Source organism: Streptomyces sp. NPDC015125, from assembly GCF_043080045.1.
GTDB lineage: Bacteria > Actinomycetota > Actinomycetes > Streptomycetales > Streptomycetaceae > Streptomyces.
Map to the genome: position 1 here is coordinate 631147 of NZ_JBIBVF010000001.1, position 57099 is coordinate 688245.

A 57099-nucleotide genomic window follows, 5' to 3' on the forward strand; every position below is an offset into this window, starting at 1 on the left:
GCGCACCGGTCGGGGCAGCGGGCGGCGCACCGACCGGGGCGGCGGGCGGCGGCGGGCTCGGGTAGCCCGTTCCCGGCATCGCGGTCTGCGGGGCGGCCGGGGCACCGTACGGGGGCAGCGGCCCGGCGGCCGGCGGGAGGACCGTGCCGTGCGCGGGGGTGGCCACCGGCCGCTGTACGGGCGGTGCCGGCGCCCACGGCCCGGGACCGCCGTACGGAGGGGTGCCGTACGGGTCCTCGGCGTGCAACGGCTGCTGCCGCGGCGGTGTGGCGCTCGGGGCCCCGGACACGGGAGCCCCGGATGCAGGGGCCCCGGACGCGGGAGTCCCGGATGCAGGAGTCCCGGACGCGGGAGTCCCGGATGCAGGAGTCCCGGATGCAGGAGTCCCGGACGCGGGAGCGGGGGCCGCCGCCGTGGTCGTGGCCGCTTCGTCCGGGGCCTCGCCTGCACCGGTCAGCGCCTCGTCCCGCGCGGTACCGGTCACCCGGCCGAGCGTCATGGTCGACGGAGCCGGTCGCGCACCGCTCGTCCCGGCGCCCGCGGCCCCGGCCTCCTCCTGGTGCGTCCGGTCGGCGGCTGTCGTTCCGTGTGCCACCGCCCGCCCATCGGCCGAGGAGTCCACTTCGGACGTCCCGGCGCTCCCGGACAGCTCCGGCGATATGCCCGCCCCCGAGCCCTTGCGCGGCTCCGGCGGACGCACGATCCAGTCCTGCGCCCCCTGCACCTCGGAGGTGCCTGATGCCTCGGATGCGTCGGCCACTGTGCCGGCCACCGAACCGGCCGCCGTGCCGTCGGCGGGCGGCACGGCCTGCGGACCGGCCTCGGCGGACGGTTCGGTGCGCGGGGTGCCTCCCGGGCGGCTCCACCACTTCAGCTTCGGCTCGGCGGCCGTACCGTCGTCCATGCTCTCCCCAGAATTCGCCCGCGGCCCTGCGCGGGCCACCACCACCTCGCGGTACGCGCCCGGTCAGGGGTGCGCCGCCCACAGGGATTCAACCAGTTCCACGCGGGGATGCGCAGGAGACGGTCAGCGCTGGGCGGGGGTTGAGCCAGAGAGGGAGGGAGCCGCTGCGACCGCGGAACCGGTCGGCGGGCGCATGGGCTCCAGGGGCGGGAGCGCGGGCGGGTTCTTCCGTACGGGCGCGGTGCCGGTGGCGGCCACCAGGGGCGCGAGGTAGGACGCCGATGCCGGACCCGTCGCGGCTATCAGGGGCGACAGCCCGAAGTGTCCGGCCTGGGCGGGCGCCGGGGAGTGCGGGGAGGGGGGTGCCGTGGTGGGGCCGTACAGGGTCATGGCGCTGGGGGCCGGGGCCAGGGTCGGACCGCCGGACGGCTGCCAGGCGCCGGACCGGGAATTCTTGGCGGGAAACCCCTCACCGCGAAGGAGCGAACCGGCGTCGGCCGCCGGGCTGACGCTGAGCGGGGTGACGGCTGTGCCGCCGCCGTCGACGCGTCCGCCGGGCAGATCGACGGCCGCCTCCAGCGGGAGGGCGCCGCCCAGCGCGAAGGCCGCGAGGGAGACCGCACCGGCCGCCGCAAAGGCGAACCGACGCCGCTGCGCGGGCCGGTAGCTCTCCTGTACCCGGAAGCCGCGCCCACGGGGCTGCAGGGGAATCGCTGCCATGGGATGGCCGGAGTGACTGTCGGAGGGGACGTAGCGGAACGCGCCGCCGCCGCGGGCGAACTCGCCACGTCGTCCGAATTCGCCGCGCCCGAAGTCGCCGCGTCCGAAGCTGCCGTTGCCGAGCCGACTGCCGGGACCGCCCTGGTCGCCACCGGGCAGTTGCTGCAGTCGTGCCAGCAGCCCCTCGGAAGGACCGGGGGGTGCCGTCTCGGCGAATACGCTTTTCAGCCGACGCTGGGCGTCGGCTTCTGCCTTGCACCGTCCGCATGTCGCAAGATGCGCGAGCACCCGCTCGCGTGCGTCATGCCCCAACTCGCCGTCGACCAGGGCCGCGAGGCGGTCGCCGAGATGCTGCTCGGCGGGGGACGGACCGCCACTGCCGCTCACGCGATTCCGACCTCCCCCGTGGGCACCACGGCCAACGACCGCCGCTGCTCACGCTCTTCGGCACGGGTGGCCGGGGCGCGGTGCTTGAGGGCCTTGCGCAGGTGGGAGCGGCCACGGTGGATCCGGCTACGGACCGTACCGAGCTTGACGCCGAGCGTGGCGGCGATCTCCTCGTACGACAGGCCCTCGATGTCGCACAGGACGACGGCGGCACGGAATTCGGGCGCAAGGGTGTCCAGCGCCTGCTGCACATCGGCGTCGAAGTGGGTGTCGTTGAAGACCTGCTGCGGTGAGGGCTCGCGGCTGGGCAGCCGCTCGGCGGCATCGTCACCGAGTGCGTCGAAGCGGATGCGCTGACGGCGGCGGACCATGTCCAGGAAGAGGTTGGTGGTGATCCGGTGCAGCCAGCCCTCGAAGGTGCCGGGGGTGTACGTCGACAGCGAGCGGAAGACGCGGACGAACACCTCTTGGGTGAGGTCCTCGGCGTCGTGTTGATTGCCGGTGAGGCGGTAGGCGAGGCGGTAGACCCGCGCACTGTGGGTGCTGACGATCTCCTCCCAGCTGGGCGGAGTCCACGCCTGCGCATCCGCGTCTGCGGCAAAGGTCGCGGTGGTTGCGGAGTCGGCGACGGGGGCCCCTCCCTTGGCCTTCGGGCCGTGGGGGCGGGAACGGTCAGCAGTGTCTGTCACGGATTTCGGCTCGACGAACGACCTTTTCAAGCGCCTCAGCACCCCTCGGTCACCCGCCGCAGCCGCACCTCCCCTGGTGGCTCTGGTGGTGTCCAGTAGAGCCCCTACCATATCCACCTCGCCCGTTAGCTCCGGATAAGCAGTTTTGACCTGCATTTGGTCCTGCTTCTGTTCATGCATCGTGTCCCGCGCGGTCTTCACCGGTGCATCCCCCCGTCATCCCCTGCCCCTCTTTAACGTCCGGTCCCATCTGCGGGTTCCCGGACGCAGCGGATACAGTCACGGTTGCGTCAACTACGGGGACAGGAGAGGGCCATTACCGGCAACCGGCAGACGAGCTTGGCTTTCGCCGAGGCGTACGGCGCCGGGACCATCGACGACAGCGCCGAGACCGCCCTGCGGTGGTCCCGCGACTGCGCGCGCGAAGCCGGCATCCGTACGGTGACGAGCGGCACCGGCGCGGCCCTCCGCCTGCTCGCGGCCGCCGCCGACGCCAAGGCGGTCGCCGAGATCGGCACCGGCACGGGCGTGTCGGGCATCTACCTCCTGCACGGCATGCGGCCCGACGGGGTGCTGACCACCGTGGATCTCGAACCGGAGCGGCAGACCTTCGCCAAGCAGGCGTTCCGTGCGGCCGGCTTCGCCGGGAACCGCGCCCGCTTCATTCCGGGCCGCGCCCTGGACGTACTGCCCCGTCTCGCGGACGGCGGCTACGACCTCGTGTTCTGCGACGGCGACCTCATGGAGTGCCTGGAATACCTCGCTGAATCGTTGCGTCTGCTGCGCCCCGGGGGCCTGGTCTGCTTCGAGGGCGTCTTCGCGGACGGCCGTACGGTCGATTCGTCGCTGCAGCCCGCCGAGGTGCTGCGGCTGCGGGAGCTGCTGCGGGCCGTCCGGGAGAGCACCACACTGGTGCCGGCCCTGCTGCCGGTCGGCGACGGCCTGCTCTGCGCGGTCAAGCGCAGTTGACCTGCCCCGGCCCCCGGCCGCCGCAGGCCGCAGCCCCCGCCCCGGCCGCAGCCCCGGCCCCGACCCCGACCCCGGGACATGCAAACGGCCCCGGCACACGGCGCGCCTTACAGCGCGTCTCGTGCCGGGGCCGGGGTAATTCGGCTGGGGATACCGGGGTCAGCCCCGGGAAACCGCCGGTTGCGCCGCCCTTGTCAGACGGTGACCTTGTCCAGGGCCTCACCCAGGGCCTTGGCTTCGTCGGGGGTCAGCTCGACGACGAGCCGCCCGCCGCCTTCGAGCGGAACGCGCATGACGATGCCCCGCCCCTCCTTGGTCACCTCGAGCGGGCCGTCGCCCGTCCGCGGCTTCATGGCCGCCATGCTCGTTCCCCTTCCTGAAACCAGCTCAATCAAGCACATCTCAGCCGACGGCCCGAATGGGCACGTGTCACCGGCATCGAACAGATTGCTTCCAGGCCATTATCCCGCATCGAACGACCCGATGACCAACATCGGGCCGCATCCCTTCGGCAACCCGCTCTCGCAAACCCCCTCAATTCGGGGAGGTGGCTGCAATACTTCTCCACCCGCCGACCTCCGACGCGCCCGTAATCTTTGATGTACGTCACATGCCGAGGCCCGATGATCTCCGGCATCCTGAGCGCTGACTGCCGCTGAAGAGCAGTCCGAGCCGCGACGGAGGGGACTCCCACTATGGCCGACACCGTGCTCTATGACGTGACCGACGGACTTGCGACGATCACTCTCAACCGCCCCGACGCGATGAACGCGCTGAACATCGAGGCGAAGGTCCTGCTGCGGGACACCCTGCAGGAGGCCGCCGCCGATCCGGCCGTACGCGCCGTTCTGCTGACCGCGACCGGGCGCGCCTTCTGCGTCGGGCAGGACCTCAAGGAGCACATCGGGCTGCTGGCCGAGGACCGGGCCACCGGCTCCGGCGCCACCATGAACACCGTGCGTGAGCACTACAACCCCATCGTGACGGCGCTGACGGAGATGCCCAAGCCCGTGGTCGCGGGCGTCAACGGGGTCGCCGCGGGCGCCGGTGCGGGCTTCGCCATGGCCGCCGACTACCGCGTGGTCGCCGACTCCGCGTCCTTCAACACCTCCTTCGCGGGCGTCGCGCTGACCGCCGACTCCGGGGTGTCCTGGACACTGCCGCGGCTGATCGGCCATGGCCGGGCCGCCGATCTGCTGCTCTTCCCGCGCAACATCAGCGCCCAGGAGGCGTACGACCTGGGCATCGCCAACAAGGTGGTACCGGCCGACGACCTGGCCGTGGAGGCCGCGGCCGTCGCCCGACGGCTGGCCCAGGGCCCGACCGCCGCCTATGCCGCGATCAAGGAGTCGCTGGCCTACGGGGCGGGGCACTCGCTCGCCGAGACCCTCGGCAAGGAGGACGAGCTGCAGGGCCGGGCCGGGGCGTCACAGGACCACACGATCGCGGTCGAGGCGTTCGTGAAGAAGGAGAAGCCGGTCTTCCTGGGGCGCTGACCCGGCCTCGCCGACCCGGCCTGGCCACCCCGGACCCGCCGGTACCCGGCCTGCCGACCGGCGGCCTGTGCCGTCCCCGGTCCGGGTCAGCCGGCCGCCGCTTCCACGGCCTGGCGGACATGGCAGTCCGCCAGATGGTCGTTGACCAGGCCGCACGCCTGCATCATCGCGTAGGCGGTGGTCGGGCCGACGAAGCGGAAGCCACGCTTCTTGAGGTCCTTGGCGAGCGCCGTCGACTCCGGGGTCACCGGCTGCAGATCGCTCACGCTCCGCGGCACCGGCCGGCCGGCCCGGTCGGGGGCGTAGGACCAGATCAGCTCGTCGAGTTCGCCCGCAGCCAGCTCGGCGGCGATCTTGGCGTTGTTGATCGTCGCGCCGATCTTGGCGCGGTTGCGGATGATGCCCGGGTCGGCGAGCAGCCGCTCGGCGTCCGCGTCCGCGAACCGCGCCACCTCGGCGATCCGGAAGCCGGCGAACGCGGCGCGGAAGCCGGGGCGGCGGCGCAGGATCGTGATCCAGGAGAGCCCGGACTGGAACGCCTCCAGGCTCATCCGCTCGAAGAGGGCGTCGTCGCCGTGCACCGGCCGGCCCCATTCGGTGTCGTGATAGGCGCGGTAGTCGGCCATCTGCGCCGACTCCATCCCCCACGGGCAGCGCGGGATGCCGTCCGGTTCGGTCACCACGCCGCTCATGCCTGCTCCCCACCTTCGGGTGTTGTCGCCCCGGGGCCGTCGGGCTGCCGGTCCCTCTCCGGGGCGAGCCGCTTCTCCGCCACCGGCCCGAGCACGGGCGGGCCGTCCTGTATCAGCCCCGGGCCGCCCATGGCGGAAGCGTGCACACCGGCCAGCGCCGCCTCCAGCTCGGCGATCCGGGCGTCGCGCTCGGCCAGCTCGGCGCCCAGGCGGTCCAGGACGTCGTCGACCTCGTTCATCCGGTATCCACGGACGGTCACCGGAATGCGGACCGCTTCCACATCGGCGCGGGCCACCGGGCGGTCCTCCGGCAGCGGGTCGTACAGCCGGTCCGGCTCGGAATCCCGCAGCCCACCGCCGTCACCGCCGCCGACGACCACGAGGGTGACGGCTGCCACCACCACGACCATCGCGATCAGCAAGAACCAGAACACGACCAACTCCCCGGACTATGTGCCTGCACTGATCGTGCCATGCGGGTGTGACAGTTAGGGTCGCTCCCGGACCACGGAGAGGGAGTGCGGAATGCTGCGGCTGGGGAATCGCGAGTTCGGGGCGCACGAGCCGGTGATCATGGCGATCGTCAACAGGACGCCGGACTCGTTCTACGACCAGGGCGCCACGTTCCGTGACGAACCCGCGCTGGCCCGCGTGGAACAGGCGGTGGCCGACGGTGCCGCGATCATCGACATCGGCGGCGTCAAGGCCGGCCCCGGCGAAGAGGTCAGCGCCGAGGAGGAGGCCCGCCGCACGGTCGGGTTCGTGGCCGAGGTCCGCAAGCGCTTCCCCGATGTGGTGATCAGCGTCGACACCTGGCGCCACGAGGTCGGCGAGGCGGTCTGCGAGGCGGGCGCGGATCTGCTCAACGACGCCTGGGGCGGGGTCGATCCGCGGCTCGCGGAGGTCGCGGCGCGCTACGGCGTGGGCCTGGTGTGCACGCACGCGGGCGGCGCCGAGCCGCGTACCCGCCCGCACCGGGTGACCTACGACGACGTGATGGAAGACATCCTGCGGGTGACGCTCGGTCTGGCGGAGCGGGCCCTTCAGCTGGGCGTCCGGCGCGACGCGATCATGATCGATCCGGGGCACGACTTCGGGAAGAACACCCGGCACAGCCTGGAGGCGACCCGCCGCCTGGACGAGATGGCAAAGGCCGTTCCCCGGGATCTCGGCTTCGCCGGGGCAGGGGACACCCCCTTGCCGGTGCTGGTCTCGCTGTCCAACAAGGACTTCGTCGGCGAGACGCTCGACAAGCCGGTCAAGGAACGGGTGCTCGGCACCCTCGCGACCACCGCCGTCTCGGCCTGGCTGGGCGCCCGGGTCTACCGGGTCCACGAGGTCGCCGAGACCCGGCAGGTGCTGGACATGGTGGCCTCGATCGCCGGCCACCGGCCCCCGGCGGTCGCCCGCCGGGGACTGGCCTGAGGAATCCGGGCCGGGCGGGACCTTCCGGCCACGTCCTGGACCGTCTGGACCGTCTGGACCGACCTGGATCGACCTGGATCCGTCCTAGATCCCGACCTCCTTGGTCACCAGCGCGATCGCCTCGTCCACGTCGTCGCTGAGGTGGAAGAGCTCCAGATCGTGCATCGACGCCTTGCCCTCGGCGATGAGGGTGTCGCGCAGCCAGTCGACCAGTCCGCTCCAGTAGGACGTGCCGAACAGCACGATCGGGAAGCGGGTGACCTTACGGGTCTGGACGAGGGTGAGCGCCTCGAAGAGTTCGTCGAGGGTGCCGAGCCCGCCGGGGAGCACCACGAACCCGCGGGCGTACTTCACAAAACACGTCTTGCGGACGAAGAAGTAGCGGAAGTCGACGCCGAGGTTCACATACTCGTTCATGCCCTGCTCGAAGGGCAGCTCGATGCCCAGCCCGACGGAGGTGCCACCGGCCTCGTTGGCGCCCTTGTTGGCGGCCTCCATGGCACCGGGGCCACCGCCGGTGATCACTGCGAAACCGGCGTCGACCAGGGCCCGGCCGATCCGCACTCCGGCGTCGTACTCCTTGGAGTCACGCGGCGTACGGGCCGAGCCGAAGACGCTGACGGCCGGGCCCAGCTCGGCCAGCGCACCGAAGCCCTCGACGAACTCCGACTGGATGCGCATCACGCGCCAGGGATCGGTGTGCACCCACTCGGAGGGGCCTTCGGAATCCAGCAGACGCTGGTCCGTGGTGCCGGTCCGCACCTGGTCCTGGCGGCGCAGTACGGGACCCAGCCGCTGCTCCTCGGGGACCGGTGCTCCCTCGGGACTGGCCATGTCGTGCTCCCTCCGCTGGCAGATCGTTTGCCGTTTCAGCGTAGATCCGCGGACGTGAAGCGCAGGGGAATTCGGTGCGGAGGCGTGCAGTCGGGCCGACGCCGGGCCGGCGCAGGGCCGACACCGGGCCGGCGCAGGGCGGTCGGGCGGTCGGGCGATCAGGCGGTCAGCCAGGCGCGCAGCCGCTCCTCGCAGTGGAGGATGCGGTCGACCTCCACCCGTTCGTCCTTCTTGTGCGCCAGCAGCGAGTAGCCGGGGCCGTAGTTGACGGCCGGGACGCCCAGAGCGCTGAAGCGCGAGACATCGGTCCAGCCGAACTTGGGCATCGCACTGCCGCCGACGGACTCCATGAAGGCCTTGGCCGCCGGGTGGGACAGTCCGGGCAGCGCGCCCGGGGAGTGGTCGTCGACGACGAACTCGTCCACCGGGCAGTCGGCGAAGACCTCGCGTACATGGGCCAGCGCCTCGTCGGGGGTGCGGTCCGGTGCGTAGCGGAAGTTCACGGTGACCGTGCAGGCGTCCGGGATGACGTTGTTGGCGACGCCGCCCTCGATGCGTACGGCGTTGAGGCCTTCGCGGTATTCGAGGCCGTCGATGACCGGGCGGCGCGGTGCGTAGGCGGCGAGCTTCGCCAGGATCGGGGCGGCGGCGTGGATCGCGTTGGCGCCCATCCAGCTGCGGGCGGAGTGCGCGCGCTCGCCGGTGGTGCGCAGCAGCACCCGCAAGGTGCCCTGGCAGCCGCCCTCCACCTGACCGTCGGAGGGCTCCAGGAGGACGGCGAAGTCACCGGCGAGCCAGTCGGGATGCGCGTCGGCGACATGTCCGAGCCCGTTGAGGTGCGCCGCGACCTCTTCCTGGTCGTAGAAGACGAAGGTCAGGTCGCGGTTGGGCGCCGGGACCGTGGCGGCCATCCGCAGCTGGACGGCGACGCCGGACTTCATATCGCAGGTACCACAGCCCCACAGGACGCCGTCCTCGTCCAGCCGGGAGGGGACGTTGCCGGCGATCGGCACGGTGTCGAGGTGCCCGGCGAGCACCACCCGCTCGTCGCGGCCCAGGTGGGTGCGGGCCACGACGTTGTTGCCGTGGCGGTCGACGGTGAGGTGCCCGAGCCCGCGCAGGGCGTGCTCGACGGCGTCGGCGAGGTCCTTCTCGTTGCCGCTCTCGGAAGGGAAGTCGACGAGCTGCGCGGTGAGCGCGGCGGCGTCGAGCGAGAGGTCGAGGGCGGGGTGGTCTGTGCGGCGCTCCATGGATCCGACCCTATCGGCAGCACTCCAGTACGGTGGGCCCGTGTCAGCCCAGCCCACGGTCCCCGTCCGCCGCACCCGCCTGTGGCGTATCGGCGCTGCCGTCTCCGTACTGATCGGACTGGCCGTCTACCTCCTGGTGCAGTACGTCACCGGTGGCCCGGGAGCGCCGCGCTGCACGGTGCGCGGCTCGGGCGACGCCGAGGCCTACGAGCTGTCCCCCGAGCAGGCCGCGAACGCCGCGACGATCGCGGCCGTGGCGTCCTCGCGCGGGCTGCCGGAGCGGGCGGTGACCATCGCGCTGGCGACCGCGATGCAGGAGTCGGGGCTGCGCAACATCGACTTCGGTGACCGGGATTCGGTCGGGCTCTTCCAGCAGCGGCCGTCGCAGGACTGGGGCACCGTGCAGAAGATCATGGATCCGGTCTACTCGGCCGGGGAGTTCTACCGGCATCTGGCGAACGTGCCCGGCTACTCCCGGCTGCCGCTGACCGTCGCCGCACAGAAGGTGCAGCACAGCGGCTATCCGCAGGCCTACGCCAAACACGAGGCGAACGCCGCGCAGTTGACCGGGGCGCTCACCGGCCGCGACCAGGGTGCGATGACCTGCACCGAGAGCCGCCCGGTGGACAGCCGGGCGGGCGGCGCCGCGAAGGTGCGGGAGAAGCTGCTGCGGGAGTTCGGGCCCCAGGTGCTGCCGCGGACGGGCGCCGGCGGCCGCACCGCGGGCGACGGGCGCGGGGTGACGATACCGGTGCGGGCGGCCGGTGCGATGGCCGTGGGCGATACCCCGCGGCGCGGCTGGGAGCTGGCGACGTGGGCGATGGCGCACTCCGCCGAGCTGCACATCGAACAGATCTCTTACGCCGGCCGGACGTGGGCCGCGGCCGATTCCGGGAAGGGCTGGCAGCGGAAGCCGGCCGCTTCCGAGGCGGCCGCGCGCGACGTTCGTATCATCACCGAGCAATAGTTTGCCGGGTCCCCCGAAAGGGGCACAGGCGCCAATTCACTTGAGGGGCAAGGGAGTTGGCCGACCGGGTGCGCGCACTCCGTCAATTCCCGTGCACGCAAAGGGCTGTGACGTTTCCGCAGCCCATCGGGTCATGCGCATATTGCCCTTCTTTATCCAGGCCCGATTATGTGACGCGTTACCAACTCTTTACCGGAGTTCACCGCAACCTTCGGGGTTCTGACGCGGTAGTCAGTGCGTCCGCCAGGCGGATATGGCACATCTGTCAGAAGTACGAGTCCTTCTCCGTAAAAGGAGCACCATGTCCCTCCCCGTTACGCGTCGGATCGCCCGAGCCGCCCTGCTCGTTGCAGCGGGTGCCGCTCCCGTGGTCGTTGCGGCCGGCTCCGCGAGCGCCGCGGATCTGCCCGCCAAGACACTCGGCGGGCTGACGGCGCCCCTGGACTCCCAGAACACCAGCCGGACCCTGGACCACACCGCGCGCCACGGCGTCGGCCTGGTGAACGAGGCCGGCAGCAAGACGGCGACGAAGCTCGCCCCGGCGCTCGTGGAGACCGCCGGCCCGGTCGTGAAGAAGGCCATGCCGCTCACCGAGGGCGCCGCCGACAAGGCGGAGGGCATGGTCCGCCCGATCGCCAAGCACGGCGTTTCGACCAACACGCTGCCGCTTGAGGTGGCCAAGGGCCTGGTCGGGTCGTCCAAGGGCCTGCTCGCGCCGGCTCAGGGCCTGCTCGGCGGCCTTCCGCTCGGCGGCCGCTGACCGGCCGTCCGCCCACAGACGCGCAGGGGCCCGGGGAGTTCGCTCTCCCCGGGCCCCTGCGCGTGGTCAGCTGCGGCTCACTGCGCCAGCCGGCGCACCGCGGCGGCCACCCGCTCGTCGGTGGCGGTGAAGGCGATCCGTACGAACCGCTCCCCCGCCGTGCCGTAGAAGTCGCCGGGGGCGACGAGGATGCCGCGCTTGGCGAGGTCGCCGACGGTGTCCCAGCAGGGCTCGTCGCGGGTCGCCCAGAGGTAGAGCGAGGCCTCGCTGTGCTCGATGCGGAAGCCCGCGGCCTCGAAGGCGCCGCGCAGTGCGGCGCGGCGGCGGGCGTAGCGCTCGCGCTGCTCGGCGACGTGGGCGGTGTCGCCCAGCGCCGCGACGGTGGCGGCCTGCACGGGCGCCGCGATCATCATGCCGCCGTGCTTACGGATCTGCAGCAGGTCGCCGAGGACCGCGGCGTCGCCGATGAGGAAGGCGGAGCGGTAGCCGGCGAGGTTGGAGCGCTTGGAGAGGGAGTGGACGGCGACGAGGCCGTCGTGGGAGCCGCCGCAGATGTCCGGGTGCAGCACGGAGACCGGGTCGGCCTCCCAGCCCAGCTCCAGGTAGCACTCGTCGCTGACGACCAGCACCTCGTGCTCGCGCGCCCAGGCGACGGCGCGGCGCAGTTCGTCGGCGCCGAGCACCCGGCCGGTCGGGTTGGACGGCGAGTTCAGCCAGAGCAGCTTCACACCGCTGGGGTCCAGCTCCCAGGGCTCGTCGTAGACGACCGGCTCGGCGCCGGCCAGACGGGCGCCGACCTCGTACGTCGGGTAGGCCAGGCGCGGGTAGGCGACCTTGTCCCCGGCGCCCAGGCCCAGCTGGGTCGGCAGCCAGGCGACCAGCTCCTTGGAGCCGACGACGGGCAGCACGTTGGTGTGCTCCAGGCCGCGGGCTCCGAGGCGGTCGGCCGCCCAGCCGGTGAGCGCGTCACGCAGCGCGGCCGTCCCCCACACCGTCGGATAGCCGGGGCTGTCGGCCGCCGCGGTCAGTGCCTGCTGGACCAGCGCGGGGACCGGGTCGACCGGGGTGCCGACGGACAGGTCGACGATGCCGTCGGTGTGTGCGGCGGCGGTGGCCTTGTACGGTTCCAGCCGGTCCCAGGGGAAGTCCGGAAGACGGTCGCGGAGCGACGCGCGGGGGGAGACGGGCTGGGAGGACGATGCTGCGCCCACGGTGCTCTCTTTCTCAGTGGTGCCGGAACCCGGCGCACAACGCGCCGGTCCCGTACGGCGGGCTGGCCGTACGGGACCGGGCGGCGCCGTGCGACCTCTCCCGGCTCACACCGGGAGGCGCCCCCGACGACATCGGAGGCGAGAGGGAGCGGGCGGGCTGCTCCCCCTTGGGCCTCGCGTCGTTACTGGTTCTGCGGCGGAAGCGCCGCAATGAAGGAGTGGTCGCGCTCGATCAGGCCGAGCTTGCTGGCGCCACCGGGCGAGCCGAGCTCGTCGAAGAACTCCACATTCGCCTTGTAGTAGTCCTTCCACTCCTCCGGGGTGTCGTCCTCGTAGAAGATCGCCTCGACCGGGCAGACCGGCTCACAGGCGCCGCAGTCGACGCATTCGTCCGGGTGGATGTACAAGGACCGGGAGCCCTCGTAGATGCAGTCGACCGGGCACTCCTCGATGCACGCCTTGTCCTTGACGTCGACACAAGGCTGCGCGATGACGTAGGTCACGCTGTCGTTCCTCCTCGGTAGGGCCGGCGGACCGATTGGCAGTACCGCCGCTGGGCGCGCGGGAGCGCGGCGTCGTCGATGCCCGCCATCTAGTATCTCCGTTCCCGGGCGCGAGACGAACAAGAGGGGCGGTTTGAGCGATGGAATTCCTGGCCGGCGGCCACGCGGAAGTCCGTATCACCCGTGCTGACGTGGGCAAAAGGGTATCCGTCCGGCGCTTGACCGGGGGCGGAGCAGGGGAGCCGACGTTCACGGACGCGGTCGGGGTTCTCACATCCTGGGATGAAGGTGTGCTGAGCATCACACGACGCAATGGTGAGTGCGTCAGGGTCGAGGAGTCCTCGCTGGTGGCGGCCAAGGTGGTGCCCGACCGTCGCCCGGCCGCCACGCCGCAAGGGGCGCCGCACCCCTCCTCGGGGGCGCCGGCCCGCCGCAGGGGGCCGTCGGCCACCGCCCTGGAGCTCCAGCGGATCGCTGCCCGCGGCTGGCCCGCGCTGGAGGTGGAGCAGCTCGGGGAATGGACGCTGCGGGCCTCCGGGGGCTTCACCCGCCGCGCCAATTCCGTATTGCCGCTCGGCGACCCGGGCGTTCCCTTGGACACGGCGCTGGAGCGGATCGGCCAGTGGTATGACGCGCGCGGGCTGCCGGCGGTGATCGTGGTCGCCACCGGGCGGGCCGGGACCGACGCGGAGCTGGCCGCGGCGCTGGCGGAGCGCGGTTGGGCCGACGAGCGGCACACCCGGGTCCGGATCGCGGCGCTGGCACCGCTCGCCGACATCGACACGGACACCACGGACACTGCCCCTGGCTCCGCCGGGGGTGCCGCCACCCGCGTCGCCCTGTCCCGGGAACCGGACGCGGACTGGCTGGCGCTGTACAACCGGACCGGTGAGGGCGGCCCCGGCGGCCAGGCGTCCGAAAACGCCCTGCAGGTGCTGACCGGCGGGCCCTCGGTGTGGTTCGCGACGGTGCACGACGCGGACGGCACGACGGCGGCGATCGGGCGGCTGGTCGTCGACGGGCGCTGGGCGGGCTTCGCGGCGGTCGAGGTGGCGCCGGCCGCACGGCGCCGGGGGCTGGCCACACGGGTGATGGCGGCGCTCGCCGAGCAGGCCCTCACGGAGGGCGCCTCGGCGGCGTATCTGCAGGTCGAGGCGGACAACACGGGCGCTCTCGCGTTCTACGACCGGCTCGGCTTCACCGACCACCACGGCTACCACTACCGGCGTGCCCTGCCGGGCGGCGGCCGGCACTGAACGGGGAGCCCGCTGCCATGCCCCACGAACCCGAGCCCGGACCCGAGCCGGAGCCCGAGCGCGAGCCGGACGGCGGCCGCGCCGCGCGGCGGCGGCAGTTCGCCGACGCCGCGCGCGCGGAGCGGCCCGATCTGGCGGTGCTGTGCCTGCTGATCGGCGCCGAGGCCGATCCCGCGCTGGACGAGGCAGGTCTCGACGCGGCCCAGATCGAGCTGGACCGGCTGGCCGGGCTCCTCCCTTACTCCCCGGCCGGCGGCCCCGGTGCCTGGGCCCGCAACCTCGCCGAGCTGCTCGGCACCCGCTGCGGCTTCGGCGGCTCACCCGCCGACTACCGGCGGCTGGAGTCCTCGCTGCTGCACGAGGTGCTGCGGCGGCGCCGGGGCCTGCCGATCCTGCTGTCGGTGGTGTGGTTGGAGGTGGCGCGGCGGGCCGGCGCACCCGTCTACGGGGTGGCCCTGCCGGGTCACTTCGTCGTCGGCTTCGGCGATCCGGCCGGCGCACACGTCCTGGCCGATCCGTTTGCGGGCGGGCGGCTGCTCACCGAGGAGGATGCGGGGCTGCTGGTCGCCGGCGCCACCGGTGAGCCGCTGAGCGAGCGGATGATGACGCCCGCCGATCCGCTGGAGATCGTGCTGCGGGTGCTCAACAACATCCGGGCCTGGGCACAGGCGCGCCCGGAGCACAGCGCGGTGCAGCTGTGGGCGCTGGAGCTGTCGCTGCTGCTGCCGAGCCATCCGGCGCGGCTGCGCCTCGAACGCGCCCAGTTGCTCGTCCAGCGCGGGGAGTTCCTTGCCGGGGCGGCCGAGCTGGAGGAGTACGCCCGGGTGGTGGAGGCCGTCGAGCCGGCCGGTGCGAGGGCGGTACGGCGTCAGGCCGCCGCGGCGCGCGCCATGCTCAACTGAGTGGCGGCGGGGCTGCGGCGGACGACCAGCGCGGTCGCATCGTCCTTGAGCTCGCCGTGGGTGAAGCTCTCCAGGTCGGCGCGGAGGGTACGGGCCAGCTCGGCGGGCTCCAGGTCCGTCCACCCGGCCAGCCGTTCGGCCAGCGGGTAGAACGCGCCGTCCTTGCCGCGTGCCTCGGTCACCCCGTCCGTGCACAGCACCAGCCAGTCGTCGGGCTCGGGGTGGACCCGGACGCTGTGCCGGGGCTCGCCGCTGAGCGTGCCCAGGCCGAGGGGCAGCCCGCCCTCGCCCTCCCGGCGTTCGTAGACCTTGCCGCCGCGCACCAGGTAGTACGGGATGTGGCCGCAGGACAGCACCCGCCCCTGCGGCAGGCCGACCGGGTCGCGCACCTCCATCAGCAGCGCCGTGACAAAGCGCTCGTCGGTGCCCTGCTCGGCCGAGCGGGTGTTGTAGCGGGCCAGTGCCTGCTCCATGCGCTCGGCCACCTCCTCCAGCGAGTCCACATGCTGGGCGGCCTCCCGGAACGACGCCAGCACCTCCAGCCCCGCCCCGATCGCCGGCATGCCCTTGCCCTGCACATCGCCGATCATCAGCCGCAGTCCGTGCGGGGTCTCGATGGCCTCGTAGATGTCGCCGCCGACCCGGGCCCCCTCCTGGGCGGAGACATAGAAGCCGTACGCCTCGACCGCGCCCGCGCTGAGCGGCAGCTCGCGCAGCATCGCCCGCTGCACCGTGTCGGCCACCATGCGGGTCCGGGCGTGCAGCGCCTCACGCTGCAGGCGGGTGCGGCACAGCACCAGGGAGAAGACGGCCACCAGGACCACGCCGAAGATGCTGACGACCCGGCTGGCCGGAGCCCAGTCGGGCACCGTGAAGAGGTCGACGAGGGTCAGACACACCACGAAGACGGCGGCCACCAGGAGCGTCACCCGGAACGAACAGCGCAGCGCGGCGTACAGCGGGGCAATGCCCAAGAAGGCCGAGATGTGCAGCTCAGGGCTGGTCGTGGCGTCCAGGACCGCGACGACGAAGATCGCAAGGATGAGCAGCGCGGGAGCAAGGCGGTTGCTCTCCGTCTGTCGGTCGGCAGACATAACACTTCAAGAGTGCGGGACACCGCGCGGCAGCGCACCGGGGCCGAGGTCCCCGGCGGCTCGCGCGACGGGGCGGGGCGGGGCGCGACGGGGCGGGGCGGGGCCGGGGGTTTCGGCCCGGGGTCCCGGATGCAGAGATCCCAGACCTGGGGATCCCGGACCCGGAGGTCCCGGACCCGGGGTCCTACAGCCAACCCTTGTCGCGGGCTGTCCGGACCGCTTCTGCGCGGTTGCGGGCGCCGGTCTTCTGGATGGCCGTGGAGAGGTAGTTGCGGACCGTGCCCTGGGACAGCTGCAGGGCGTCGGCGATCTCGGCGTTGGTGGAGCCGTCGGCGGCGGTCCGCAGCACCTCCCGCTCGCGCTCGGTCAGCGGGCTGGCGCCGTCGGCGAGCGCGGCCGCCGCCAGCACCGGATCGATGACGCGCTCGCCGCGCAGTACGCGCCGTACCGCCTCCGCGAGCCGGGCCGCCGGGGCGTCCTTGACCAGAAAGGCATCGGCGCCGCATTCCATCGCGCGGCGCAGATAGCCGGGGCGGCCGAACGTGGTGAGGATGACGACCTTCACGCCGGGCAGTTCGTCACGCAGCGCCGCCGCGGCGTCCAGTCCGCTGATGCCGGGCATCTCGATGTCCAGGAGCGCGACGTCCACGGCGTGCGCGCGCGCCGCCGGGAGCACCTCGTCCCCGCGCGCCGCCTGGGCCACGACCTCCAGATCGGCCTCCAGCGACAGCAGCGCGGCCAGCGCCTCCCGGACCATCGACTGGTCCTCCGCCAGCAGCAGTCTGATCATGCGGGTCAGCTTAAGCCGTATGGGGGGAGGGGTGGGCCTGTTGGCCCATGGGCCGGTGCGCCCCCTGTGTCCATGGGCCCGTGCCTCCATGGGCCCGTGCCTCCATGGGCCCGTGCGGCCCGTGCGGCCCGTGCGGCCCGTGCGGCCGCGGAGCCGTGCCCGCCGACCGGGCCGCGTGCCTACGCAGGGTCGGTCACGGGCTCGGGGGATAGCTCCGGGGCGGGGGCCGCGGCACCCACCGGGGCCGCGCCCAGGGGCACGTAGGCCCGGAGGGCGAAGCCGCGGCCGCGCGGGGCGGGGCCGGTTTCCAGGCGGCCTGCTGCCAGGGCGAGGCGTTCACGCAGGCCGCTGAGGCCATTGCCGTCGTACTGGGTGCGGGGCGGGCCGGCGCCGTCGTCGAGCACCGTCAGGCACAGAGAGCGGCGCTCGTCCTCCTCCCACTCCTCGGTGAGCAGCAGTTCGCAGCGGTGGGCGCCGCTGTGCCGTACGACGTTGGTCACGGCCTCCCGCAGCGCCCAGGCCAGCGCGCTCTCCTCATCGGCCGCGAGCCCGCGGTATTCGCCCTCCAGGGCGGGGTCGGCGGTGACCCCCACTCCTGCCGTGCGCAGTGCGGCCCGCGCCCCGGCCAGCTCGACGGCGAGCCGGGGCCTGCGATAGCCGGTGACCGCCTCCCGCACATCGACCAGCGCCTGCCTGCTGACCTGCTCGATGTCGGCGATCTGCTGGGCGGCGTCGGACGGCCGGTCGGGCAGCATCCGTCCGGCCAGCTCGCTCTTGAGCGTGATCAGCGAGAGGGAGTGGCCGAGGAGGTCGTGCAGATCGCGGGCGAGCCGCAGCCGCTCGTCGTTGGCGGCGAGGCGGGCGACCTCCTGACGGGCGGCACGCAGCTCCGTGGTCGTACGGATCAGATGCTGCACCCCGACCATCATGAAGCCGCTGCCCAGCGCGGGCAGGCCGTAGGCGAAGAGGTAGTAGCCGCGGATCTCCGGATAGCGCACCCCGACGGCGACCAGCACCGCGGTCACCAGCAGGATGGCCCAGCGGGACTCCCGCCAGGGCAGCACCACGGCGCAGGCCACGCTGGTGAAGATGAACAGCACCAGCCAGGAGAAGTCCAGCGTCCACGAGAGCGCGGTGGCCAGCGCCAGCATCATGGCCGGCGCGCCGTACCGCAGCGGGACGGTCAGCTTCCGCCACATGTGCCGGAAGAACAGCACCAAGTAGGAGAGCACGAAGAGTGTGAGCCCCAGTCCGCCCCAGATCCGCTCGGCGGTGGGGACACCGGGCTGCAGCAGCTGGCCCACCGGCCCGGCCAGGTACAGCAGCCAGATGCCGACCCACATCGTCTTGCCGACCGCCTGGCGGCGGTTGCGGGGTGCCTGCCCGATCCTCATGGGGCCGCCGCCCCAGGGCTCGCTCTTCATCTCCAGTGCCTCACGCCTTCCGGGTGTCCTTGCGGTAGAGCCAGGCCGCGCCACCGGCGAAGACCAGCAGATACCCGGCCAGTATGGCCATGTCCTTCACATGCGGTGCCTCACCGGCCTCCACCGCGGTGCCGAGGGCGGTGTACGCATGCGTCGGCACCCATGCTGCGATGTCCTGCACCCATTGCGGCAGGATCGTCAGCGGCATCCACAGGCCGCCGAGGAAGGCCAGGCCGAAGTAGAACAGCATGGCGATCGGACGGACGGAGTCACCGGTGGCCAGATAGCCGATGGCGACGCCCAAGGCGGCGAAGACGAAGCTGCCGAGCCAGGTGCCGGCGGCGATGGAGATCCACTGCCAGGCTTCGAGGCGTACCCCCTTGACCGTCGCGGCGACGATCATGACCAGCAGGATCGACGGCAGGCTGACGGTCGCGGCGGCGGCAATCTTGGCGGCGACATAACCGCGTCCGGGCAGGGCCGTCAGCCTCAGCTGCCGCACCCAGCCCTTCTCCCGCTCCTTGGCGATGCGCTCGCTGTTCCCGAGCAGCACGGCGGTCATGGCACCGAATGCTGCCATGGACACCATGAGATAGAGCCCCATGTCCAGCTTCATCCCGGCGATCGGCTTGCTGTCCGCGCCGCCGGCGATGATCAGGTACAGCGCCGGCGGGTAGATCACCGAGAAGAACATGAACTTCTTGTTGCGCAGTGCGCGGATGATCTCCAGCTTGATCAGAGTGGTCATCGGGCCGCCTCCTCGGCGGTGGCGGGGGTCGCGTCGGAAGCGGTGGTCAGAGCGATGAAGGCCTGTTCCAGGCCGAGGCCGGAGACTTCGAGGTGGTGCGGGTAGAGGCCGAGGCCGTAGAGGGCGTGGACGGTGGCGTCGGCGTCGCGGGACTGGATGCGGACCGTGCGTCCGGAGACCTCCAGGGCGGCCAGGTGCGGCAGGCCCTGCAGCGCCTCGCGGTCGACCGGCTCGTCGAGCTCGAAGCTGACCCTGCGGGCGCCCGCCCTGGCCTTGATCTCGGCGGCGGTGCCGTCGGCCAGCACCCGGCCGCGGTGCAGCACGATCACCCGGTCGGCGATCTCGTCGGCCTCTTCGAGGTAGTGCGTCGCGAAGAGGACCGTACGGCCCTGCTCGGCCTGCCGGCGCATCGCGCCCCAGAAGGCCTGCCGGGCGGAGACGTCCATACCGGTGGTCGGCTCGTCCAGCACGATCAGGTCATTGGCGCCGGCCGTGGCGAGGGCGAAGCGCACCCGCTGCGCCTGGCCGCCGGAGAGCTTGTCGACGAGGCGGTCGGCGATGTCGGTGATACCGGCAGCCGCCATGATCTGATCGAGCGGATAGCCGTGCGGGTGCAGGTCGCGGGCGAGTGTGACCAGCTCCTTGACCTTGACGCCGTCCATCAGGCCGCCGCTCTGCAGCATCGCGCCGACCTTGCCCTGCGCGATGGCGCGCTGCGGGGTCGTGCCGAAGAGGGTCACACTGCCGGAGTCGGGGCTGCGCAGGCCGAGGAGCAGGTCGAGGGTCGAGGACTTGCCCGCGCCGTTCGGGCCGAGGAGTGCGACGGTCTCTCCCGGGGACAGCTCCAGATCCAGGTCGGCCACCGCGCGCACCGCGCCGTAACTCTTGTTGACCTGCCGGAAGCTGACCACGGATGCCCGGTCCGCCCCCTGCGCGGTGGTGGGTGTGGTGGTCGCTGTGGTCGTCATGTCCTTCAGCTTCCGGGATCCGTCCCGCGCGCGGCAGTGCCGACTGTATGCACTGTGGCATGACATCTGTCATGGGTGAGGCCCCCTAGGGGTCTTCTCCGGGTGCTCCGGGAAAACGCCCTGCGGGGGCCTCTTACCTGCGGTTTTGCGGTGCGCGGCGGTCAGTTGCCGTTCGTGGCGATGGTCTGGACCCGCTCGGACGGGGTGGTGCCGAGCAGCGCCTTGCCGACGGCGCTCGCCACCTCCTCGACGCTGACCGGGTGCTTGGAGCCGTCGCCCTTGGTCACCGTGACGCCGTTGAAGGTGTCGCCGTAGAGCTCCTTGAGGGCCGGACGGTCGTAGTACGGCACCAGACCGCCGTCCACGATCTTGAACGACAGGAACTTCGGGATGGACTTCTGCGGGCTGAAGGAGACCGTGTGCGCCGCATCCGTACGGACCGTCACCAGGCCGGACATCGCGGGCTCGGCGAACTGCTTCATCGCCTTGTTCACCGCGGCCTTGTCGACCTGCGGCCGCTGCGTGCCGGCGGCCAGCACCACCGGTGCGTCGGTGCCGGTCGTGGCGCGGTTGCGGTAGGCGTCGGTGACCTTCTTCTTGGACGCGTTCACATCGATCGCCTTGTGGGGCACGCCGTAGTGCGGCACCGCCTTGCCGTTCTCGAAGGTGATCCCGCCGTCCTTGGCGGCGCCCGCGGGCCCCGCGGCGTTCTCCAGCGCGATCTGCAGCTTCTCGTCGTCGACGACCACCGCGGGCTCGGCCGGGCGGGTACCGCCGAAGAGCGAGCCGATGACGGAGACCGGGTTGTAGTCCCGGCCGGCTGCCTTGCGGACCGTCGCCTGCGGATCGATGTCCAGGCCGGCCTTGTCGGGTTCGAGGGTCGCGGCCTTGCCGTCCACGGTGAGCTTGAGCGGTGTGGCGCGGCGGCCCTTGAGCGCCGTCTCCAGCTTCTTGACGGCCTCTTCCTTGGTGGTGCCGCCGATGTCCACGCCCAGCGCGGTGGTGCCGTTGGGCACATCGGCGTGGTCGAGCAGCAGACCGGCGCCGTAGGCGACACCGGCCAGGACCACCACGGCCACACCCGCGAGAACGACCTTGTTGCGGCCCTTCTTGGGCGGGTTGATCGGCTCGGGGATCTTGGGCCGCGGCTTCGGCGCGGCCCGATCGCCGTCAGCGGCCGGGGCTGCCGCGAACGGCGACGGCGGAGACGACGGCCCGTCGGCTCCGGGCACCTTCGGGATGCCGCTGACCAGCGTGTCACCGGACACCCGGTCGCGGCCGCCGCCCTGGGGGCCCTGCGCGCCGCCCTTGCCCCGAGGGCCGCCGGGCGCCGTGCCCTTCGGCCCGCCGGGCAGCCCGCCCGTGACGCCACCGGGCGCACCGAGGCCGCTGCCCGGCCCGGCGAGCGGCGCCGGCGGCTGCGGGGTGAGCTCCGCGGTGTCGTCGATGCGAGGCGTGCCGCCGGTGCCGGGGTCGCTGAAGCCGGGCGGGAGGTTGAGCGCGGAGCTGCCGCGCGCCGGCCCGGTCGTCGGGCCGTTCGGGCCGCCCGCCGGGTCGTCGAACGGGGTGTGGTCACGGGCGGGCCCGGCGGGGGCGTCGAACGGCGAACCGCCGCCGGAGGCCGCACCGTCGTACGGCGAACCGCCGCCGCGCGGACCGCTGTCGAACGGCGTGCCGCCGCCCTGGCGCGCACCGCCGCCGGGCCGGCCGCCGCCGTCGAACGGTGACGCGCCGTCCTGCGGGGCCGGGCTGTCGGAGAAGTACGGGAGGTCGGGGCGCTGCGGCGGCTTGGCGCCGGACGGGGCACGCGGCGGGGTCGCACCGCCCGGGGCGGGCGCACCACCCGGAGCCGGTGTACCACCCGGAGCCGGTGCACCGCCCGGAGCCGGCGGCACGGCATGGGACCCGGTGGAGGACTGCCCGCCGGATCCGGCCTGCGACTTACGCGGCGCGAACCAGTCGCTGGTCTTCTCGGCCTGACCGCCCGCGGGGGCCTCGTCCGCCGGGGCGTCGGGCCGGGGGGTGTTCGCCGTACGCTCCGCGTTCCGCTCGCTGCCGCGGGCAGGGCGGGGCGTACCGCGGGAACCGGCGGGACCGCCGGATGCAGCCGATCCGTTCATGCCGGACTCCTCACCGACGGGCTTGCGCACGACGACCGGCGGGATGGGGCGCGACCCCGGAATATTGATCTTGATCCGCGTCGTCAGTGTGGTCTCGGTTTTGGGCTCCTCCGGCTGCGCCGCGGCACCGGGCGCCGGCGCCTCGTCGGCATCTCCCCTGGGCGAGCCGTACGGCGGCGTCCCTGACGGGTACGCGGCTCCGCCACGGCCCTGAGGGCCGGAGGACGAACTGTCAGATTCACGACTCAAAGCAGGTTCTCCCGGTTGGCTCCGCCGCTCGTCAGAGATGATCCCCGGCCACAGGCCGGGGGGTGCCCCCAGGGCGGCGCGACGGCGCGCACCACCATACTGTCCGCCGCGGGCGGGCACCCGAGGAGCGTACGAACACCGCCGCCACGGGCGAGCCCCCGGTACCCGTTCCGTTCACCCCGACCCGCGCGGCATCCGTCCCGGTATCGACCACGTCATCCGCCAACTCGGCCGTATCGGACGGCCGTAGCACGCATCTGAGCGGCGGTGGCGCAGATCACAGCGACCAGGATGCCGCCCAGCAGGAAGATGTACGAACCGATCCCCGCGCCGAAAAGAAAGTCGCCTTCCGGCCGGACATTGCCGAGCAGCAGGAACACCGTCACCAGCCAGGCGCCTCCGGGCACCAGCACGCCCGCGGAGGTGCCGGTCGCCCGGACACCCCCGTAGAAGAGGCCGCCGACACCGGCCAGTGCCAGCACCAACCCACCGGGGAACCAGGCCGCTTGCACCAGCGTTCCGGCGAAGGCGACCAGTACGCCCGCGACCAGAAGAAGCACATATATGCCCACCCGGCCCGGCGTCAGCGGCGCGGTCAGCGCGGCTCCGGCCGACGGCACCACGGGGGCACCGGACCGCGCACCGGGCGCGCCGCCCGATCCCGCCCTCGACCGCTGCTCCTTGCCGGAGGCCGCGCCGCCCCTGCCGCCGGAAGCCGCACCGCCCTTACCGGCGGCCGCTCGGCCGTTTCCTTCGGCGTCGCTCCCGCCGCCCTTCGCCGTACTCATTCCGCCGCCTCCTCGATCCGGACACTCTCCTCCATACCCACCATTTCGCCCACACCCGCGAAAAGATCGTCCTCGTGTGTGCCGTCCTCGTGTGCGCCCGCCGCGGCGCCCGGGACACCGTGCACCAGCCGATAGTGTTCCGAGCCGAACAGCGGCTGCCCCAAGTCGTTGGAGAGCGCGAAGAACGGCCCGTCGACCGCGATCTGGGTGTAGTGCGCCCGCATCGCCGCGGTCTTGGCGGCGAGGTGTGCAGGATCGCCGTGGAGGGACGCCGTGACCTCGGAGTCCGGCACCACCCCCGGCACATCGTCGACGGTGGCGACTCCGGGGAAGCTGTGCCCTGCCGCGTGCAGCCGCGCGAAGCCCTCCTCGACGACGGACCGGGGGGTGCAGTTCCAGTAGATCTTCCCGATCGCATGCGCACCGCCCAGCTCGGGCCGGAAATCCGCCTGCCCGGCCAGCTCGGCGCCGCGCATCGCCACCCGGTGAGCCTGGATGTGATCGGGGTGGCCATATCCGCCATGCGGGTCATAGGCGACCAGGACCTGCGGCCTGACCTCACGGATCACGGCCACCAGATCGGCGGCCGCCTCGTCGAGCGGGGCCTGCCAGAAGGCGTCAGGACGCTCGTTCTGCACCGCGCCCATCATCCCGGAGTCCCGGTAGCGTCCCGGCCCGCCGAGGAAGCGGTGGTCCGTGACGCCCAGGGCCTCCATCGCGGCGGCCAGCTCGCCGGCGCGGTACGGGCCGAGGGTGTCGTCACGGTCCGGCGCGAGATGCGCGAGCTCGGGCGGGATGACCTCGCCCTCCTCGCCGAGTGTGCAGGTCACCAGGGTGACCAGCGCGCCTTCGGCCGCGTACTTGGCCATGGTCACGCCATTGACGATCGACTCGTCGTCGGGGTGCGCATGCACCAGCAGCAGCCGGCGGGAAGAAGCCGGGCGCGAAGCGCTCCCCTCGGAGGGGACCGACCGGGACGGGGCGGGCTGAGGACTCATACGGACAGCCTACGAGCCGCCCGGTCCGCCTTCCGCGGGCGATCCCGGCCGCCCCCCGCACACCCGGCCGGAGGGCGGGCATGCGACGGACCGGACCGGGCGGGAGCCGCTCAGAACTTGATGTTCCCGAGCATGCCGGCAACGTTCGTCGTCAGCTGCTTGATCGTCGGCGCGATGGACGAGCTGGCCAGATAGAAGCCCAGCAGCATGCACACAAAGGCATGCGGGGCCTTCAGTCCGGACTTCTTGACAAGCAAGAAGACGATGATCGCCAGCAGCACCACCGCCGAAATCGAGAGTGCCACGGCGGCTCACCTCCAAGTACTCGGGGTCCGGACAGAGTTGGTGGCACCCGGGCCGTCTCCACGAACCCGTGCACCGGGTATGCCAAGGGCTCTTTACCCCGTACCCACGACACCCAAGAGATCATAACTTTCCGTCCTAGCGCATAAGTCGGAGCACGGAAGCAGAACGGGGGCGCACACGATCTTCACGAGCGCGACCGCGGTGAGCCTGTCCCTGTCGACGGCGAATGCGGCGCACCAGACGCCGTCCGGCCCGCCCCACGAGCGAACGACGCGTCGTGAAGACAGCGCTTAGGCTCGGCCCATGACCGGACAGCCTTCGTTCCCGCGGCAATACGCCCGTACGCAGCGCTTCACTCTGGGCGCACCTCGCGGCTACGCCCTCTCCCCCGACGGCACGCGCGTCGTCTTCCTCCGTTCCCGTTCGGGCACCGACCGCAGCCAGCAGTTGTGGGTGCTCGATCTGGAAGCGGGACGGGAGTTCCCGGCCGCCGATCCGCAGGCCCTGCTGGCCGGGGCGCAGGAGGACCTGTCGCCGCAGGAGCGGGCCCGCCGCGAGCGCAGCCGGGAGAGCTCGGCGGGCATCGTCGGCTATGCGACGGACTCCGCCGTGGAGTTGGCGGCGTTCACCCTCTCCGGCCGGCTGTTCGTCTCCGAACTACGGGCCGGCACCACCCGTGAACTCCCGGTCCAAGGACCGGTCGTGGACCCCCGCCCGTCGCCGGACGGCCGGCAGGTCGCCTTTGTGGCGGACGGCCGGCTGCGGGTGGTCGCGGTGGACGGCGCCACGACACCGGACGGGGACGACGGCGCTCCCGCGGGCGCCGGACCGGCGGACCGGGTGCTGGCCGAGCCCGACGGGCCGGAGGTGACCTGGGGGCTGGCGGAGTTCATCGCGGCCGAGGAGATGGGCCGCTACCGGGGCTTTTGGTGGTCTCCGGACAGTGCTGCGGTGCTGGCGGCGCGGGTCGACGAGGCGCCGGTGCAGCGCTGGTGGATCTCCGACCCCGCCCATCCGGAGCAGGAGCCCGTCCGGGTCGCGTACCCGGCGGCGGGCACCCGCAACGCCGAGGTCACGCTGACGCTGTTCGGCCTGGACGGCTCGCGTACGGACATCGGCTGGGACACCGAGCGCTACCCGTATCTGGCGCGCGTCCACTGGTCGGCGGCCGGGCCGCCGCTGCTGCTCGTCCAGGCCCGCAACCAGCGCGACCAGCGCTATCTGGCCGTCGACACCGCGACCGGTACGACCAGGACGGTGCACGAGGAAGAGGACGGGGCGTGGGTCGAGCCGTTCCCCGGGGCACCGGCCTGGACGCCCGACGGGCGGCTGGTGCGGATCTCCGACGAGGGCGGCGCGCGCAAACTGTTCGTCGGCGCCCGCCCGTTGACCGGTGCTCCGCTGCACGTCCGGGCCGTTTTGGACATCGGCGAGGACGATGTCCTGTTCTCCGCGAGCGGCACCGACATGCACGACATCGGCGTCTACCGCGCCTGGTTCCGCGGCAGCGGTGACCAGGGCGGCTGGGAGCGGGTCGGGATGCGGGCGTATCCGACGGTGTCCTCCGCGGTGCGCGGTGGCGCGGTGACCGTGCTGTCGCAGACGTCGCTGGAGCGGCCCGGCACCCGGGTGGAGGTGGTGCGGCTGGATCCCGATGGCGGCGAGAAGACCCTTGCCGCCATCGGCTCCTGCGCCGAGGAGCCGGTGCTGACCGCCCGCCCCCGTCTCGTCCTGGCCGGGGAACGCGAGATTCCGTGCGCGGTGCTGCTGCCCACCGGATACCGGGAGGGCGACGGTCCGCTGCCGGTGCTGATGGACCCGTACGGCGGTCCGCACGGCCAGCGGGTGGTGGCCGCGCACCACGCCCATCTGACCTCCCAGTGGTTCGCCGACCAGGGGTTCGCGGTGATCGTTGCGGACGGCCGGGGCACCCCGGGCCGCTCCCCCGCGTGGGAGAAGGCGATGTTCCGCAACCTCGCGGAGGTCGCCCTGGACGACCAGGTCCACGCCCTCCAGGCACTGGCCGGATCTTTTCCTTTGGACATGGTGCGGGTGGCGATCCGCGGCTGGTCCTTCGGCGGCTACCTCGCGGGGCTCGCGGCGCTGCGCCGCCCCGATGTCTTCCATGCGGCGGTGGTCGGTGCGCCGGTGACCGATCTGCGTCTGTACGACACCCATTACCAGGAGCGGTATCTCGGCCACCCGGACGAGGAGCCGGCGGTCTATGCCGCGAACTCACTGATCACGGATGAGGGACTGTCCGGGGCGGTGGAGCCGCACCGCCCGATGCTGATCGTGCACGGCCTCGCGGACGACAACGTCGTGGTGGCGCACGCGCTGCGGCTCTCCTCGGCGCTGCTGGCGGCGGGCCGCCGGCACGAGGTGCTGCCGCTGTCCGGCGTGACGCATATGGCCTCGCAGGAGCAGGTGGCCGAAAATCTGCTGCTGCTCCAGGTGGACTTCCTCAAGCGGTCCTTGGGGATGGCGCCCTGAGGACGTAGCGCGTCACGCGCCCGGAGGGCGTCTCACCCAAGGACGCGTCACGCGCCCGGCAGGCCCCTTCCCGGCAGGCGTCTCACCAGCCGGGCGGAAGCCTGGACGGCGGGGGCGGGGCGTGCGGCGGCCGCGCCTCGCCCGGGGCGGAGCCGTACGCCAGCACACCGTCCGTGTGGTGGGCGGCAGCCGGTACACCGGGGCGGGCCGCCGCGATCAGCGCGGCCAGCCCGGCGGCCGCCACGAAGGCCGCGGTGCCCACCTCCAGCCGGGCCTGGACGGGCAGTGTGCCGAGGCGGCCGAACTCCCCGGTGCGTACGGCGAAGACGAGCGCCACGGCTCCGTGCACCAGCAGCAGGGCCGCGGCCGTCATCGCCGCGGGCCGGGCCCAGGGCGCGCGGCGCAGTACGGCGGCCGCGGCCGCCAGGGCCAGCAGCGCGAGGGCCGTCGCCTGCCAGTGCACCGGGGGCTGCAGCAGGGCGCGGAAGACCGACGCGTCCCCGAGCAGCCCCTTGCGATAGACGTCCCCGCCGAGCCGCTGCTGCCAGTGGATCTCCCAGCCGGCCACGGCGAGTCCGGCGGCGCCCAGGAGCACGCCGGCCGTGACGGACGCTCCCTTGTACGGCCTGCCGGGCCGCTCGGGACGCGCTCCGGACGGCGCCGCGTGGACCACTCCGTACGCCCAGGACGCCACCTCCGGCAGCCCGCGCGCACCGTGCCTCGCATACCGGCCCGCCCGGCCGCCCCGTCGCCGGCCCGCCACGACCACCACGATCAGCACGACCGCCAGGGCGAGCTGGGTGATCGCGGTCAGCCGCGCCCGCGCCGTGAGCCCGCTGTCCAGCCCCTGGAGCCAGCCGGCACCCAGCATCCACACCAGCGGGAGGCGCAGCAGTGCGGTGGCGGCCGCCAGGGAGAGCAGTGCGCCCGCGGCGACGGACGAGAGGACGGCGCTGCGCACCGTGGCGACCGCGACGACGAGCGCGCCGAGCATCAGCAGCGGGTCGAGCGCCGAGGTGGCCCAGGCGGTGAACTCCCGCGGCCGGCGCGCCTCTCCCAGCCAGGTCCAGCACACGTCCGCGCCGTGCTGGGCGATCGTCAGGTCCCGGACGATCCAGCCCGCGGTGAGCAGCGCGAGCAGCAGGCAGGCCAACGCGCCGATGCCGCGTGCGCCGCGGGTGAGAACGCCGTCCCGCGTGGTGGACACGGCCAGCCCCCGTCCGTGTCGATGTACCGGGTGGTCCTGGGCGGCTCCCGGAGGGCGCCCACCCGCAGGTCTACTCCAGACCCGGCGCAGGGACAACAGAGCCGCAGTGAGCGGCGGACGAAATATGCGCAAAAGCAGCAACCGGCCGGAACGCCGTCTGGCGCTCCGGCCGGTCTACGGCACCCGCACGGCCGTACGTTGTTCATCATGGCGCGTCCGTATATCGGTGTTGCGACAGTGAAGTTGCCTTCATGTTAAAGACGTTCGTACCGATATGTCCCCCATGCCGTATATCACGCCCCCCTGTCAAGCACGCCCTGGCGTCAACTTGCGCAACGTTCGCTCAAGAAGTAGACGACCTGTTCACGAGCACACCCGATCCCCTTGACTCCGCCATAAATCACTTGCGACAGTCCGCTCATCCAGCGGTGCATTCGGTGCCGCTTCACGTTCCAAGAGAACTCGGCGCGGGGGCACTTCGCGATGACTAGTCCATCCCAGACCGCGGCTACCACGTCCGACACCCCAGGACTTGGCCCGGAAGGTCTGAAGAAGGCGAAGGACGGCAAGGGCGGTGAGCTCGTCGGCCGTTCACCCGGACAATTGATGTGGAGACGCTTCAAGCGGGACCGCACCGGTGTCGCCTGCGCCGTCATCGTGCTGGCCTTCTTCGTCGTCTCGGCGCTCGCTCCGGTGATCGCCTCGTTGTACGGCAAGAACCCCTACACCTTCTACGGCAACGAAGACCCGAGCCTCTTCGACGGGTTCGGCTATCCGATGGGGGCCAACGGCGGGATCTCCGGCGACTTCTGGTTCGGTATCGAGCCCGCGCTGGGCCGTGACCTGTTCACCAACCTGCTCTACGGCATGCGGATGTCCTTGGGTATCTCGGTCGCGGTGACCATCCTCGTGGTGATCACCGGCACGCTCCTGGGCGTCACGGCCGGCTATATGGGCGGCCGGACCGACTACTGGCTCGGCCGGATCATCGACTTCCTGCTCGCCTTCCCCAGCCAGCTGACCTTCGTGGCCTTCATGCCCGTGGTCGTCGCGTTCTTCATCCCGCCGGGCGACGAGACCCCTACCTATGTGCGCGTCGTGGCGCTGATCCTGGTGCAGTGGGCGCTGGGCTGGATGGGTCTGGCCCGGCTCCTGCGCGGCCAGGTGCTGTCGCTGCGCGAGCGGGAATTCGTCGAGGCCGCGAAGATCACCGGCGCCTCCCCCTGGCGGATCATCCGCAAGGAACTGCTCCCCAATGTGGTCACGCCCATCCTGGTGCAGGCCACCTACATGCTCCCGCTGTTCGTCACGGCGGAGGCCGGCCTGTCCTATCTGGGCGTCGGCATCATGGAACCGACCCCGGACTGGGGGCGGCTGTTCCACACGGCCGGCATGGTCTACGAGAACGACCCGACCTTCCTGCTCTTCCCCGGCGCCGCAATGGTGATCTTCGTGCTGTGCTTCAACCTGCTCGGGGACTCGGTCCGGGACGCCTTCGACCCCAAGTCCGGGCGCTGATCGTCCATGTGAGGGGGGCGGCTGCCACCCCCGCGCCGGGCTCGTACCCGGATGCGTCAGGCAGCACATCTGGACAACAACCGACAGGCAGGTGCTTGGAACCTCATGAACGCACTATCTACGCGCAGAGCACGCGCGACGGTCGTGGCCCTGGCGGCCGCCTCCCTCGCGCTCACCGGCTGCAGCAGCGGCGGCGGCACCGGCAAGGACGAGTCGCAGACCGAAAAGGACGCCGCGGCGCAGGCCAAGGCGGTGCCGATGGGCACGGCCGCCGACTCCACCGGCCCGGCCGCCGAGGTCAAGGGCGCCCGCAAGGGCGGCAGCATCCGCGTCTACCAGCGTGACAGCTTCAACCACCTGGACCCGGCGCAGATGTACGTCAGCGACCTCGGCGACCTGTCCAAGCTGATCTTCCGTGGTCTGACCACCTACAAGCAGGACGACAAGGGCAACAAGACGGTGGTCGGCGACCTCGCCACCGACGCGGGCCAGATGTCGGACGGCGGCAAGACCTGGAAGTACACGCTCAAGGACGGCATCAAGTTCGAGGACGGCCGGCCGATCACCTCGAAGGACATCCGCCACACCATCGAGCGGATGTACACGAAGTTCATCACCGACGGGCCCACCTATCTCCAGACGTGGCTGTCGGGCGAGGGGACCACGTACCGCAAGGCGCTGCCGGACGGTCCGTACAAGGGCGACCACCTGCCCAAGAGCGTCCTGGACACCCCGGACGACAACACCGTCATCTTCCACTTCAAGAAGCCGCAGTCGCAGGTGCCCTACGCGCTCGCCATCGCGGGCTACAGCGCCGTCCCGGACAGCGCGAAGGACACCAAGGAGAACTACGACGTCAAGCCGGTCTCCTCCGGCCCGTACAAGTTCGCCTCCTTCAAGGAGGGCAAGTCCGCGAAGCTGGTGCGCAACACCCACTGGGACCCGAAGACGGACCCGGCGCGCCACCAGTACGTCGACGGCTACGACATCACCTTCAACCACCAGTTCTCGGACTCCACCAAGCGCCTGATGGCCGACCAGGGCGAGGCCAAGAACGCGATCAGCTTCACCAACGCGGTGGAGCCGACCCAGACCAAGCAGGTGCTGGACAACGCCAGCGCCAGCAAGCGCCTGGTGCAGGGCTACCAGCCCTACGTCTGGCAGATGAACATGAACATGGACCGCCTCAAGGACAAGAAGATCCGTGATGCGATCACCTACGCCATGCCGAGCGCCCAGATCGTCCGCATAAACGGCGGCAGCTACGGCGGTGAGGTGGCCGGCGGCCTGCTCGCCCCGACCGTCGCGGGCTACGAGAAGGGCTACGACCCGTACGGGAAGCTCAAGCACCCCAACGGCGACCCGGCGAAGGCCAAGCAGCTCCTCAAGGAGTCCGGCAAGTCGGGCATGAAGCTCGTCTACGCCTACTCCAACACCGAGATCCGCCAGAAGGAAGCCGCGGTCATCGAGGACGCGCTGAACAAGGCCGGGTTCAACGTCCAGAAGAAGGAGGTCGACGCGGCCTCCTGGTACCAGCAGATGGGCAAGGTCGACAACGGCTTCGACATCTACATGACCGGCTGGGGCCAGGACTGGGCGGACGCCTCCACCGTCATCCCGCCGTCGTACGACCCGCGGCAGATCCAGGACGGCGCGGCCAACTACTCCCACATCCGTGACACGCACGTCAGCGCCGAGATCGACCGCATCGAGAAGATCGCGGACGTCACGAAGCAGACCGCGGAGTGGCAGAAGCTGCACCACTACATCGTGGAGAAGCTCAACCCGGCCGCTCCGGTCTTCTACACCAAGGTGCTCCAGCTGTACGGCTCCAACGTCGGTGGTACCCGCTACAACAGCGACACCAACTACCTGGACCTGAACACGCTTTACCTCAAGAAGTAAGCAGCAGCAAGCACCGGAAGGCGGTCCGGAGAGCGCGCGGCACGGCGGAGCGCGCGCTCTCCGGGGCCTTCCCCGCCACCCTCACTCCCCACTGCCGCCGCCGTCCTGAGAGCAGCGAACTGCCATGCTTCCCTTCCTATTCCGCCGGATCCTCGGCGCGGTCATCATCCTCCTCCTGCTGAGCGCCTTCACCTTCTTCGTCTTCTTCTCCACAGGCGACCCGGCGATGATGGCGTGCGGCAAGAACTGCACCGCCGACAACGTCGCCCTGATCCACCACAACCTCGGTCTCGACAAGCCCGTGACGACGCAGTACTGGGACTTCCTCGTCGGCATCTTCGCGGGGCGCGATTACAGCGTGGGGCACTGCAGCGCCCCCTGCTTCGGCTACTCCTTCGCCACCCGGCAGGACGTCTGGGCGACGATGATGGACCGGCTGCCGACCACGGCGTCGCTGGCCATCGGCGGCGCGGTCGCCTTCCTGGTCATCGGCCTGGGCGCCGGTCTGCTGGCCGCCTGGAAGAAGGGCTCGCTGCTGGACAAGACCGTCACCGGCGCGTCCATGGTGCTCAGTTCGGTACAGATCTACATCCTGGGCCCGATCGTCCTCGGCATCTTCGTCTACAGCGGCATCATGGCCTCCCCCAAGTACGTGGACTTCAGCAGCAACCCGGCCGGCTGGTTCATGGGCCTGCTGCTGCCGTGGCTGGTGATGTCGACGATCTTCACCGCCCAGTACACCCGTATGGCGCGCTCAACGATGATCGAGCAGCTCCAGGAGGAGCACGTCCGTACGGCCAAGGCCAAGGGCATGCCGGCGCGTTATGTCTTCCTGCGCTACGCCTGGCGGGGTTCGCTGATCCCGATCGTCACGATCCTGGGCATCGACCTCAGCGCGCTGTTCGGCGGCGCCATGATCACCGAGTACACCTTCTCGCTGGCGGGCCTGGGCCGCCTGGCGATCAACTCCGTCACCACCCTCGACCTGCCCATGATCCTGGGCGTGCTGATCTTCAGCGCCGCCCTGATCCTGGTGTTCAACATCATCGTGGATGCGACGTACGCCCTCATCGACCCGCGCGTGCGCCTGTCCTAGGAGAGCCTGAAGTGACCACACTCACCAAGACCGAAGGCACGCCGGTCCCGACCGGATCGGACCCCTTCCTGTCCGTCCGCGACCTTCAGGTGCGGTTCTCCACCGAGGACGGCATCGTCAAGGCGGTCGACGGCCTCTCCTTCGACCTGGAGCGCGGCCAGACGCTCGGCATCGTCGGCGAGTCGGGCTCCGGCAAGTCCGTCACCAACCTCGCCGTACTGGGCCTGCACGACCCGAAGGTCACCGAGATCGGCGGCGAAATCGTCCTGGACGGCCAGGAGTTGACCGGAGCCCGGGAGAAGACCCTGGAGAAGCTCCGCGGCAACAAGATGGCCATGATCTTCCAGGACGCGCTGACCGCCCTGTCGCCGTACTACACGGTCGGCCGGCAGATCGCCGAGCCGTTCATCAAGCACACCGGTGCCAGTAAGCGCGAGGGCCGGCAGCGCGCCATCGAGATGCTGACCAAGGTCGGTATCCCGCAGCCCACGCTGCGGGTGGACGACTATCCGCACCAGTTCTCCGGCGGTATGCGCCAGCGCGCCATGATCGCCATGGCGCTGGTCTGCAACCCCGAGCTGCTGATCGCCGACGAGCCGACCACCGCCCTGGACGTCACCGTCCAGGCGCAGATCCTCGACCTCCTCAAGGACCTCCAGCAGGAGTTCGGTTCCGCGATCATCCTGATCACCCACGACCTCGGCGTGGTCGCCAACACCGCGGACGACCTGCTGGTGATGTACGCGGGCCGGGCCGTGGAGCGGGGCTCCGTCAAGGAGATCCTCACCCAGCCCCGGCACCCGTACACCTGGGGCCTGCTGAGCTCCATGCCGCGGCTCTCCTCGGACGTCAGCGAGGCGCTGCACCCGATCCCCGGGTCGCCGCCCAGCCTGCTCAACCCGCCCTCCGGCTGCGCCTTCAACCCGCGCTGCGGCTTCACCGGCGAGGTCGGCGGTGCGCGCTGCACCGACGAGCGGCCGCTGCTGGAGCTGGGGCGCGCGGCCGCGTGCCACCTGAGCGCCGAGCAGAAGCAGACCCTCTTCACCGAGCAGATCAAGCCCCGGCTGGGCTAGGGAGCTACCACCATGGCAGACAACGTCACCCTCCCGGCGCCTCGCGACGCCGCGCCCGTCCCGGGCGAGCCGCTGCTCACCGCCGAGGGCCTCACCAAGCACTTCCCGATCTACGGCGGATTCCCGTTCAAGCGGAAGGTCGGTGCGGTCCAGGCGGTCGACGGCGTCGACCTGACCGTGCACGCCGGCGAGAGCTTCGGTCTGGTCGGTGAGTCGGGCTGCGGCAAGTCCACCACCGGACGGCTGCTCACCCGGCTGATGGAGCCGACCTCCGGCAAGATCACATACGCGGGTCAGGACATCACCCACGCCGGCCGCAAGGAACTGGCGCCGATCCGGTCCGAGATCCAGATGATCTTCCAGGACCCGTATGCCTCGCTCAACCCGCGGCAGACGGTGGGCAGCATCATCGGCGGCCCGATGGAGATCAACGGGATCAACCCGCCCGGTGGGCGGGAGAAGCGGATCCAGGAGCTCCTGGAGACCGTGGGTCTCAACCCGGAGCACTACAACCGCTTCCCGCACGAATTCTCCGGCGGCCAGCGGCAGCGCATCGGCGTGGCCCGGGCGCTCGCCCTGGAGCCGAAGCTGATCGTCGCCGATGAGCCGGTCTCCGCGCTCGACGTCTCCATCCAGGCGCAGGTCGTCAACCTGCTCCAGAAGCTGCAGCGCGAGCTGGGCATCGCGTTCCTGTTCATCGCCCACGACCTGGCGATCGTGCGGCACTTCAGCGAGCGGGTCGCGGTGATGTACCTCGGCAAGATCGTCGAGGTGGGCAGCCGCGACGAGATCTACCACCGGCCCCGCCACCCGTACACCCACGCCCTGCTCTCGGCGGTGCCCGAGGCCAAGCTGGTGGAGAGCGAGGAGGAGGACCGCGAGCGCATCCGCCTCGCCGGTGACGTCCCCTCCCCCGTCAACCCGCCCTCGGGCTGCCGGTTCCGTACGCGGTGCTGGAAGGCACAGGACAAGTGCGCGACCGAGGAGCCGCCGCTCGTCCAGCTCACCGGGAACAAGGGCGGCCATCTCACGGCCTGCCACTTCCCGGAGGAGCCGACGACCGCGGCCCGCGACGAGGCCATCATCCTCGACCCGGCGCTGGCTGCGATGGAGGACGTCGAGCCGGCCGACGAGGCCGGTACGACCGACTAGAGACGGCAGCTGCTCGAACCGGAGCCGCTCGCGCCGGAGCCCGCTTTCCCCATGGGAGGCGGGCTCCGGCCGTACCGGGCCCGCGCCGGCGGGTCGGTCCGGGTCCGGAAAGGCGCATCGGCCTGCCGGTCGGGACCGGCAGGCCGATGGCCGAAGGCGAACACGCCTGCTCCGGATGCAGAGTCCGAGCGCGTCGGCCGGTACCGCTCCGGTGTGGCCGGGCAGCGGTACCGAAGAGGTTCCGACTAGTTGTAGTCGGCCACCCACCACTTCTGCTGGGTGTTGTGGCCCGGGGTGCAGACCGCATTGCCCCCCGACACCTTGAGGTAGCAGCGGCCGAGGCCGTTTCCGTAGATGGCCTTCTCCCCGTCGTGGAAGGAGTTCACGCTCCACGCCATGGACCACGTATTCGGGTCGCTGGTGCACTTCTTCGCGTAGACGGAGCCGCCGCTGTTCTTCTTGGTCGCCAGGCAGGGGCCCGCCGCCGGATTCGCATACGCCGAAATGATCTCGTCGCCGGGGTAATTCGCCCAGTTCTGCTTCGCATCACCGGTGTTGCACTTCACGGCGGTCACCCGCTTGTCGAACCCGTTGAACTTGAGGCACTTTCCGGCCGCCACATTTTTGATGTTGAACCCCTGGACGGGTGCGGCAGCTGCCGACGTCGCACCGAGAGTCGCCAGTCCGGCCATAGCCAGACCCGCGATGGTCATACCGAAGCCACGCTTCACCATTCCCCCTGTTTTTGCCTCTGTTCGGTCGGCACCGACAGGTCCGCCCATTTCGCCGCCAGCGCGACGCATGGCGTCCCCGCCTATTCCCTGCGGAGCGGTCGCCTTCACAGGGAATGCCTCGCCGATCGCCTTCCGGTGGCGACCGACAAGACCATTCAAACTCAAGTCGATCTTCGCCGCCTGCGTATTTAACAAGTATTGACCAGGCGGTTTTCAGCGTCCGCACTTTTCATCGTTCCAGTTATCCATGCCGGTTGATGCGGCGAATTGACCGACTTTTCCTCACTCACTGGGCGCCACTTGCCGCTCCTCGGCGAAGTGACAGGCCGAGGCATGTGCGGCCGGTCCCGCCAGGTCCCGGAATTCCGCGGGCACTTCCAGCGGTGGCACGACATCCGCGCACACCTGCCGGGCCTTCCAGCACCGCGTACGGAAGCGGCAGCCGGAGGGCGGTGCGGCGGGCGAGGGGACATCGCCCGCCAGCAGGATGCGCTCACGGTGGCTGCGGGCGTCCGGATCGGGGACGGGGACGGCGGACAGCAGGGCCTGGGTGTACGGGTGGGTGGGGTGTTCGTAGATCTGCTCGTCGGTGCCGGTCTCGGCGAGCCGGCCCAGGTACATCACCGCGACGCGGTCGGAGATATGCCGTACAACGGACAGATCGTGGGCGATGAAGACGTACGACAGGTCGAACTCGTCCTGCAACTGCTCCAGCAGATTGACCACTTGGGCCTGGACGGAGACATCCAGCGCGGAGACCGGCTCGTCGGCGACGATGATCTCCGGGCGCAGCGCGAGGCCGCGGGCGATACCGATGCGCTGGCGCTGTCCGCCGGAGAACTGGTGCGGATAGCGGTTGATGTACTCGGGGTTGAGCCCGACCACGTCCAGGAGTTCCCGGACCTTCCTGCGGCGGTCTCCCTTGGGGGCCACCTCGGGGTGGATCTCGTACGGCTCGCCGATGATGTCGCCGACGGTCATCCGGGGGTTCAGGGAGGTGTAGGGGTCCTGGAACACCATCTGGATATTGCGGCGTACGGCCCGCAGGGCCCGCCCGGACAGGGTGCTGAGGTCCTCGCCCCGGTACCGGATCCGACCTGCCGTCGGCCGCTCCAAGCCGACCAGCAGCTTGGCGACGGTGGACTTGCCGCAGCCCGATTCGCCGACGATGCCGAGCGTTTCGCCCTTGTGGAGGTCGAAGGAGACGCCGTCGACGGCCCGGACCGCGCCGACCTGTTTGTGGAAGAGCACGCCCCGGGTGAGCGGGAAGTGTTTGACCAGGTCGCGGACCTCCAGCAGCGGTTCCGTCGCACCGGCCGCCGGGGTGCCGCCCTCACCGGGCCTCATCGAGCGTCTCCTTCCAGAAGTGGCAGGCGCTGGCCCGGCCGGGTCCGGCCTCGTAGAGCGGCGGAAGGTCGGTGCGGCAGACGTCCTGGGCCAGCGGGCAGCGCGGGTGGAAGGGGCAGCCGGGCGGGATGGCGGTCAGATTGGGCGGCAGGCCCTTGATCGCGTACAGCCGCTGCCCCTTCTGGTCCAGCCGTGGGATGGAGTCCAGCAGACCGCGGGTGTACGGGTGTGCGGGCGCCCGGTAGAGCTGGTGGACGGGGGCGGTCTCGACGATCCGGCCCGCATACATCACCGCGATGGTGTCGGCGACGTCGGCGACCACCCCGAGGTCATGGGTGATCAGGATCAGCCCCATGGTGAGTTCCCGCTGCAGCTCCGCCAGCAGGTCCATCACCTGCGCCTGGACCGTGACATCCAGTGCCGTGGTCGGCTCGTCGGCAATGATCAGGTCGGGGCCGAGGGCCAGCGCCATCGCGATCATGATGCGCTGGCGCATCCCGCCGGAGAACTGGTGCGGATAGTCGCCCACCCGCTGCCGGGCCGCCGGGATGCCGACCCGCTCCATCAGCTCCACGGCTCTGCCACGGGCGTCCTTACGGGACATCCCCTCGTGGACCTGGAACATCTCCCCGAGCTGTGCACCGACGGTGAGGACCGGGTTCAGTGAGGACAGCGAGTCCTGGAAGATCATCGCCATCTTCGCGCCGCGGACCTTCCGCCGCTCCTCCTTGCGCAGGGTGAGCAGATCGCGCCCCTGGAAGACGATCTCCCCGCCGGTGACGAACCCGGGCGGTGAGTCGAGGATGCCCATCACGGCCTGGGCGGTGACGGACTTGCCGGAGCCGGATTCCCCGAGCACCGCCAGCGTCTGCCCCGGCGCCACGCGGTAGCTGACGCCGTTGACGGCCTTCGCCACGCCGTCGCGGGTACGGAACTCGACCCGCAGATCGCGCACGTCGAGCAGGGGCGGTTCCGCGAGCGCCGTGGCGGCGCCCGCGGACCGTCCGTCCGCGTCCTCGTTCGTCATCTTCCGGCTCCTCAGCGCAACTTGGGGTCGAGGGCGTCGCGCACCGCGTCGCCGAGCATGATGAACGCCAGCACCGTGATGCTCAGTGCGCCCGCGGGCCACAGCAGCATGTGCGGCGCGCTGCGGATGTAGGTGGAGGCCGTGGAGATGTCGATGCCCCAGGAGACGGTGGGCGGTTTCAGGCCCGCGCCGAGGTAGGAGAGCGTCGCCTCCAGCGCGATGTACGTACCGAGCGCGATGGTGGCGACGACGATGACCGGTGCGACGGCGTTCGGTGCGATGTGCCGCAGCAGCATCCGTCCGTTGCCGGCGCCCAGCGCCCGTGCGGCCTGGACGTAGTCGTTCTGCTTGGCGGTGACGACGGAGCCGCGGGCGATACGGGAGACCTGCGGCCAGCCGAGCAGCACGATGAAACCGACCACCGGCCAGACCGTGCTGCTGGTGACGACCGAGAGGAAGACCAGACCGCCGAGGATCACCGGGATGCCGAAGAAGATGTCGGCGAGCCGGGAGAGCAGATTGTCCCCCCAGCCGCCGAAGAAGCCGGCCAGCCCGCCCAGCAGGCTGCCGAGCAGCGCCGCGCCGGTCGTGGCGCAGACGCCGACGGTGATGGAGGCGCGGGCCCCGTAGACCACCCGGGTGTAGACGTCCCGGCCCTGGGTGTCGAAGCCGAAGGGGTGGCCGGGCTGGGAGCCCTGCTGTGCCTTGGCGAGGTCCGCACGGTACGGGTTGCCGGTGGCGATCAGCTGCGGCCAGATCGCGATGATCACCAGGAACACGATGACCAGCGCGGAGACCACGAAGACGGGGTTGCGGTACAGATCGTGCCAGGCGTCGCTCCACAGACTGCGGGGCTTGCCGGGCTCCTTGCCGGGCGGTCCGGCGCCCGGCGGGGCCGCACCGGGCCGCCGCTCCAGCGACTCCGCCTCGCCGATGGCCAGCGCGGCGGAGCCGCCGTCGCCGTGGCCGATGGCTTCCTTGGGGACGTAGGGCTCAGGCATAGCGGATCCTCGGGTCGAGGACGGCGTACAGCAGGTCGACGAGGAGGTTGGCCAGCAGGAAGACCAGCACCAGGATCGTCACAAAGCCCACGACGGTCGGCGAGTTCTGCCGCAGGACTCCCTGGTAGAGCTGGAAGCCGACGCCATGGATGTTGAAGATGCGCTCGGTGACGATCGCACCGCCCATCAGGGCGCCGATATCCGTGCCGATGAAGGTGACCACTGGGATCAGCGAATTGCGCAGCAGATGGCGGGTGATGACCCGGTGCCGGGGCAGGCCCTTGGCGATGGCGGTGCGGACGTAGTCGGCGCGGGCGTTCTCCGCGATCGAGGTCCGCGTCAGCCGGGTGACATAGGCGAGCGAGACCAGGGCCAGCACCAGTCCCGGCAGCAGGAGTTCGTTCAGTGGCGCTTCCGGGGCGACGGACGGCGCGGCCCAGCCCCACTGCACCCCGAACAGGAACTGCAGCAGATAGCCGCTGACGAAGGTCGGGATGGACACCACGACGAGGGTGAGGACCAGCACCGTGGTGTCGATGTCCCGGCCGCGGCGCAGCCCGCTGAACACCCCCAGGACGATGCCCGCCACCATCTCGATCGCCACGGCGATGACCGTCAGCCGTAGCGTGACGGGGAAGGCGGAAGCCATCAGCTCGGTGACCGACTGACCGTTGAACGCGGTGCCGAAATTCCCCTGGAAGATCTGGCCCATGTAGTGCAGATACTGCTTCCACAGCGGCTCATCGAGGTAGAGGTCGCGGCGGATCTGCGCGGCGGTGGCGGGGTCGGGGGCCCGGTCGCCGAACATCGCGGCGACGGGGTCGCCCAGTGCGTAGACCATGAAGAAGATCAGGAATGTGCTGCCGATGAACACCGGGATCATCTGGAGCAGCCGCCGGATCACATAGCGTCCCATGAAGCGTCAACCTCCCTCACACCGCCGTCAGTTGACCTTGATCTCGTTGTAGACCGGCACGCTGAACGGGTTCAGTGACACATTGCTGATCCGGTCGGAGTAGCCGGCGCTGCCGTTCTGGTACCACAGCGGAATGGCCGGCATCTGCTGGGCGAGGATCTTCTCCGCATCCTGGAACTTTGCGACGGCCGGGCCGGTGCCCGTTGCCGCATTCGCCTCGTTCACCAGCTTGTCGAAGGTGTGATCGCTGAACTTGCCGTCGTTGGAAGAGGCGTTGGTGTAGTACAGCGGCTGCAGGAAGTTCTGGATCAGCGGATAGTCCATCTGCCAGCCGGCCCGGAACGGCCCGGTCATCCGCCTGGCCGTGATCTTGTTCCGGAAGTCGGCGAACGTCCCTACCGGGTTTCCGACGCACGCGTTGTCGTCCCCCAGCGACTTGTTGACGCTGTTGCAGATGGCGTCGATCCAGTCCTTGTGGGATCCCGTATCGGCGTTGTACGTGAGGGTCATCGTCCCCCCGGGAATTCCGCCGCCCGCCTTGATCAGCTGCTGTGCCTTGGCCGGCTGGAACACACAGGCATCGCCGCACAGCCCCGCCCTGTACCCTCCGCTCGCCCCCAGCACCGGCGAGGTCCAGTCCGTGGCGGGCGTCCGGGTCCGCTGGAAGATCTCCCGGGTGATCTGGTCCCGGTCGATCGCCATCGACAGACCGCGCCGCAGCTTCTCGGCGCCCGGGTGGTTCCACCTCTTGTCGTACATGGGGAAGGTGAGGGTCTGGATGATTCCGGCCGGCTGGTTGATATAGCGGCCACCCAGGTCCGCCTTCACATGCTTGAGCTGTGCGGCCGGCACATCATCGACCAGGTCGAGATTGCCCGCCTGCAGATCGGTATAGGCGGTGTTGTTGTCCGTATAGACCCGCAGGTCGATACCGCCGTTCCGCGCCGGATCGTCACCCGGGTACTTCGCCCACTTCCGCATCCGCAGCACGGACCCCTTTTCATAGGAGTCCACGAGATACGGCCCGTTTCCGACCGGCTGCCCGATCCAGGCGTCGTGATTGCGGAAGAACGCCTGCGGGAGCGGCATGAAGGCCGAGTAACCCAGCGTGTCGGGCCAGCTGGAGAACTTCTGGTTGAGCTTGACGGTAAAGGTGTGGTCGTCCTTCACCACCAGCCCCGACATGGTCCTGGCCCGCGGACGCCCGCCGTCCGGGTGCACCTGCGCAAAGCCGTCGATATATTCAAAGAACGCCGCATTCTTCTGCTTGTTGCTCAGCAGCGCACCATAATTCCAGGCATCCACGAAGGACCGGGCCGTGACCTTTTCACCGTTGCTGAAGGTCCAGCCCTTTTTCAGCTTCACCGTGAAATTCCGGGAATCCGTCGTCTCGATGCGGTCGGCAATCACATTCTCCGCCGCGCCGGTCTTCGGGTCATAGCGCTTGAGTCCCCGGAACAGCATCTCCAGGACCTTGCCGCCCTGGACCTCATTGGTGTTCGCCGGCTCCAGCGGATTCTGCGGATCGCCCCAGGACGAGCTGACCACTCCGGAGCGGCCTGCACCGGCCCCGCCCCCGCATGCCGTGGCCACGAGGGCGACGACGACGGCGCAGCCGCCCCACTTCGCGCGCGTGGCTCTCCGCATGACGCCTCCTCAGGTCCGGATCATGCCTAGCCACATCAGAGCGCAAAGGGGGACGTACCGCACTTCGGCGGCAACCGCCACTGCTCCGAAGACCGGAGAAAACCCTCGGATGCCCGAGCGGGGAGGGAGCGGAGGCCGCCCCCGGGAACGCCCGGGGGAGCCGCCCCGGGGCGTTCCCCGGCATTCCCGGGGCATTCCCGGGGCATTCCCCGGAGACCCCTATATGTGATGCACGGACTCCACCGCGTACAGCCGCGGATCGAACCCCTCCGCCAGCGCCGCGGCCTCCGTCATGTGCTCCTGCGCCGTCGGGTCGCCCAGCATCGCCCGGAAGTGCTCCTCGCTCTCCCACTGCGCATAATTGACGACCCGTTCGCCGTCCGCGCTGGCGTGGATGTTCGCCGAGATGAACCCCGGCCGGTCCTTCATCGTCTCCTCGGTGGCCCGGCTGAGCACCGCCACCAGCTCCGCCTGCCGCTCCGGCACCACGGTGAACACATTGATGAGCGTGGCGATCCCGCGCCCGGCCTCGATCTTCGTTGTCACTGTCATACCGCCAGTCTGCCGCCGACCACTGACAACGCGACCGTGACGGACCGCCACCGCCACCGCGGAGGGCCGGCGCGCCCTCCCGCGGCCGGCCGCCACCGGGCCCCCGGCACACAGAAACGGGGCGCCCCTCACGCGGAGGGGCGCCCCGTCATCTCGGGCCGGCATCCCGGCCCGGACCGTCGTCGGTGTCAGCGCTTGGCGCGCGACGCGGTGCGGCCGCGCTCCTTCTGGTCCAGGACGACCTTGCGGATACGGACCGTCTCCGGGGTGACCTCGATGCACTCGTCGTCGCGGCAGAACTCCAGCGACTGCTCCAGGGAGAGCTTGCGCGGCGGGACCACGTTCTCGGTGGTGTCCGCCGAAGCCGCACGCATGTTGGTGAGCTTCTTCTCCTTGGTGATGTTCACGTCCATGTCGTCGGAGCGCGAGTTCTCACCGATGATCATGCCCTCGTACACCTCGGTGCCCGGCTCCGTGAAGATCACGCCGCGCTCCTGGAGGTTGATCATCGCGAACGGCGTGACCGAACCGGAGCGGTCGGCGACCAGCGAACCGTTGTGGCGGGTGCGCAGCTCGCCGAACCACGGCTCGTGGCCCTCGAAGAGGGAGTGCGCGATGCCCGTACCGCGGGTCTGGGTCAGGAACTCCGTACGGAAGCCGATCAGGCCGCGCGACGGCACGATCCACTCCATACGGATCCAGCCGGAACCGTGGTTGGTCATGGTCTCCATACGGCCCTTGCGGGTCGCCATCAGCTGCGTGATCGCGCCGAGGTGCTCCTCGGGGGAGTCGATCGTCAGGCGCTCGATCGGCTCGTGCAGCTTGCCGTCGATCTGCTTGGTGACGACCTCGGGCTTGCCGACGGTGAGCTCGAAGCCCTCCCGGCGCATGGTCTCGACGAGGATCGCCAGCGCCAGCTCGCCACGGCCCTGGACCTCCCAGGCGTCGGGACGCTCGGTGTCCAGGACACGGAGCGAGACGTTACCGATCAGCTCCTTGTCCAGGCGGTCCTTGACCTGGCGGGCGGTGACCTTGTGGCCCTTGCCGCCCTTGCCGACCAGCGGCGAGGTGTTCGTACCGATGGTCATCGAGATGGCGGGCTCGTCGACCGTGATCAGCGGCAGCGCGACCGGGTTCTCCGGGTCGGCCAGCGTCTCGCCGATCATGATGTCCGGGATACCGGCGACGGCACAGATGTCACCGGGGCCGGCCTTCTCGGCGGGCTTGCGGGTGAGCGCCTCGGTCATCATCAGCTCGGTGATGCGGACGTTGGACAGGGTGCCGTCACGCTTGATCCACGCGACGGTCTGGCCCTTCTTCAGCTCGCCCTGCTCGACCCGGAGCAGCGCGATACGGCCGAGGAAGTTGTCCGCGTCGAGGTTGGTGACGTGGGCCTGGAGGGGGGCGTCCGCGTCGTACTCCGGCGCCGGGGCGTGCTCCAGCAGCGTGGTGAAGAACGGCTGGAGGTTCTCGCTGTCGGCCGGGACGGTGCCGTCCTCCGGCTTGGTCAGCGAGGCGACGCCGTCACGGGCGCAGGCGTAGACGATCGGGAACTCGATCTGGTCCTCGTCCGCGTCCAGGTCCAGGAAGAGGTCGTAGGTCTCGTTGACGACCTCGTCGATCCGGGAGTCGGGGCGGTCGGTCTTGTTGATGCACAGGATGACCGGCATCCGGGCCGACAGGGCCTTGCGGAGCACGAAGCGGGTCTGCGGGAGCGGGCCCTCGGAGGCGTCGACCAGCAGGACGACCGCGTCCACCATCGACAGACCGCGCTCGACCTCGCCACCGAAGTCGGCGTGGCCGGGGGTGTCGATGATGTTGATCGTGATCGGGTCCCCGCCGTCCTTGGGGTGATACTTCACCGCCGTGTTCTTGGCGAGGATCGTGATGCCCTTCTCACGCTCCAGGTCGTTGGAGTCCATCATCCGGTCGTCGAGCTTCTCGGCGGCGTGTTCGGCGAACGCACCGGCCTGCTTGAGCATGGCGTCGACGAGGGTCGTCTTCCCATGGTCGACGTGGGCGACGATGGCTACGTTACGAATGTCGTGGCGCGTGGGCATACTGGCGGCGCTTCTCCCGGAATCGTGGGTGGCGGCACGTCCATCCGGTACGCGCGCCTGCCGGGCATAACGAAGCCACGGCCTCACCCCATCGTACGGGGCTGCGGCGGCATTGGCCGCCGCAGCCCGTAGCTACGCCGTCTGACCTGCGGTTTCTTACCTTTTATCCGTCAGGGTGCCTGCCCTGCTACATCTGGTAGCCGATGTCCTGGAAGCGGGGCGTGGCGAAGCCGAAGGCGCCGACGTTGGCGAGCGTCTTCTTCGTGGCCACCAGCTCGGGCCGCTGGTAGAGCGGAATCGATCCGGCGGCCGCCCAGATCCTGGCGTCGGCCTGCTCGACCAGTGTGCGCGCGGCGCCCTCGTCCAGCTCGGAGGCGGCCTGGTCGAAGAGCTGGTCGATGTGGTCGGTGCCGACCCGGGTGAAGTTCTGCTCGACGGTCAGGGAGCCGTCGGGCGCGGGCTGCGGCTTGGCGTAGATCGGCCGGGCGTCGGTCGCCGGGTAGGCGGTGCCGGGCCAGGAGTACAGCGCCAGGTCGTAGTCGCCGGAGGCGATGTGGTCCTGGAAGTAGCTGGCGTCGGAGACCCGCTGGAGGGAGGTCTGTACGCCGATCTTGCCGAGCATCTCGGCGATCTGCCGCCCGACGGTGCGCAACTGTGCGGAGCCGGCGCCGTCGGGGAGCACGAAGCGCAGGGTGAGCGGCTTCCCGTTCTTCTTGACGGCGGCGATCTTGGCCCCCTTGTGGCCGGCCGGCCGGGGTGCGAAGGCCGCGTCGGCGGGCCGCTCGGCGGCCGCGCGCAGGGCGCCCGGGTGTCCGCCGGACCCCGGCAGATTCGGGGCCTGCCCGGTCTCGATCAGCTCGGCCGCGCCGAGCGTCTGTGCGGCGCGCTTCTTGTACTGCTTGTACCTGGCGTATGCCGCGGACCCGGTGTCACCGTCCGCGGCGTCCTTCTCGCCGGCCGCCGCCTCCTTGTAGAACGAGGCGCTCTGCCGCAGCAGGGCGGACTGCTGGACCTCGGAGCCGACCGCGCCGGTGAAGGACAGCGGGGCCTCGGCGGCGGCGGGCCGGGCGCCGTCCTGCCGGTCACTCCTGGCGGGCGGGGCGGCATGGCCGCGGCCGGAGCGGGCCGGGTTGCGGTCGTCGGCATCGCCGTCGTCCGTGCCGTCGGGCCGGTCGCCGGCCCCCTCGTCCCCGTAGCGGTCGTCCGACGTGTCGTAGCCGTCCTCGTCGGCGGCGCGGCCCGCGCCGGGCGCCGGTGCGCCCGCGTTCTCGCCGGCCTGCTGACGGTCGGCGTTGTCGCTCTTCCAGCCGGCTTCCGCGAGCAGCGCCTGGGCCGCCCCGGTGTCCTGGCCGCCGAGCGCATCGCTGTGATCCTGGTAGCCGTGCTGCTCGGCCATCAGCAGATGGCTGCCGAGCGGCCTGGACGGCAGGTCGAGCGGCTTGAGGACGGTGTCCGCGAGCACCTGGCGGTCGAGGGCACGGGCCACCGCGCGGCGCACCCGGTCGTCGGCCAGCGGCCCGCTGCTGCCGTTGAGGGCGAGCTGGGTGTAGGCGGGCTCCAGGGCCTTGCGGATGGTGTAGCCGCGCAATACGGCGTTGTCCGCTGCGGCGGCCTTGGCACCGGACCGGGCTCCGGCCCGGCTCCCCTCGCCCTGCGGGCCCGCGTTGCCGTCGCCGGGCTTGTGGGGGCCGGCGGAGGCGGCGCGCCGGGCGGAGGCGACCCGCTTCGCGGCGACCTGGTCGACCGCGGCGACATCGACGCTCCCGTCGGCGAGCGCCGCCGCCCGCTTGTCGCCGGGCAGCGACACCATCACGATCTTCTTGAGCATGGCGGGCTCGCCCCACCACTTCGGGTTCCGTACGAGGACGACGCGCCCCTCCTTGGCGTCCCGCTTCTGGACGCGGAACGGCCCGGCGACGACCGGGAGTTGCTCACGGGCTCCGTCGTTGAAGGCGTCGGCGCTGCCCATCACGCTCCGGGGATAGAGCGGGGTGAACAGGGACTCCCAGTCGGCATAGGGCCGGGCGAAGGTGACCTTGACCTCATGGGCGCCCGCGCCCTGTTCGACCTTGCCGATCCGGTCGTAACCGGCGTTGCGGGCCGTCCAGAACGCGTTGTCCTTACCGCGCAGCGCGGTCCACTGGGCGATGAAGTCGGCGGCGGTGATCGGCCTGCCGTCGCTCCACCGCGCCTTGGGGTTGATCTTGTAGGTGACGACCTGCTTGGGGTCGCGGGCGCTGATGTCCGCGGCGTCCAGGTAGTCGGCGTTGCGCTGTGGCCTGCCGCTCGCATCGATGGTGAACATGCTGGGCAGCACCGCGCCGGTGATCCGGGTGGTGGTCGCGTCGGCGTCGGACTGGAAGGCGTTCAAGGTGCCGGGCATCGCATCGACCGCCCAGCGCAGGGTGCCGCCCTTCTTCAGTTCGCCGCGGGGCGCGGGGGCGATGTCCTGGGAAGTGGTGACGGACGTGTCCCGGGCCTCGTCACTGCATCCGGCCAGGGCCGGCAGCGGGAGCAGCACCCCGGCCGCGAGGAGCGCGGCACAGCGGCGCCTGCGGCACGCCGCGCGGCGGCCTGAGGGGTGGTCGTGGTCGGTCATGACGGTTACCTCCGGGCTCGCCCGCGCCGCGCCGCGCGCCGCCTGGGGCCAGACCGGCGCACCACGTTCGGCCGACTTTGGGGCTCATCACATCTATGGCACCCCTACTGAAGGCGACCCTGCGCGGAGCGGCCGCCCGACACGTCGGCCGGGGCCCCAAGCCCACCCACCCGGCCCAACACCGGGCCCCTGGAGCGGCCGCAACGGGGCACCCGGGGGCACGGAAGGCCCCCGCGCACCGGCGGTTGTCGCATCCGCGTTCGACCTACGCCGAGGCGCATGGTTGCCGGAACGCACCGGTTCGAGTCGTAATCACGCTCGCCCCCTTCCCAACGCCTACTGTGACGCGCGACACTCTCGGGCGCATGAGATCGCCCACCACACCTTCAAAAGTGAGGGCACGTTATGTCCCTTCAGGACGAATTGACGGCGGTTGAACGCAGCCTGGACGGCCTGGTCCGTTCGGTGGGACGGCTGGAAGCGCAGCTCGACGCCTGCCTGGACATCCGGCGGCTCCGCAGCGACACGGACCATCTGCGCGAAAGCCTGACCCTGCTCAAGCAGAGTGTGGCGGCCGGTCCGCCCCGCCGTCCGAGTGCCGTCGTCGAGGAGATGGTGACGATCCCCGACGCCCCGTACAACTCCGCGCTGTGGACCGATGCCGAGGACGAGGGACTCGGTTCCAGGAACGGCCACGCACCCTGACGACGCAACACGAGTCCCGCTCACCGCCCCTCATCCCGTCCCGCCCCGCCCCGGCGGTGCCTTCGCCGCCCCCGCCCCGACGGAGCGCCCTTCACGGAGACCGACGTTGGCCACTGGCACCGAACCCTCCCCACCAGCGCCCGCGAACGGTGTGCACACCGCCTCGCGCGCTGCGATCCCCGCCCGTCATCTGCGCACCGACCGCTGGTGGCTGGCGCCGGCCGGCACCGCCGCCGGACTGTTCGCGTTCATCGTCTACTCGACCTGGCGGGCGTTCGCGAACGCCGACTACTACCACGCGCCCTATGTCTCGCCGTTCTACTCACCCTGTCTGGCGGAGAACTGCCGCACCATGCGCGGCGGCCCCAACTGGGACCTCTTCGGCAGCTGGTGGGGACTGTCCCCCGCGCTGCTCATCCTGATCTTCCCGCTGGGCTTCCGGCTGACCTGCTACTACTACCGCAAGGCCTACTACCGCGGCTTCTGGGCCTCGCCACCGGCCTGCGCGGTCGCCGAGCCGCACAAGAAGTACACCGGTGAGACCCGCTTCCCGCTGATCCTGCAGAACATCCACCGCTACTTCTTCTACTTCGCGGTGCTGGTCGCGGGCGTGCTGACCTACGACACGGCGCTGACCTTCCGCGACGAGCACTACGCCTGGGGCCATATGGGTCTGGGCACCCTGGTCTTCCTCGCCAACATCGTGCTGATCTGGGCGTACACCCTCTCCTGCCACTCGTGCCGGCACATCATCGGCGGCCGGCTGCGGCACTTCTCCAAGCACCCGGTGCGCTACCGGCTGTGGGGCTGGGTCGGCAAGCTCAACGAGCGGCACATGCTGCTCGCGTGGTCCTCGCTGATCAGCGTGGCCGTCGCCGACTTCTATGTCTTCCTGCTGGCCAGCGGGGCCATCACGGACCCGCGTTTCTTCTGACGACAGCATCTCCTAAGGAAAGGTGTGCCCTCTGATGGCGCATGTGGACCGGCAGGCATGGGACGTGGTCGTGGTGGGCGCCGGCGGCGCCGGGCTGCGTGCCGCCATCGAGGCCCGCGAGGCCGGCATGCGGACGGCCGTGATCTGCAAGTCCCTGTTCGGCAAGGCGCATACGGTGATGGCCGAGGGCGGCATCGCCGCCAGCATGGGCAATGCCAACGAGCACGACAACTGGCAGGTCCACTTCCGCGACACCATGCGCGGCGGGAAGTTCCTCAACCAGTGGCGGATGGCCGAGCTGCACGCCCGTGAGGCCCCGGACCGGGTGTGGGAGCTGGAGACCTGGGGCGCGCTCTTCGACCGCACCGCGGACGGCCGGATCTCCCAGCGCAACTTCGGCGGCCACGAGTATCCGCGCCTGGCGCATGTCGGCGACCGTACGGGCCTGGAGCTGATCCGCACCCTCCAGCAGAAGATCGTCTCGCTGCAGCAGGCGGACGAGAAGGAGTTCGGCGCGTACGACGCCCGGCTGAAGGTCTTCCAGGAGTGCACGGTCACCCGGGTGCTCACAGAGTCGGCCGGCGGCTCCGCCGCGGGGCCCGGCAAGGTCTCCGGCGCCTTCTGCTACGAGCGGGAGTCCGGCCGCTTCTTCGTGCTGGAGGCCCCGGCGGTGGTGCTGGCCACCGGCGGTATCGGCAAGTCCTTCAAGGTGACCTCGAACTCCTGGGAGTACACCGGCGACGGGCATGCGCTGGCGCTGCTGGCCGGGGCGCCGCTGATCAACATGGAGTTCGTGCAGTTCCACCCCACCGGCATGGTCTGGCCGCCGTCGGTGAAGGGCATCCTCGTGACCGAGTCGGTCCGCGGGGACGGCGGGGTGCTGCGCAACAGCGAGGGCAAGCGCTTCATGTTCGACTACATCCCGGACGTCTTCAAGGACAAGTACGCCCAGACCGAGGAGGAGGGCGACCGCTGGTACGAGGATCCGGACCACAACCGCCGCCCGCCCGAACTGCTGCCCCGCGACGAGGTCGCGCGCGCCATCAACTCCGAGGTCAAGGCGGGCCGCGGCTCGCCGCACGGCGGCGTCTATCTGGATGTCTCCACCCGGATGCCGGCCGAGGTGATCAAACGCCGGCTGCCGTCGATGCACCACCAGTTCAAGGAGCTGGCGGATGTGGACATCACCGCCGAGCCGATGGAGGTCGGCCCGACCTGTCACTACGTGATGGGCGGGGTGGACGTGGACCCGGACACCACGGCGGCCACCGGCGTCCCGGGCCTGTTCGCAGCCGGTGAGGTGGCCGGCGGGATGCACGGCTCCAACCGGCTCGGCGGCAACTCGCTCTCCGACCTGCTGGTCTTCGGCCGCCGAGCCGGGCTGCACGCCGCCGAGTACGCACAGTCGCTGGCCGAACGGCCGGCCGTCGACCCGCTGCAGATCGACGCGGCGGAGGCGGAGGCGCTGCGCCCCTTCAGCGCCGAGCTCGTCGAGGCGGACACCGACCGCGAGCCGGGCCCGGCGGAGAATCCGTACACCCTGCACCAAGAGCTCCAGCAGTCGATGAACGACCTGGTCGGCATCATCCGCAAGGAAAGCGAGATGTTCGAGGCCCTGAAACGGCTGGCCGATCTGCGGGTGCGGGCCCGGCGGGCCGGCGTCGAGGGACACCGGCAGTACAACCCCGGCTGGCACCTGGCCATCGATCTGCGGAACATGCTGCTGGTCAGCGAGTGTGTGGCGCGGGCGGCGCTGGAACGCGAGGAGAGCCGCGGCGGGCACACCCGCGACGATCACCCGGCGATGGACCGCACCTGGCGCAACATCAATCTGGTCTGTGAACTCGCCGACCCGCAGGGCGATGCACGGGCCGCCGACGCGGCGCTGGGCCAGATCCGCCTCTCCCGCCGCGAGACCCCGCCGATCCGCCGCGACCTGCTGGAACTGTTCGAGAAGGACGAGCTGGCGAAGTATCTGACCGACGAGGAGCTGAGCCGGTGAGCGTGTCGCAGGAAGAGCAGCAGTCCGGCGTCTACCAGGCGCACTTCCGGGTGTGGCGGGGCGACACGGACTCCGGGGACCTGGAGGACTTCAAGGTCGAGGTGCACGACGGCGAGGTGGTGCTGGACATCGTCCACCGCCTGCAGGCGACCCAGGCACCCGATCTCGCCGTGCGCTGGAACTGCAAGGCCGGCAAGTGCGGTTCGTGCAGCGCGGAGATCAACGGGCGGCCGCGGCTGCTGTGCATGACCCGGATGTCGGTCTTCGACCGTACGGAGACGATCACCATCACGCCCCTGCGGGCCTTCCCGGTCATCCGCGATCTGGTCACCGATGTGTCCTTCAACTACGCCAAGGCCCGCGAGATCCCGGCGTTCGTACCGCCCCCGGACCTGGGCCCCGGCGAGTACCGCATGCAGCAGGAGGACGTGGGCCGGTCGCAGGAGTTCCGTAAGTGCATCGAGTGCTTCCTGTGCCAGGACACCTGTCATGTCGTCCGGGACCACGAGGAGAACAAGGAGGCCTTCGCCGGGCCGCGCTTCCTCATGCGGATCGCCGAGCTCGATATGCATCCGCTGGACGCGGCCCCGGAGGCCGGCCTCGACCGCAAGCGCACCGCGCAGGACGAGCACGGCCTGGGCTACTGCAACATCACCAAGTGCTGCACCGAGGTCTGCCCCGAGCACATCAAGATCACCGACAATGCGCTGATCCCGCTGAAGGAGCGCGCCGCGGACCGTAAGTACGACCCGCTGGTGTGGCTCGGGAACAAGATCCGGCGCCGTAGCGAATGACCGGGCAGGACGCGGGCGGGGCCCGGGGCGCGCGCCCCGGGCCCCGCCCCGCGTCCTGCGCCCCTCAGCCCCTCAGAACAGACTCAGCAGCGCTTCCGTCGGATCCACCGCCGCCGACTCCCCGTCCGGCAGCGCGAGTTCGAACCACACGGTCTTGCCGCGCGGAGTGCGGCGGCTGCCCCAGCCCTGGCTCAGCAGACCGACCAACTGCAGTCCGCGGCCGCCCTCGTCGGTGTCCCGGGCCCGGCGGCGGCGCGGCTGGGCGAGATCGGCGTCCCAGACCTCGCAGACCAGGGTGCGGTCCAGCAGCAGCCGGAGCCGGATCTCGCCGTGGCCGTGCCGTAGCGCATTGGTCACCAGCTCGCTGACCAGCAGCTCCGTGGTGTCGACCAGCTCCTGCAGGCCCCAGTCCGTCAGCTGGTCACGGGCGAGCTCGCGGGCGCGGGCCACCGAACGGGCCTCCGGCGCCAGGCTCCAGTCGCCCACCGCATCCTTGGGCAGCCCCTGCACCCGCGCCATCAGCAGCGCGATGTCGTCCTCGCCGTGCGAGGTGTCCATGGCGCTCAGGACCTGGTCGCAGGCGTCCTCCAGCGGACGGTCGGCACCCGACAGGGCCGTACGGAACGCCTGCAGCCCCTCCTCCAGCGGATGGTGGCGGGACTCCACGAGACCGTCGGTGTAGAGCGCGAGCAGCGCCCCGTCCGGCAGCTCGACCTCGATCTCCTCGAACGGTTCGCCGCCCACCCCCAGCGGCATCCCCGGCGGCACGTCGAGCAGCAGAGCGTCCTCGCCGTCCTCGACCAGCGCCGGCGGCAGATGCCCGGCGTTGGCGAACGTACAGCGCCGGGTGACCGGGTCGTAGACGGCGTAGACGCAGGTGGCGAGGTAGACCTCGGAGAGATCGGCGGTACGGGCGGAGCGCCGCTGCTCTCCCGTGCCCTCGGCGGCCCCGGACCGGCTGCGGGCGGAGCGTGCGGTCGACGACCTGCCGTCGCCGTCGCCGCCGAGCCCGCGGGCGATCTCGTCGAGCGCCGAGAGCACCTCGGCGGGCTCCAGGTCCAGCAGCGCCAAGGTCCGTACGGCGGTGCGCAGTTCCCCCATGGCCACGGCGGCGCGCAGCCCGCGTCCCATGACGTCGCCGACGACCAGCGCCGTACGGTGGCCCGGGAGTTCGATGACATCGAACCAGTCGCCGCCGACCTCGGTGGCGGTGGTGCCGGGCAGATAGCGGCAGGCGATGTCCAGACCGGCGGCCTCGGGGTCGCCGGGCGGCAGCAGGCTGCGCTGCAATATCAGGGCGCGCTCGTGCTCACGGCGGTAGAGGCGGGCGTTGTCGATACAGACCGCGGCGCGCGCGGCCAGCTCGACGGCGAGCGCGGTGTCGCGCTCCCCGAACGGCTCGCTGCCCTTCGTACGGGAGAACTGCACCAGTCCGACGACGGTGTCCCTGGCGACCATCGGGACGGCGAGGGTGGAGTGCACCACCGCGCCCAGCTCCGGCCCGTCGTCGCTCTCCCGGCCCGGGATGATCTGTGCGTGGGCGGTCCGCAGCGCGCCCGCGCAGGGGGAGTTGAAGGGGTAGCGGTGGACGGCGCCGACCGCGACCGGACCCGGCGCATCGCCGGGGACACCGGGGGCGGTGGCGAGCGGGGCGTCCGACACGGCGCTGGCGAAGGCGACCCGGCGCAGCTCCGCGCTGCCGTCGCTCATGCCGGGCGGGGCCTCGTCGCCCGCCAGCAGGCCCTGGTAGAGGTCCACGGAGGCCAGATCGCAGAACTGCGGTACGGCGACGTCCAGAAGGGTGCGGGCGGTGGTCTCCAGATCGAGGGAGTTGCCTATCCGGGCGCCGGCTTCGTTGAGCAGGGCGAGGTTGCGGCGGGCGTTGGCGGCCTCGCGCTCGGCCCGCCGACGGCCCGTCACATCGGCGGCCAGCGCCGCGACGCCGATCGGGCGGCCGCTGGCGCCGTGCAGCCGGTAGAGCGACACCGACCAGCGGCGGCGGTCCTCCTCGCCGGGCGCCATCCCGACCAACTGCATTTCGGTGACCGGCTCGCCGGTGTCCAGGACCCGGCGCAGCGCCACGGTCATCCGCTCGGCCTCGGGGCGGGGCAGGAAGTCGTGCGGGCTGCAGCCGCGGTACTTGCTCGCCGGTCCGCCGAAGACCGTGGCGAACCGTTCGTTGACCCGCAGCAGCCGGAGGTCCGTGCCGAACAGGGTGAAGCCCATGGGAGATTGACCGAAAACGGCCTGCGAGGCGGCGAGGTCGGTCTCGATGCCGCGCAGCGCCCGGACATCGACGACGAGACAGACCGCGGCCCGCTCCCCGTTCTCGTCGCGTGAGGGCATCACATAGATCTCGGCGAGCCCGTCGGCGTCCGTGCCCTCTTCCCGGCGGTAGGGCACCAGGCCGGTCCACTCCCGGCCGTCGAGGATCTCGGACACCTTGCGGCGCCCGGTCGCCCGCAACTCGCGGGGGACGAAGGCCTCGACGGGGTCCTTGCCGAGCGCGTAGCGCGCGGGTATGCCGAGCATGTGCTCCGCCCGCTCGCTCCACTGGTCGATCCGCCCGTCGGGACCGAGCGAGAAGGAGGCCACGCGAATGTAGTCATAGATCGATCCGGGCCGGCTGCTCTGCCACACGGGCGGGCTTTGCAGCTCATGCGCGTGCGGGCGGCCACCTGGATCACCGGAGCCGTCCGCACCGCCCTGACCATCGGCCTGTGCGGGTTCTTCCCCACCAGATGACATCTCGCTCACGAGCCCCGTCCCCTCCAGCTCATCGTGCCCGGACCGGACCCGCCTGAGTATCCAGTACCCCGGCTATCCGGAACACGGTCTTCACGATCACAGCACAGTCTCGATCGCAGCCCATCCACAGAACGTCGATGAATTGGCAACGATCAGGACCCACCTGTCTCCTAACCAGCCACCGACAGCTCGAACCACACTGTCTTGCCACTCTTTCCACGACGGGTCCCCCAGCGCCGCGAACTGCATGCGACCAGCTGCAATCCACGGCCTCCCTCGTCGTCGGGAGCGGCGTCGCGCTCCTGCGGCGGGTCGGGCAGCGGATCGGAGACCTCGACGAGCAGCCCGTCGGTGTTGAGGAGCACCATACGGACTCCGATCGGCCCGCTGGCGTGACGCAGGGAGTTGGTGACGAGCTCGCTCACGAGTAGTACGGCCATATCGGCGGCGCCGTTCAGCCCCCAGTCGTCCAGCACCTGCCGCACCGCCGTGCGGGCCGTGCGCACCGCCCCGGGGTCGGCCGGAAAGCTCCATTCGGCGCTGGGTGCACCGGAGGCCCTGCCGCGCCTGCGGACGTGCCCGGAGTCCGGCTCCGGGACCCCTGCCGCTGCGCTGTCGCTCACGCCGATCACATCCCAGCCCGATGGCATCCCCGTCGCCTTGCCTGCACCGAAGGGGTCAATCAGGACATACCCGATATCCATCCCTCAGTACCGCCTGTAGCGGCGCACTGTGGCACAAATGAAACATATCGATGTGCCGGGGTGGGGCGTGCCGCGATGGGGCCGTGCAGGCGAACGGGCAGACCAGTGCACCGAGGGCGCCCATACGGGCAGGGTGCGGCGGCATACGGTCCCCGGCACACGAAGCCGATGTGGGCCGCATACGGGGCCTGCAGGGCCGCGTACGCCCCGAGACGGCGGCTACGGCCGCGCGCCCGGCACCCCGGCCGTCGCCGCCAGCCGGCGCATCGCCTCGGCCACCGCCGGGCGGTCCTGGTCCAGCCAGTCGACCTGGGACTCCTCGCCGGGCAGCAGCCAGCGCAGCTCGTCGTGATCCTGCAGGGGGCGCGGCGCCCCGGACACCAGCCGGGCCGTCCACACCTGCAGGACATAGCCGGGCCGCAGCACCCACTCCCCCGGAATCCGCTCCAGGACCGCCGCCTCGACACCCAGCTCCTCGCGCAGCTCTCGCTCCAGCGCCTGCTCGGGTGTCTCGTCGTCCTCCACCTTGCCGCCGGGCAGCTCCCAGCGGCCGGCCAATGCGGGCGGTGCACTGCGCCTCGCGGCCAGCAGCCGCCCGCGCTCGCACACCGCTCCGCCCACCACTACGCGCACGGTCGTCATGCGCGGCAGCCTACGTCCCCCGCCCTCGTCCCGCTTCCCGCTCGGCGCCTGTCAGGTCGTCGCCCGGTCGGCCTTCTCCACCACATAAAGCTGCTGGTGGCCGCGCGTTCCGAGCCGGTCGGCCACCCGCTCCGCCTCCGCTTGGGTGGCATAGCGACCCACGCGATACCGGTTGCCGCCTTCGTCCTGGCGGATGACGAGCCAGGGGAGCACGGCTCCACCCTCGGTCATTGCGCCCCTCCGTCCGCCGCGTAGCGCGCCGTCGCACGCCCCTGGTCTGCTGATGCCGAAATCGCAATCCGCATATGCCCGAGCCTACGCCCGACCTTTACTCACCGGATATGGATTTTCACAAAGAGGTACCGAACCGGCCACCCGCGGGCCCCCGGCGTACCGGAAGAGGCCTGCGAGTGGCCGGTGGTCCCGAGGAGCTCGGGCGATGTGCGAAGTGGTGCGGAACGGGCGCGAATCAGGTGCCGACGGGCGCCTTGGCCCCCTCGGCCGCGGCCTCGTCCTCCGAGACCTCGTCCTCGTCCGCCGCCTGGGCCGCGGCCTCCGACTCGGCCTCGGCCTGGACCAGCGTCGGGTTACGCCAGGAACTGCGCACGCCCCAGTAGTAGAAGGCGAGACCGACCACGGCGACCAGGAGGATGTCCCAGCCCTCCGGCAGATAGCCCTTGCCGCCGAAGTCCTTGCCGCCCAGGTACGAGATGGCGGCCATGACCAGCAGATACGCCACCATCCAGGCACCGGCCTTGAGGTGCGGACGCAGCTCGGCCCACGGCTTGCGGCCCTGGGTCAGCGGCTTGCCGATCTCGTACCAGGCCCAGACCGGCAGCCCGACGGCCATGATCAGGATGACCTTGCCGGTCAGCGGCCAGCGGCCCCAGTACAGGACCAGCGAACCGAAGATCATCGCGACCGGCGCGATGACCGGCATCGCCCGCAGCTTGACCGGCCGCGCGAGGTCCGGCGACAGCCGGCGCAGCGACATCACGGCGACCGGTCCGGTGATGTACGAGATGACCGTGGCGACCGAAACGATCTCGGCGAGCGAGCCCCAGCCGCGGAAGACCGCGAGGAACAGGAAGGCGATCGCGAGGTTGAGCAGCAGCGCCGGACGCGGCACACCGGTCTTCTTGTCGACCTTGCCGAAGATGCCCGGCAGATGACCGTTCTCCTGCACGCCGTGGATCATGCGCGAGGTGGTGGCCGCGTAGATCATGCCCGTACCGGACGGCGAGACAAAGGCGTCCGCGTACAGCAGCAGCGCCAGCCAGTTCAGGCCCCAGGCCACCGCGAGGTCGGCGAGCGGCGAGTTGAAGCCGAGACCGGCCCAGCCACCGCCGGCGGTCAGCTTGTCGCCGGGCACCGCCATCAGGAACGCGACCTGCAGTGCGACATAGATGACCAGCGCGATCACGATCGACCAAACGACGGCCTTCGGCAGCGACTTGCCGGGGTTGCGGGCCTCACCGGCCATGTTCAGCGGAGACTGGAAGCCGTTGTAGGCCCAGACTATGCCGGACACGGCGACGGCGGTGAAGACCGAGCTCCAGCCGTTGGGCGTGAAGCCGCCGTGGTGGGTGATGTTGCCGGTGTCGAAGTGCGCCACCATCAGCGCGCTCGCGGTCAGCACCGGAACCACGACCTTGAAGACCGTGATCGCGGTGTTGGTCTTCGCGAACAGCGAGATCGCGAACCAGTTGAGGAAGAAGTAGAAGATCAGCAGGATGCTGGCGAGCCCGACGCCGGTGCCGGTCAGCTCCTGGCCGTCGTAGAGCGCATGCGCC

Annotated in this window: 51 protein-coding genes (2 of these 51 cut by a window edge); 17 read left to right on the forward strand and 34 right to left on the reverse strand. The window is 70.9% G+C overall.

The genetic code is table 11. The annotated features are described in order from the left end of the window. The 3 genes from ACF088_RS02700 to sigE all read right to left on the reverse strand — a co-directional run. On the reverse strand, positions 1-79 hold the beginning of the coding sequence (locus ACF088_RS02700) for a trypsin-like peptidase domain-containing protein (protein WP_392373976.1). 1703 nt of this gene lie to the left of the window's left edge; only the first 79 of its 1782 coding nucleotides appear in the window; it begins with the start codon at positions 77-79; the stop codon falls past the left edge of the window. A 948-nt stretch (positions 80-1027) separates the two neighbouring features. Further along, positions 1028-2011 (reverse strand): anti-sigma factor family protein, encoded by a 984-nt coding sequence (locus ACF088_RS02705; RefSeq protein WP_392373548.1) that lies wholly within the window; start codon positions 2009-2011, stop codon positions 1028-1030. Beyond that, the gene (gene sigE, locus ACF088_RS02710; protein ID WP_311624277.1) at positions 2008-2700 is read right to left on the reverse strand and encodes an RNA polymerase sigma factor SigE; all 693 of its coding nucleotides are present in this window, start codon (positions 2698-2700) and stop codon (positions 2008-2010) included. The genes ACF088_RS02705 and sigE overlap by 4 nt, the downstream gene beginning before the upstream one ends. Positions 2701-3072: 372 nt before the next feature. Between sigE and ACF088_RS02715 the strand changes: the two genes are divergently transcribed. Next, positions 3073-3669 (forward strand): O-methyltransferase, encoded by a 597-nt coding sequence (locus tag ACF088_RS02715; RefSeq protein WP_392373977.1) that lies wholly within the window; start codon positions 3073-3075, stop codon positions 3667-3669. Positions 3670-3863: 194 nt separating this feature from the next. Here the strand turns inward: ACF088_RS02715 and ACF088_RS02720 are convergent, their stop codons facing one another. Beyond that, positions 3864-4031 (reverse strand): DUF3117 domain-containing protein, encoded by a 168-nt coding sequence (locus ACF088_RS02720; protein ID WP_006603288.1) that lies wholly within the window; start codon positions 4029-4031, stop codon positions 3864-3866. Between the two features lie 333 nt (positions 4032-4364). On the opposite strand from ACF088_RS02720, the gene ACF088_RS02725 reads away from it, so the two are divergent. Beyond that, complete coding sequence (locus ACF088_RS02725) at positions 4365-5165, forward strand: enoyl-CoA hydratase/isomerase family protein (RefSeq protein WP_392373549.1); 801 nt, start codon at positions 4365-4367, stop codon at positions 5163-5165. A gap of 86 nt (positions 5166-5251) precedes the next feature. On the opposite strand, the gene ACF088_RS02730 is transcribed toward ACF088_RS02725, so the two are convergent. Then, on the reverse strand, positions 5252-5857 hold the full coding sequence (locus tag ACF088_RS02730; protein WP_392373550.1) for a DNA-3-methyladenine glycosylase I: 606 nt from the start codon (positions 5855-5857) through the stop codon (positions 5252-5254). After that, positions 5854-6291, reverse strand: a complete 438-nt coding sequence (locus tag ACF088_RS02735; RefSeq protein ID WP_392373551.1) for a DivIVA domain-containing protein — start codon at positions 6289-6291, stop codon at positions 5854-5856. Before ACF088_RS02735 ends, ACF088_RS02730 begins: the two co-directional genes overlap by 4 nt. Before the next feature lie 91 nt (positions 6292-6382). Here ACF088_RS02735 and folP point away from each other — a divergent pair, with 91 nt between their 5' ends. After that, positions 6383-7282: a dihydropteroate synthase gene (folP, locus tag ACF088_RS02740; protein WP_392373552.1), complete on the forward strand. Its 900-nt coding sequence runs from the start codon at positions 6383-6385 to the stop codon at positions 7280-7282. Between the two features lie 84 nt (positions 7283-7366). Here folP and ACF088_RS02745 read toward each other — a convergent pair whose 3' ends face one another. Further along, positions 7367-8116: a TIGR00730 family Rossman fold protein gene (locus ACF088_RS02745; RefSeq protein ID WP_392373553.1), complete on the reverse strand. Its 750-nt coding sequence runs from the start codon at positions 8114-8116 to the stop codon at positions 7367-7369. 158 nt (positions 8117-8274) lie between these two features. Continuing rightward, positions 8275-9366 (reverse strand): succinyl-diaminopimelate desuccinylase, encoded by a 1092-nt coding sequence (gene dapE / locus ACF088_RS02750; RefSeq protein ID WP_392373554.1) that lies wholly within the window; start codon positions 9364-9366, stop codon positions 8275-8277. Positions 9367-9406: 40 nt separating this feature from the next. Between dapE and ACF088_RS02755 the strand changes: the two genes are divergently transcribed. Both ACF088_RS02755 and ACF088_RS02760 read left to right on the forward strand, forming a co-directional pair. Then, positions 9407-10333 (forward strand): heavy metal transporter, encoded by a 927-nt coding sequence (locus tag ACF088_RS02755; RefSeq protein WP_392373555.1) that lies wholly within the window; start codon positions 9407-9409, stop codon positions 10331-10333. 301 nt (positions 10334-10634) lie between these two features. Then, entirely contained in the window at positions 10635-11093 is a 459-nt protein-coding gene (locus ACF088_RS02760; protein ID WP_392373556.1) for an ATP-binding protein, read from the forward strand. Positions 11094-11170: 77 nt separating this feature from the next. Here ACF088_RS02760 and dapC read toward each other — a convergent pair whose 3' ends face one another. Together dapC and fdxA are read right to left on the reverse strand one after the other, a co-directional pair. Then, on the reverse strand, positions 11171-12304 hold the full coding sequence (gene dapC / locus ACF088_RS02765; protein ID WP_392373557.1) for a succinyldiaminopimelate transaminase: 1134 nt from the start codon (positions 12302-12304) through the stop codon (positions 11171-11173). Between the two features lie 182 nt (positions 12305-12486). Then, entirely contained in the window at positions 12487-12807 is a 321-nt protein-coding gene (fdxA, locus tag ACF088_RS02770) for a ferredoxin (RefSeq protein ID WP_016642910.1), read from the reverse strand. A 140-nt stretch (positions 12808-12947) separates the two neighbouring features. On the opposite strand from fdxA, the gene ACF088_RS02775 reads away from it, so the two are divergent. Further along, positions 12948-14063 carry a GNAT family N-acetyltransferase gene (locus ACF088_RS02775; protein ID WP_392373558.1) on the forward strand — a complete coding sequence of 372 codons (1116 nt, stop codon included), beginning with the start codon at positions 12948-12950 and terminating at the stop codon, positions 14061-14063. A gap of 17 nt (positions 14064-14080) precedes the next feature. Continuing rightward, positions 14081-14965 carry a tetratricopeptide repeat protein gene (locus ACF088_RS02780; RefSeq protein WP_392373559.1) on the forward strand — a complete coding sequence of 295 codons (885 nt, stop codon included), beginning with the start codon at positions 14081-14083 and terminating at the stop codon, positions 14963-14965. Here the strand turns inward: ACF088_RS02780 and ACF088_RS02785 are convergent. From ACF088_RS02785 to ACF088_RS02825, 9 genes are all read right to left on the reverse strand, one after another. Next, complete coding sequence (locus ACF088_RS02785; protein ID WP_392373560.1) at positions 14932-16059, reverse strand: PP2C family protein-serine/threonine phosphatase; 1128 nt, start codon at positions 16057-16059, stop codon at positions 14932-14934. The genes ACF088_RS02780 and ACF088_RS02785 overlap by 34 nt on opposite strands. 184 nt (positions 16060-16243) lie before the next feature. After that, complete coding sequence (locus tag ACF088_RS02790) at positions 16244-16849, reverse strand: response regulator (RefSeq protein WP_392373561.1); 606 nt, start codon at positions 16847-16849, stop codon at positions 16244-16246. Positions 16850-17028: 179 nt separating this feature from the next. Continuing rightward, the gene (locus ACF088_RS02795) at positions 17029-18273 is read right to left on the reverse strand and encodes a sensor histidine kinase (RefSeq protein WP_392373562.1); all 1245 of its coding nucleotides are present in this window, start codon (positions 18271-18273) and stop codon (positions 17029-17031) included. Positions 18274-18283: 10 nt separating this feature from the next. After that, positions 18284-19021 carry an ABC transporter permease gene (locus tag ACF088_RS02800; RefSeq protein ID WP_392373563.1) on the reverse strand — a complete coding sequence of 246 codons (738 nt, stop codon included), beginning with the start codon at positions 19019-19021 and terminating at the stop codon, positions 18284-18286. Continuing rightward, complete coding sequence (locus ACF088_RS02805) at positions 19018-19989, reverse strand: ABC transporter ATP-binding protein (RefSeq protein WP_392373564.1); 972 nt, start codon at positions 19987-19989, stop codon at positions 19018-19020. The genes ACF088_RS02800 and ACF088_RS02805 overlap by 4 nt, the downstream gene beginning before the upstream one ends. 161 nt (positions 19990-20150) lie before the next feature. Next, on the reverse strand, positions 20151-22109 hold the full coding sequence (locus ACF088_RS02810; protein ID WP_392373565.1) for a hypothetical protein: 1959 nt from the start codon (positions 22107-22109) through the stop codon (positions 20151-20153). A 464-nt stretch (positions 22110-22573) separates the two neighbouring features. Then, positions 22574-23146, reverse strand: a complete 573-nt coding sequence (locus tag ACF088_RS02815) for a DUF6113 family protein (RefSeq protein ID WP_392373566.1) — start codon at positions 23144-23146, stop codon at positions 22574-22576. Next, positions 23143-24144, reverse strand: coding sequence for an N-acetyl-1-D-myo-inositol-2-amino-2-deoxy-alpha-D-glucopyranoside deacetylase (mshB, locus tag ACF088_RS02820; RefSeq protein WP_392373567.1), 1002 nt, complete (start codon positions 24142-24144; stop codon positions 23143-23145). The genes ACF088_RS02815 and mshB overlap by 4 nt, the downstream gene beginning before the upstream one ends. 110 nt (positions 24145-24254) lie before the next feature. After that, complete coding sequence (locus ACF088_RS02825; RefSeq protein ID WP_328384777.1) at positions 24255-24449, reverse strand: hypothetical protein; 195 nt, start codon at positions 24447-24449, stop codon at positions 24255-24257. 304 nt (positions 24450-24753) lie between these two features. Here ACF088_RS02825 and ACF088_RS02830 point away from each other — a divergent pair, with 304 nt between their 5' ends. After that, on the forward strand, positions 24754-26943 hold the full coding sequence (locus ACF088_RS02830; RefSeq protein WP_392373568.1) for a prolyl oligopeptidase family serine peptidase: 2190 nt from the start codon (positions 24754-24756) through the stop codon (positions 26941-26943). 82 nt (positions 26944-27025) lie between these two features. Here ACF088_RS02830 and ACF088_RS02835 read toward each other — a convergent pair whose 3' ends face one another. Further along, a complete protein-coding gene (locus tag ACF088_RS02835) occupies positions 27026-28150 on the reverse strand; it encodes a hypothetical protein (protein ID WP_392373569.1) in 1125 nt (374 codons plus the stop codon). Positions 28151-28633: 483 nt separating this feature from the next. On the opposite strand from ACF088_RS02835, the gene ACF088_RS02840 reads away from it, so the two are divergent. The 5 genes from ACF088_RS02840 (at position 28634) to ACF088_RS02860 (ending at position 34894) form a co-directional block, all read left to right on the forward strand. Further along, complete coding sequence (locus ACF088_RS02840) at positions 28634-29668, forward strand: ABC transporter permease (RefSeq protein ID WP_392373570.1); 1035 nt, start codon at positions 28634-28636, stop codon at positions 29666-29668. A 105-nt stretch (positions 29669-29773) separates the two neighbouring features. Beyond that, on the forward strand, positions 29774-31573 hold the full coding sequence (locus tag ACF088_RS02845) for an ABC transporter substrate-binding protein (RefSeq protein ID WP_392373571.1): 1800 nt from the start codon (positions 29774-29776) through the stop codon (positions 31571-31573). A 124-nt stretch (positions 31574-31697) separates the two neighbouring features. Continuing rightward, a complete protein-coding gene (locus ACF088_RS02850; protein ID WP_392373572.1) occupies positions 31698-32669 on the forward strand; it encodes an ABC transporter permease in 972 nt (323 codons plus the stop codon). A gap of 11 nt (positions 32670-32680) precedes the next feature. After that, the gene (locus tag ACF088_RS02855; RefSeq protein ID WP_392373573.1) at positions 32681-33742 is read left to right on the forward strand and encodes an ABC transporter ATP-binding protein; all 1062 of its coding nucleotides are present in this window, start codon (positions 32681-32683) and stop codon (positions 33740-33742) included. 12 nt (positions 33743-33754) lie between these two features. Continuing rightward, positions 33755-34894, forward strand: a complete 1140-nt coding sequence (locus ACF088_RS02860) for an ABC transporter ATP-binding protein (protein ID WP_392373574.1) — start codon at positions 33755-33757, stop codon at positions 34892-34894. Positions 34895-35139: 245 nt separating this feature from the next. Here ACF088_RS02860 and ACF088_RS02865 read toward each other — a convergent pair whose 3' ends face one another. The 9 genes from ACF088_RS02865 to ACF088_RS02905 all read right to left on the reverse strand — a co-directional run bounded on the left by ACF088_RS02865 (position 35140) and on the right by ACF088_RS02905 (position 46777). Continuing rightward, positions 35140-35628, reverse strand: coding sequence for a ricin-type beta-trefoil lectin domain protein (locus ACF088_RS02865; RefSeq protein WP_392373575.1), 489 nt, complete (start codon positions 35626-35628; stop codon positions 35140-35142). A gap of 282 nt (positions 35629-35910) precedes the next feature. Beyond that, positions 35911-36975: an ABC transporter ATP-binding protein gene (locus tag ACF088_RS02870; protein WP_392373576.1), complete on the reverse strand. Its 1065-nt coding sequence runs from the start codon at positions 36973-36975 to the stop codon at positions 35911-35913. Further along, on the reverse strand, positions 36962-38002 hold the full coding sequence (locus tag ACF088_RS02875; protein ID WP_392373577.1) for an ABC transporter ATP-binding protein: 1041 nt from the start codon (positions 38000-38002) through the stop codon (positions 36962-36964). Before ACF088_RS02875 ends, ACF088_RS02870 begins: the two co-directional genes overlap by 14 nt. Before the next feature lie 11 nt (positions 38003-38013). After that, positions 38014-39003 (reverse strand): ABC transporter permease, encoded by a 990-nt coding sequence (locus tag ACF088_RS02880; RefSeq protein ID WP_392373578.1) that lies wholly within the window; start codon positions 39001-39003, stop codon positions 38014-38016. After that, positions 38996-39919 (reverse strand): ABC transporter permease, encoded by a 924-nt coding sequence (locus tag ACF088_RS02885; protein ID WP_392373579.1) that lies wholly within the window; start codon positions 39917-39919, stop codon positions 38996-38998. The genes ACF088_RS02880 and ACF088_RS02885 overlap by 8 nt, the downstream gene beginning before the upstream one ends. A 27-nt stretch (positions 39920-39946) precedes the next feature. Next, positions 39947-41566, reverse strand: a complete 1620-nt coding sequence (locus ACF088_RS02890) for an ABC transporter substrate-binding protein (RefSeq protein ID WP_392373580.1) — start codon at positions 41564-41566, stop codon at positions 39947-39949. A 219-nt stretch (positions 41567-41785) separates the two neighbouring features. Next, positions 41786-42118, reverse strand: a complete 333-nt coding sequence (locus ACF088_RS02895; RefSeq protein ID WP_392373581.1) for an antibiotic biosynthesis monooxygenase family protein — start codon at positions 42116-42118, stop codon at positions 41786-41788. Positions 42119-42306: 188 nt separating this feature from the next. Further along, positions 42307-44178: a translational GTPase TypA gene (typA, locus tag ACF088_RS02900; protein WP_392373582.1), complete on the reverse strand. Its 1872-nt coding sequence runs from the start codon at positions 44176-44178 to the stop codon at positions 42307-42309. A 187-nt stretch (positions 44179-44365) separates the two neighbouring features. Then, positions 44366-46777 carry an ABC transporter family substrate-binding protein gene (locus ACF088_RS02905; protein ID WP_392373583.1) on the reverse strand — a complete coding sequence of 804 codons (2412 nt, stop codon included), beginning with the start codon at positions 46775-46777 and terminating at the stop codon, positions 44366-44368. 405 nt (positions 46778-47182) lie between these two features. Between ACF088_RS02905 and ACF088_RS02910 the strand changes: the two genes are divergently transcribed. The 4 genes from ACF088_RS02910 (at position 47183) to ACF088_RS02925 (ending at position 51212) form a co-directional block, all read left to right on the forward strand. Beyond that, positions 47183-47482 carry a hypothetical protein gene (locus ACF088_RS02910; RefSeq protein WP_392373584.1) on the forward strand — a complete coding sequence of 100 codons (300 nt, stop codon included), beginning with the start codon at positions 47183-47185 and terminating at the stop codon, positions 47480-47482. Between the two features lie 106 nt (positions 47483-47588). Then, complete coding sequence (locus ACF088_RS02915) at positions 47589-48416, forward strand: hypothetical protein (protein ID WP_392373585.1); 828 nt, start codon at positions 47589-47591, stop codon at positions 48414-48416. Positions 48417-48450: 34 nt separating this feature from the next. Beyond that, positions 48451-50418: a fumarate reductase/succinate dehydrogenase flavoprotein subunit gene (locus ACF088_RS02920; RefSeq protein ID WP_392373586.1), complete on the forward strand. Its 1968-nt coding sequence runs from the start codon at positions 48451-48453 to the stop codon at positions 50416-50418. Then, positions 50415-51212 carry a succinate dehydrogenase/fumarate reductase iron-sulfur subunit gene (locus tag ACF088_RS02925; protein ID WP_392373587.1) on the forward strand — a complete coding sequence of 266 codons (798 nt, stop codon included), beginning with the start codon at positions 50415-50417 and terminating at the stop codon, positions 51210-51212. The genes ACF088_RS02920 and ACF088_RS02925 overlap by 4 nt, the downstream gene beginning before the upstream one ends. A 72-nt stretch (positions 51213-51284) precedes the next feature. Here the strand turns inward: ACF088_RS02925 and ACF088_RS02930 are convergent, their stop codons facing one another. From ACF088_RS02930 to ACF088_RS02950, 5 genes are all read right to left on the reverse strand, one after another. Beyond that, complete coding sequence (locus ACF088_RS02930) at positions 51285-53852, reverse strand: SpoIIE family protein phosphatase (protein ID WP_392373588.1); 2568 nt, start codon at positions 53850-53852, stop codon at positions 51285-51287. A gap of 278 nt (positions 53853-54130) precedes the next feature. Continuing rightward, positions 54131-54592, reverse strand: coding sequence for an ATP-binding protein (locus ACF088_RS02935; RefSeq protein WP_392373978.1), 462 nt, complete (start codon positions 54590-54592; stop codon positions 54131-54133). 291 nt (positions 54593-54883) lie between these two features. Next, complete coding sequence (locus ACF088_RS02940) at positions 54884-55306, reverse strand: (deoxy)nucleoside triphosphate pyrophosphohydrolase (RefSeq protein ID WP_392373589.1); 423 nt, start codon at positions 55304-55306, stop codon at positions 54884-54886. A 51-nt stretch (positions 55307-55357) separates the two neighbouring features. Beyond that, the gene (locus ACF088_RS02945; protein WP_392373590.1) at positions 55358-55537 is read right to left on the reverse strand and encodes an SPOR domain-containing protein; all 180 of its coding nucleotides are present in this window, start codon (positions 55535-55537) and stop codon (positions 55358-55360) included. A 238-nt stretch (positions 55538-55775) separates the two neighbouring features. Then, a protein-coding gene (locus ACF088_RS02950; protein ID WP_392373591.1) for an APC family permease crosses the window boundary here: on the reverse strand, positions 55776-57099 show its 3' portion. Its footprint extends 392 nt past the window's final position; 1324 of the gene's 1716 nt are visible here — the last part of the coding sequence; its start codon lies beyond the right edge, outside the window; its stop codon occupies positions 55776-55778.

Bases quoted from the DNA above. Each gene is read 5' to 3' on its own strand.
- ACF088_RS02720 (WP_006603288.1), bottom strand. From the start codon at position 4,031: ATGGCGGCCATGAAGCCGCGGACGGGCGACGGCCCGCTCGAGGTGACC.
- ACF088_RS02725 (WP_392373549.1), top strand. From the start codon at position 4,365: ATGGCCGACACCGTGCTCTATGACGTGACCGACGGACTTGCGACGATC.
- ACF088_RS02730 (WP_392373550.1), bottom strand. From the start codon at position 5,857: ATGAGCGGCGTGGTGACCGAACCGGACGGCATCCCGCGCTGCCCGTGG.
- folP (WP_392373552.1), top strand. From the start codon at position 6,383: ATGCTGCGGCTGGGGAATCGCGAGTTCGGGGCGCACGAGCCGGTGATC.
- ACF088_RS02745 (WP_392373553.1), bottom strand. From the start codon at position 8,116: ATGGCCAGTCCCGAGGGAGCACCGGTCCCCGAGGAGCAGCGGCTGGGT.
- dapE (WP_392373554.1), bottom strand. From the start codon at position 9,366: ATGGAGCGCCGCACAGACCACCCCGCCCTCGACCTCTCGCTCGACGCC.
- ACF088_RS02760 (WP_392373556.1), top strand. From the start codon at position 10,635: ATGTCCCTCCCCGTTACGCGTCGGATCGCCCGAGCCGCCCTGCTCGTT.
- ACF088_RS02775 (WP_392373558.1), top strand. From the start codon at position 12,948: ATGGAATTCCTGGCCGGCGGCCACGCGGAAGTCCGTATCACCCGTGCT.
- ACF088_RS02780 (WP_392373559.1), top strand. From the start codon at position 14,081: ATGCCCCACGAACCCGAGCCCGGACCCGAGCCGGAGCCCGAGCGCGAG.
- ACF088_RS02785 (WP_392373560.1), bottom strand. From the start codon at position 16,059: ATGTCTGCCGACCGACAGACGGAGAGCAACCGCCTTGCTCCCGCGCTG.
- ACF088_RS02790 (WP_392373561.1), bottom strand. From the start codon at position 16,849: ATGATCAGACTGCTGCTGGCGGAGGACCAGTCGATGGTCCGGGAGGCG.
- ACF088_RS02795 (WP_392373562.1), bottom strand. From the start codon at position 18,273: ATGAAGAGCGAGCCCTGGGGCGGCGGCCCCATGAGGATCGGGCAGGCA.
- ACF088_RS02800 (WP_392373563.1), bottom strand. From the start codon at position 19,021: ATGACCACTCTGATCAAGCTGGAGATCATCCGCGCACTGCGCAACAAG.
- ACF088_RS02805 (WP_392373564.1), bottom strand. From the start codon at position 19,989: ATGACGACCACAGCGACCACCACACCCACCACCGCGCAGGGGGCGGAC.
- ACF088_RS02810 (WP_392373565.1), bottom strand. From the start codon at position 22,109: ATGAACGGATCGGCTGCATCCGGCGGTCCCGCCGGTTCCCGCGGTACG.
- ACF088_RS02815 (WP_392373566.1), bottom strand. From the start codon at position 23,146: ATGAGTACGGCGAAGGGCGGCGGGAGCGACGCCGAAGGAAACGGCCGA.
- mshB (WP_392373567.1), bottom strand. From the start codon at position 24,144: ATGAGTCCTCAGCCCGCCCCGTCCCGGTCGGTCCCCTCCGAGGGGAGC.
- ACF088_RS02830 (WP_392373568.1), top strand. From the start codon at position 24,754: ATGACCGGACAGCCTTCGTTCCCGCGGCAATACGCCCGTACGCAGCGC.
- ACF088_RS02840 (WP_392373570.1), top strand. From the start codon at position 28,634: ATGACTAGTCCATCCCAGACCGCGGCTACCACGTCCGACACCCCAGGA.
- ACF088_RS02845 (WP_392373571.1), top strand. From the start codon at position 29,774: ATGAACGCACTATCTACGCGCAGAGCACGCGCGACGGTCGTGGCCCTG.
- ACF088_RS02850 (WP_392373572.1), top strand. From the start codon at position 31,698: ATGCTTCCCTTCCTATTCCGCCGGATCCTCGGCGCGGTCATCATCCTC.
- ACF088_RS02860 (WP_392373574.1), top strand. From the start codon at position 33,755: ATGGCAGACAACGTCACCCTCCCGGCGCCTCGCGACGCCGCGCCCGTC.
- ACF088_RS02865 (WP_392373575.1), bottom strand. From the start codon at position 35,628: ATGGTGAAGCGTGGCTTCGGTATGACCATCGCGGGTCTGGCTATGGCC.
- ACF088_RS02870 (WP_392373576.1), bottom strand. From the start codon at position 36,975: ATGAGGCCCGGTGAGGGCGGCACCCCGGCGGCCGGTGCGACGGAACCG.
- ACF088_RS02875 (WP_392373577.1), bottom strand. From the start codon at position 38,002: ATGACGAACGAGGACGCGGACGGACGGTCCGCGGGCGCCGCCACGGCG.
- ACF088_RS02880 (WP_392373578.1), bottom strand. From the start codon at position 39,003: ATGCCTGAGCCCTACGTCCCCAAGGAAGCCATCGGCCACGGCGACGGC.
- ACF088_RS02885 (WP_392373579.1), bottom strand. From the start codon at position 39,919: ATGGGACGCTATGTGATCCGGCGGCTGCTCCAGATGATCCCGGTGTTC.
- ACF088_RS02890 (WP_392373580.1), bottom strand. From the start codon at position 41,566: ATGCGGAGAGCCACGCGCGCGAAGTGGGGCGGCTGCGCCGTCGTCGTC.
- ACF088_RS02895 (WP_392373581.1), bottom strand. From the start codon at position 42,118: ATGACAGTGACAACGAAGATCGAGGCCGGGCGCGGGATCGCCACGCTC.
- typA (WP_392373582.1), bottom strand. From the start codon at position 44,178: ATGCCCACGCGCCACGACATTCGTAACGTAGCCATCGTCGCCCACGTC.
- ACF088_RS02905 (WP_392373583.1), bottom strand. From the start codon at position 46,777: ATGACCGACCACGACCACCCCTCAGGCCGCCGCGCGGCGTGCCGCAGG.
- ACF088_RS02910 (WP_392373584.1), top strand. From the start codon at position 47,183: ATGTCCCTTCAGGACGAATTGACGGCGGTTGAACGCAGCCTGGACGGC.
- ACF088_RS02920 (WP_392373586.1), top strand. From the start codon at position 48,451: ATGGCGCATGTGGACCGGCAGGCATGGGACGTGGTCGTGGTGGGCGCC.
- ACF088_RS02940 (WP_392373589.1), bottom strand. From the start codon at position 55,306: ATGACGACCGTGCGCGTAGTGGTGGGCGGAGCGGTGTGCGAGCGCGGG.
- ACF088_RS02945 (WP_392373590.1), bottom strand. From the start codon at position 55,537: ATGACCGAGGGTGGAGCCGTGCTCCCCTGGCTCGTCATCCGCCAGGAC.